At 57.6% G+C, this 57671-nt stretch carries 53 protein-coding genes and 1 pseudogene (1 of these 54 running past the window's edge); 28 read left to right on the plus strand and 26 right to left on the minus strand.

The window, feature by feature from the left end; translation table 11 throughout:
- The 4 genes and pseudogenes from RMS95_RS12300 to RMS95_RS12315 all read left to right on the plus strand — a co-directional run.
- Positions 1 to 131, plus strand: a pseudogene (locus RMS95_RS12300) (IS30 family transposase); the annotation flags it as partial.
- A complete protein-coding gene (locus RMS95_RS12305) occupies positions 128 to 520 on the plus strand; it encodes an efflux RND transporter periplasmic adaptor subunit (protein WP_310646498.1) in 393 nt (130 codons plus the stop codon). The pseudogene RMS95_RS12300 and the gene RMS95_RS12305, both read left to right, overlap by 4 nt.
- A 3-nt stretch (positions 521 to 523) precedes the next feature.
- On the plus strand, positions 524 to 3634 hold the full coding sequence (locus RMS95_RS12310) for an efflux RND transporter permease subunit (RefSeq protein ID WP_310646499.1): 3111 nt from the start codon (positions 524 to 526) through the stop codon (positions 3632 to 3634).
- A gap of 14 nt (positions 3635 to 3648) precedes the next feature.
- Entirely contained in the window at positions 3649 to 3990 is a 342-nt protein-coding gene (locus tag RMS95_RS12315) for a P-II family nitrogen regulator (protein ID WP_310646500.1), read from the plus strand.
- A gap of 30 nt (positions 3991 to 4020) precedes the next feature.
- Here the strand turns inward: RMS95_RS12315 and RMS95_RS12320 are convergent, their stop codons facing one another.
- From RMS95_RS12320 to RMS95_RS12330, 3 genes are read right to left on the minus strand one after another with little or no spacing between them, the layout of a single operon-like run.
- Positions 4021 to 5040 (minus strand): DUF6352 family protein, encoded by a 1020-nt coding sequence (locus RMS95_RS12320; protein WP_310646501.1) that lies wholly within the window; start codon positions 5038 to 5040, stop codon positions 4021 to 4023.
- A gap of 11 nt (positions 5041 to 5051) precedes the next feature.
- The gene (locus RMS95_RS12325) at positions 5052 to 5414 is read right to left on the minus strand and encodes an RnfH family protein (RefSeq protein WP_310646502.1); all 363 of its coding nucleotides are present in this window, start codon (positions 5412 to 5414) and stop codon (positions 5052 to 5054) included.
- Positions 5411 to 5863, minus strand: a complete 453-nt coding sequence (locus RMS95_RS12330; RefSeq protein WP_310646503.1) for a type II toxin-antitoxin system RatA family toxin — start codon at positions 5861 to 5863, stop codon at positions 5411 to 5413. Before RMS95_RS12330 ends, RMS95_RS12325 begins: the two co-directional genes overlap by 4 nt.
- Positions 5864 to 5910: 47 nt before the next feature.
- Here RMS95_RS12330 and smpB point away from each other — a divergent pair, with 47 nt between their 5' ends.
- The 3 genes from smpB to RMS95_RS12345 all read left to right on the plus strand — a co-directional run bounded on the left by smpB (position 5911) and on the right by RMS95_RS12345 (position 7962).
- A complete protein-coding gene (smpB, locus tag RMS95_RS12335) occupies positions 5911 to 6387 on the plus strand; it encodes an SsrA-binding protein SmpB (protein WP_104798648.1) in 477 nt (158 codons plus the stop codon).
- A 192-nt stretch (positions 6388 to 6579) separates the two neighbouring features.
- Positions 6580 to 7506 (plus strand): retropepsin-like aspartic protease, encoded by a 927-nt coding sequence (locus tag RMS95_RS12340; RefSeq protein ID WP_310646504.1) that lies wholly within the window; start codon positions 6580 to 6582, stop codon positions 7504 to 7506.
- Positions 7507 to 7509: 3 nt separating this feature from the next.
- Complete coding sequence (locus tag RMS95_RS12345; protein ID WP_310646505.1) at positions 7510 to 7962, plus strand: hypothetical protein; 453 nt, start codon at positions 7510 to 7512, stop codon at positions 7960 to 7962.
- A 60-nt stretch (positions 7963 to 8022) separates the two neighbouring features.
- On the opposite strand, the gene RMS95_RS12350 is transcribed toward RMS95_RS12345, so the two are convergent.
- From RMS95_RS12350 to RMS95_RS12400, 11 genes are all read right to left on the minus strand, one after another.
- Positions 8023 to 10380 (minus strand): YgiQ family radical SAM protein, encoded by a 2358-nt coding sequence (locus RMS95_RS12350; protein ID WP_310646506.1) that lies wholly within the window; start codon positions 10378 to 10380, stop codon positions 8023 to 8025.
- Positions 10381 to 10399: 19 nt separating this feature from the next.
- Complete coding sequence (locus RMS95_RS12355; RefSeq protein ID WP_310646507.1) at positions 10400 to 11065, minus strand: nucleotidyltransferase family protein; 666 nt, start codon at positions 11063 to 11065, stop codon at positions 10400 to 10402.
- A complete protein-coding gene (locus RMS95_RS12360; protein WP_310646508.1) occupies positions 11065 to 12141 on the minus strand; it encodes an XdhC family protein in 1077 nt (358 codons plus the stop codon). The genes RMS95_RS12355 and RMS95_RS12360 overlap by 1 nt, the downstream gene beginning before the upstream one ends.
- Before the next feature lie 31 nt (positions 12142 to 12172).
- Positions 12173 to 13153 (minus strand): phosphogluconate dehydrogenase (NAD(+)-dependent, decarboxylating), encoded by a 981-nt coding sequence (gnd, locus tag RMS95_RS12365; RefSeq protein ID WP_310646509.1) that lies wholly within the window; start codon positions 13151 to 13153, stop codon positions 12173 to 12175.
- Positions 13154 to 13210: 57 nt separating this feature from the next.
- Entirely contained in the window at positions 13211 to 14014 is an 804-nt protein-coding gene (gene murI, locus RMS95_RS12370; protein ID WP_310646510.1) for a glutamate racemase, read from the minus strand.
- On the minus strand, positions 14001 to 15047 hold the full coding sequence (locus tag RMS95_RS12375) for a LacI family DNA-binding transcriptional regulator (protein ID WP_310646511.1): 1047 nt from the start codon (positions 15045 to 15047) through the stop codon (positions 14001 to 14003). The genes murI and RMS95_RS12375 overlap by 14 nt, the downstream gene beginning before the upstream one ends.
- Before the next feature lie 54 nt (positions 15048 to 15101).
- A complete protein-coding gene (locus tag RMS95_RS12380) occupies positions 15102 to 16262 on the minus strand; it encodes a hypothetical protein (RefSeq protein ID WP_310646512.1) in 1161 nt (386 codons plus the stop codon).
- Between the two features lie 84 nt (positions 16263 to 16346).
- Positions 16347 to 16778, minus strand: a complete 432-nt coding sequence (locus RMS95_RS12385; protein ID WP_310646513.1) for a biopolymer transporter ExbD — start codon at positions 16776 to 16778, stop codon at positions 16347 to 16349.
- A 23-nt stretch (positions 16779 to 16801) separates the two neighbouring features.
- Positions 16802 to 17215, minus strand: a complete 414-nt coding sequence (locus RMS95_RS12390) for a biopolymer transporter ExbD (protein ID WP_310646514.1) — start codon at positions 17213 to 17215, stop codon at positions 16802 to 16804.
- 15 nt (positions 17216 to 17230) lie between these two features.
- Positions 17231 to 18088 (minus strand): MotA/TolQ/ExbB proton channel family protein, encoded by an 858-nt coding sequence (locus tag RMS95_RS12395; RefSeq protein ID WP_310646515.1) that lies wholly within the window; start codon positions 18086 to 18088, stop codon positions 17231 to 17233.
- 54 nt (positions 18089 to 18142) lie between these two features.
- The gene (locus RMS95_RS12400; RefSeq protein ID WP_310646516.1) at positions 18143 to 18766 is read right to left on the minus strand and encodes an energy transducer TonB; all 624 of its coding nucleotides are present in this window, start codon (positions 18764 to 18766) and stop codon (positions 18143 to 18145) included.
- Positions 18767 to 19185: 419 nt separating this feature from the next.
- On the opposite strand from RMS95_RS12400, the gene RMS95_RS12405 reads away from it, so the two are divergent.
- From RMS95_RS12405 to RMS95_RS12420, 4 genes are all read left to right on the plus strand, one after another.
- Positions 19186 to 21411, plus strand: coding sequence for a TonB-dependent receptor domain-containing protein (locus RMS95_RS12405; protein ID WP_310646517.1), 2226 nt, complete (start codon positions 19186 to 19188; stop codon positions 21409 to 21411).
- Between the two features lie 107 nt (positions 21412 to 21518).
- Entirely contained in the window at positions 21519 to 23459 is a 1941-nt protein-coding gene (locus tag RMS95_RS12410) for an alpha-amylase family glycosyl hydrolase (RefSeq protein WP_310646518.1), read from the plus strand.
- An 18-nt stretch (positions 23460 to 23477) separates the two neighbouring features.
- The gene (locus tag RMS95_RS12415; protein ID WP_310646519.1) at positions 23478 to 24782 is read left to right on the plus strand and encodes an MFS transporter; all 1305 of its coding nucleotides are present in this window, start codon (positions 23478 to 23480) and stop codon (positions 24780 to 24782) included.
- A gap of 1 nt (position 24783) precedes the next feature.
- Entirely contained in the window at positions 24784 to 25797 is a 1014-nt protein-coding gene (locus RMS95_RS12420; RefSeq protein WP_310646520.1) for a PfkB family carbohydrate kinase, read from the plus strand.
- Here RMS95_RS12420 and RMS95_RS12425 read toward each other — a convergent pair.
- From RMS95_RS12425 to RMS95_RS12440, 4 genes are all read right to left on the minus strand, one after another.
- On the minus strand, positions 25794 to 26786 hold the full coding sequence (locus RMS95_RS12425) for a PfkB family carbohydrate kinase (protein ID WP_310646521.1): 993 nt from the start codon (positions 26784 to 26786) through the stop codon (positions 25794 to 25796). The two genes, RMS95_RS12420 and RMS95_RS12425, sit on opposite strands and share 4 nt — an antisense overlap.
- Positions 26783 to 27574 carry an ATP-binding cassette domain-containing protein gene (locus tag RMS95_RS12430; RefSeq protein WP_310646522.1) on the minus strand — a complete coding sequence of 264 codons (792 nt, stop codon included), beginning with the start codon at positions 27572 to 27574 and terminating at the stop codon, positions 26783 to 26785. Before RMS95_RS12430 ends, RMS95_RS12425 begins: the two co-directional genes overlap by 4 nt.
- Before the next feature lie 2 nt (positions 27575 to 27576).
- On the minus strand, positions 27577 to 28536 hold the full coding sequence (locus RMS95_RS12435; RefSeq protein WP_310646523.1) for an ABC transporter permease: 960 nt from the start codon (positions 28534 to 28536) through the stop codon (positions 27577 to 27579).
- An 80-nt stretch (positions 28537 to 28616) separates the two neighbouring features.
- Entirely contained in the window at positions 28617 to 29591 is a 975-nt protein-coding gene (locus tag RMS95_RS12440) for a sugar ABC transporter substrate-binding protein (RefSeq protein ID WP_405023392.1), read from the minus strand.
- Positions 29592 to 29792: 201 nt separating this feature from the next.
- Between RMS95_RS12440 and RMS95_RS12445 the strand changes: the two genes are divergently transcribed.
- Entirely contained in the window at positions 29793 to 30233 is a 441-nt protein-coding gene (locus tag RMS95_RS12445; protein ID WP_310646525.1) for an RbsD/FucU domain-containing protein, read from the plus strand.
- Entirely contained in the window at positions 30230 to 31429 is a 1200-nt protein-coding gene (locus tag RMS95_RS12450) for an ROK family transcriptional regulator (RefSeq protein ID WP_310646526.1), read from the plus strand. Before RMS95_RS12445 ends, RMS95_RS12450 begins: the two co-directional genes overlap by 4 nt.
- A gap of 1 nt (position 31430) precedes the next feature.
- Here the strand turns inward: RMS95_RS12450 and RMS95_RS12455 are convergent, their stop codons facing one another.
- The gene (locus RMS95_RS12455; RefSeq protein WP_310646527.1) at positions 31431 to 32384 is read right to left on the minus strand and encodes a delta(1)-pyrroline-2-carboxylate reductase family protein; all 954 of its coding nucleotides are present in this window, start codon (positions 32382 to 32384) and stop codon (positions 31431 to 31433) included.
- 120 nt (positions 32385 to 32504) lie between these two features.
- Between RMS95_RS12455 and RMS95_RS12460 the strand changes: the two genes are divergently transcribed.
- The gene (locus RMS95_RS12460) at positions 32505 to 33434 is read left to right on the plus strand and encodes an SMP-30/gluconolactonase/LRE family protein (RefSeq protein WP_310646528.1); all 930 of its coding nucleotides are present in this window, start codon (positions 32505 to 32507) and stop codon (positions 33432 to 33434) included.
- A gap of 131 nt (positions 33435 to 33565) precedes the next feature.
- Here the strand turns inward: RMS95_RS12460 and RMS95_RS12465 are convergent, their stop codons facing one another.
- Both RMS95_RS12465 and RMS95_RS12470 read right to left on the minus strand, forming a co-directional pair.
- A complete protein-coding gene (locus RMS95_RS12465) occupies positions 33566 to 34558 on the minus strand; it encodes a tripartite tricarboxylate transporter substrate binding protein (protein WP_310646529.1) in 993 nt (330 codons plus the stop codon).
- A gap of 29 nt (positions 34559 to 34587) precedes the next feature.
- The gene (locus RMS95_RS12470; RefSeq protein WP_310646530.1) at positions 34588 to 36156 is read right to left on the minus strand and encodes a class I adenylate-forming enzyme family protein; all 1569 of its coding nucleotides are present in this window, start codon (positions 36154 to 36156) and stop codon (positions 34588 to 34590) included.
- A 335-nt stretch (positions 36157 to 36491) separates the two neighbouring features.
- Here RMS95_RS12470 and RMS95_RS12475 point away from each other — a divergent pair, with 335 nt between their 5' ends.
- The 10 genes from RMS95_RS12475 (at position 36492) to RMS95_RS12520 (ending at position 49823) form a co-directional block, all read left to right on the plus strand.
- A complete protein-coding gene (locus RMS95_RS12475) occupies positions 36492 to 37340 on the plus strand; it encodes an SIS domain-containing protein (protein ID WP_310646600.1) in 849 nt (282 codons plus the stop codon).
- Positions 37337 to 38803 (plus strand): glucose-6-phosphate dehydrogenase, encoded by a 1467-nt coding sequence (zwf, locus tag RMS95_RS12480; protein ID WP_310646531.1) that lies wholly within the window; start codon positions 37337 to 37339, stop codon positions 38801 to 38803. The genes RMS95_RS12475 and zwf overlap by 4 nt, the downstream gene beginning before the upstream one ends.
- Positions 38803 to 39579, plus strand: coding sequence for a 6-phosphogluconolactonase (pgl, locus tag RMS95_RS12485; RefSeq protein ID WP_310646532.1), 777 nt, complete (start codon positions 38803 to 38805; stop codon positions 39577 to 39579). The genes zwf and pgl overlap by 1 nt, the downstream gene beginning before the upstream one ends.
- Positions 39576 to 41420 (plus strand): phosphogluconate dehydratase, encoded by a 1845-nt coding sequence (edd, locus tag RMS95_RS12490; protein ID WP_310646533.1) that lies wholly within the window; start codon positions 39576 to 39578, stop codon positions 41418 to 41420. Before pgl ends, edd begins: the two co-directional genes overlap by 4 nt.
- A gap of 40 nt (positions 41421 to 41460) precedes the next feature.
- Entirely contained in the window at positions 41461 to 42099 is a 639-nt protein-coding gene (eda, locus tag RMS95_RS12495) for a bifunctional 4-hydroxy-2-oxoglutarate aldolase/2-dehydro-3-deoxy-phosphogluconate aldolase (RefSeq protein ID WP_310646534.1), read from the plus strand.
- Positions 42100 to 42118: 19 nt separating this feature from the next.
- Positions 42119 to 43726, plus strand: a complete 1608-nt coding sequence (gene pgi / locus RMS95_RS12500) for a glucose-6-phosphate isomerase (protein WP_310646535.1) — start codon at positions 42119 to 42121, stop codon at positions 43724 to 43726.
- Between the two features lie 3 nt (positions 43727 to 43729).
- Positions 43730 to 44740, plus strand: a complete 1011-nt coding sequence (locus RMS95_RS12505) for a glucokinase (protein ID WP_310646536.1) — start codon at positions 43730 to 43732, stop codon at positions 44738 to 44740.
- A 128-nt stretch (positions 44741 to 44868) separates the two neighbouring features.
- Positions 44869 to 47700 carry a phosphoenolpyruvate carboxylase gene (ppc, locus tag RMS95_RS12510; protein ID WP_310646601.1) on the plus strand — a complete coding sequence of 944 codons (2832 nt, stop codon included), beginning with the start codon at positions 44869 to 44871 and terminating at the stop codon, positions 47698 to 47700.
- A gap of 30 nt (positions 47701 to 47730) precedes the next feature.
- Complete coding sequence (locus RMS95_RS12515; protein WP_310646537.1) at positions 47731 to 48420, plus strand: response regulator transcription factor; 690 nt, start codon at positions 47731 to 47733, stop codon at positions 48418 to 48420.
- A complete protein-coding gene (locus RMS95_RS12520) occupies positions 48417 to 49823 on the plus strand; it encodes a sensor histidine kinase (protein WP_310646538.1) in 1407 nt (468 codons plus the stop codon). The genes RMS95_RS12515 and RMS95_RS12520 overlap by 4 nt, the downstream gene beginning before the upstream one ends.
- Here RMS95_RS12520 and RMS95_RS12525 read toward each other — a convergent pair.
- From RMS95_RS12525 to RMS95_RS12545, 5 genes are all read right to left on the minus strand, one after another.
- On the minus strand, positions 49820 to 50899 hold the full coding sequence (locus tag RMS95_RS12525; RefSeq protein ID WP_310646539.1) for a sn-glycerol-3-phosphate ABC transporter ATP-binding protein UgpC: 1080 nt from the start codon (positions 50897 to 50899) through the stop codon (positions 49820 to 49822). The genes RMS95_RS12520 and RMS95_RS12525 overlap by 4 nt on opposite strands.
- Before the next feature lie 11 nt (positions 50900 to 50910).
- Positions 50911 to 51780 (minus strand): carbohydrate ABC transporter permease, encoded by an 870-nt coding sequence (locus RMS95_RS12530; RefSeq protein WP_310646540.1) that lies wholly within the window; start codon positions 51778 to 51780, stop codon positions 50911 to 50913.
- The gene (locus tag RMS95_RS12535; protein ID WP_310646541.1) at positions 51770 to 52651 is read right to left on the minus strand and encodes a sugar ABC transporter permease; all 882 of its coding nucleotides are present in this window, start codon (positions 52649 to 52651) and stop codon (positions 51770 to 51772) included. Before RMS95_RS12535 ends, RMS95_RS12530 begins: the two co-directional genes overlap by 11 nt.
- A gap of 82 nt (positions 52652 to 52733) precedes the next feature.
- Positions 52734 to 53942: a carbohydrate porin gene (locus tag RMS95_RS12540; protein ID WP_310646542.1), complete on the minus strand. Its 1209-nt coding sequence runs from the start codon at positions 53940 to 53942 to the stop codon at positions 52734 to 52736.
- A 44-nt stretch (positions 53943 to 53986) separates the two neighbouring features.
- Positions 53987 to 55234 carry an ABC transporter substrate-binding protein gene (locus RMS95_RS12545; RefSeq protein WP_310646543.1) on the minus strand — a complete coding sequence of 416 codons (1248 nt, stop codon included), beginning with the start codon at positions 55232 to 55234 and terminating at the stop codon, positions 53987 to 53989.
- Positions 55235 to 55360: 126 nt separating this feature from the next.
- Between RMS95_RS12545 and fabG the strand changes: the two genes are divergently transcribed.
- The 4 genes in view from fabG to RMS95_RS12565 are tightly spaced (each overlapping or abutting the next) and all read left to right on the plus strand, a layout consistent with a single transcriptional unit that may run on beyond the window.
- The gene (fabG, locus tag RMS95_RS12550; protein ID WP_310646544.1) at positions 55361 to 56128 is read left to right on the plus strand and encodes a 3-oxoacyl-ACP reductase FabG; all 768 of its coding nucleotides are present in this window, start codon (positions 55361 to 55363) and stop codon (positions 56126 to 56128) included.
- Positions 56125 to 56730 carry a chromate transporter gene (locus tag RMS95_RS12555; protein WP_310646545.1) on the plus strand — a complete coding sequence of 202 codons (606 nt, stop codon included), beginning with the start codon at positions 56125 to 56127 and terminating at the stop codon, positions 56728 to 56730. Before fabG ends, RMS95_RS12555 begins: the two co-directional genes overlap by 4 nt.
- Positions 56727 to 57323 carry a chromate transporter gene (locus RMS95_RS12560; RefSeq protein WP_310646546.1) on the plus strand — a complete coding sequence of 199 codons (597 nt, stop codon included), beginning with the start codon at positions 56727 to 56729 and terminating at the stop codon, positions 57321 to 57323. Before RMS95_RS12555 ends, RMS95_RS12560 begins: the two co-directional genes overlap by 4 nt.
- Positions 57314 to 57671, plus strand: partial view of a nucleoside/nucleotide kinase family protein gene (locus RMS95_RS12565; protein WP_310646547.1) — the 5' portion only. The gene runs 287 nt beyond the window's last position; 358 of the gene's 645 nt are visible here — the first part of the coding sequence; its start codon is at positions 57314 to 57316; its stop codon lies off the right edge, out of view. Before RMS95_RS12560 ends, RMS95_RS12565 begins: the two co-directional genes overlap by 10 nt.

Below are 57671 nucleotides of genomic sequence, written 5' to 3' on the forward strand. Positions count from 1 at the left end.
AAACCGTGACGGATGAGGAATTGACTATGATTGAAAACCGATTGAATCATCGCCCCAGAAAGCGACTAGGATTCAAGACACCTCACGAGGTATTCCATGCCTCGTTAAAGCGTGTTGCACTTCGTCCTTGAATCCGCCCAATGAAAAACTGGTAGGCAAGCTGATTTACGTCGGCCAAACGGTCAATCCTGACACCCGAACCGTGCTGGTGCGTACCGAGCTCGACAACCAAGGCGGTCGCCTCAAGCCCTCCATGCTGGCCTCCATGTTGATTGAAGCCACACCTGTTCAGCGGCTGGTGGTCCCCGCTGCGGCCGTGGTGCGTGAGGACGACACAGACCATGTGTTTGTTCAAGAAGTCAACGGGCTATTTCGCCTCACCAAAGTGCGCTTGGGCCCCGAGCGTGCCGGACAGCGCATCGTGATGGATGGCATTCAACAAGGTGCACGCGTGGTGACCGAGGGGGCCTTTCATTTGAACAACCAACGCAACCTCAAAGCCATGGAAAGCGGGACCTAAGCCATGCTTGAATCCCTCGTGCGCGCCGCGCTGAAACAGCGCTTGATCATCTGCGTCATTGCCGTTGTCTTGCTGATGTTTGGCATTCAAGCCGCCAGCAAACTTTCGGTCGATGCGTTTCCTGACGTCACCAACGTTCAGGTTCAAATCGCCACCGAAGCCCGCGGCCGCTCCCCTGAAGAGGTGGAACGTTTCGCCACGGTTCCCATTGAAGTGGCGATGACGGGCTTGCCTGGGTTGACTGAATTACGCTCACTCAACAAACCCGGCTTGTCGCTCATCACCTTGGTCTTCACCGACGCCACCAACGTCTATTTCGCCCGTCAATTGGTGATGGAACGCTTGATGGAAGTCGGGCAAAAGTTGCCCGCAGACATCATGCCCGTGCTGGGGCCTGTGTCTTCTGGTTTGGGTGAGGTGTACCAATACACCCTAGAGCACGCCAAAGACGGCCATCACAGCCTGAGTGAAGAAGAACTGACCCAACGACGCGTGGTGCAAGACTGGGTGCTGCGCCCGTTGCTGCGGTCTATTTCGGGCGTCGCAGAAATCAACTCGCAAGGCGGGTACGTCAAGCAGTACCACGTCTTGGTGAACCCAGAACGCTTGCGCCATTACAAGGTAAGTTTGTCCGAGGTGTACCAAGCCGTCTCGCGCAACAACGCCAACTCGGGCGGTGGCGTGTTGCCGCAATCGTCCGAGCAATACTTGATCCGTGGCGTGGGATTGGTGCAAGGCTTGAGCGATTTGGGCCAAATCGTGCTGAAAGAAATCAACGGCACGCCGGTGTACATCCGTGACGTGGCCAGCATTGAGTTCGGCCACGAGGTGCGTCAAGGCGCTGTCATCAAGAACGGCACCACCGAAGCGGTCGGTGGCGTGGTGATGATGATGACCGGCGGTAACGCCAAAGAAGTGGTCAGCCGCATCAAAAAGCGCGTGAAAGAGATCAACGACCGTGGCATGTTGCCCAATGACTTGAAGGTGGTGCCCTATTACGACCGATCTGAACTGGTCGACGCCGCGTTGTGGACCGTGGTCAAAGTGCTACTCGAAGGTGTGCTGTTGGTGGTGGTGGTGATCTTTTTGTTCTTAGGCGATGTGCGTTCTTCGTTGATCGTGGTCGCCACCTTGGTCCTCACACCGCTCTTGACCTTTTTGGCCATGAACAAGCTCGGTATTTCCGCCAACCTCATGTCGTTGGGCGGCTTGGCCATTGCCATTGGCTTGATGGTGGACGGCTCGGTGGTGGTCGTTGAAAACGCCTATGCACGCTTAGGTCGCGCTGCCGCGCTGGGGGAAAGCCAAGTGCGTTGCATTTTGAATGCGGTGATTGAGGTAGCCACGCCCGTGATCTTTGGCGTGGGCATCATCATTTTGGTGTTCCTGCCCTTGATGACCTTGCAGGGCATGGAAGGCAAGATGTTTGCGCCCTTGGCCTACACCATCGTCATTGCCTTGGCGATTTCGTTGGTGCTGTCGATGACGTTGTCACCCGTGCTGTCGTCGTACTTGCTCAAACCGCCGGCCGCAGAGGGCGACCATGACACACGCTTAATTGCGGCACTGAAAAAGCGTTACCTCAAGTTGCTTGACGCAGCCATGCGCCATCAGAAGCGCACGGTCATGGTGTCTCTCGCGACCTTGGCATTGGCCATCGGCGTACTGCCGTTTTTGGGCAGTGCTTTTATTCCAGAAATGAAAGAAGGCTCGGTGGTACCAGGCATCAACCGTGTGCCTAACATTTCATTGGAAGAGTCCATCAAGATGGAGATGCAGGCCATGAAGTTGGTCATGACCGTACCGGGGGTGAAGTCTGCTGTGTCGGGCGTGGGTCGCGGTGAGTCGCCGGCGGATCCGCAAAGTCCTAACGAATCCACCCCAATCGTGAGCTTGAAGCCTCGCGACCAGTGGCCTGCAGGATGGACACAAGACACCATTGCCGAGGCCATGCGCGACAAACTTAAGGCCTTGCCTGGGGTGCAAATCGTCATGGCTCAGCCCATTTCTGACCGGGTGGACGAAATGGTCACGGGCGTGCGCTCGGACATCGCGGTCAAGGTGTTTGGCGATGACTTGGACGATCTCAAACGTTTGGCCAACCAAATCGCCAAAGTGGCACAAGGCATTCAGGGCGCGCAAGACTTGCGGGTGGAGCGCATCTCAGGCCAACAATATTTGCAAATCGACATTGATCGACAAGCAATTGCACGCTTGGGCATCAACGTGGCCGATGTGAACGACATGATTGAAATGGCGATCGGCGGCAAAGTGGCTTCGGAGGTGTTTGAAGGCGAGCGCCGCTTCTCTGCGGTGGTGCGTTTGCCCGAGCGTTTTAGAAACAACATGGAAGCCATTTCCAACATCATCTTGGACTCACCCAACGGCGCCCAAGCGCGCTTGAACGATGTGGCACACATCAAGGTGCTGGATGGGCCTGCACAAATTTCACGCGAAATGGCCAAGCGCCGCATCGTGGTGGGCATCAACGTCAAAGACCGTGACTTGGGCAGTTTTGTGACGGAGTTGCAAGCCAAGGTGGATGAAAAAATCCAACTCCCCGATGGCTATTACTTGGAATGGGGTGGCCAGTTCCAAAACATGGAGCGTGCACTGGGTCACCTGAAAGTGATTGTTCCTATCACCGTGGCCGCGATTTTCTTCTTGTTATTTTTGCTGTTCAACTCGGTTAAGTTCGCCACCCTCATCATCACGGTGCTGCCTTTTGCATCGGTCGGCGGGGTGATGGGTTTGTTCATTTCCGGCGAATACCTGTCGGTCCCTGCTTCGGTTGGCTTCATTGCCCTGTGGGGCATTGCGGTGCTCAACGGGGTGGTGCTGGTGTCTTACATCCGCAGCCTGCGTGAAGGCGGCATGTCGGTGAAAGATGCCGTGCTTGAAGGTGCGCGCCAACGATTCCGCCCCGTCATGATGACAGCCACGGTGGCCATGCTGGGTTTGATCCCTTTTTTGATCTCAAACGGCCCGGGGTCAGAAGTGCAGCGTCCTTTAGCGATTGTGGTGATTGGCGGCCTGATCACCTGTACCTTGCTCACCTTGGTGGTGGTACCCACGATTTATCACTGGTTCGACGAAACTGAACCTGAAGCTTGATTGAGAAAAACACCATGAAAGAAATCAAAGCCATCATTCGCCCCTCCAAACTGCCCACCTTGCGTGAAAAGCTGCGCACCCTCCCCGGATTTCCTGGCATGACCGTCAGCAAGGCCGAGGGTTGCTCGGCCCCCAATTTGCACAGTCCCACGAACCTGAAAGAAGAGTTAACGGACTACACACCCAAAGTGCGTATAGAAATTGTGGCGTCAGACGAAGTCTGCGACAGCATCGTCGACACGATCGTTCACGTGGCGCAAATCGGACAGATCGGTGACGGTTTGGTGTGGGTGACGGACATCCACCGTGCCGTGTTTTTGTACAAATCAGTGGCAGGGCCCATCGACAGGCCTTGACCCAGCGGATGCAGACATCCTGAGCTGACCTTAAGAACGCTTCGCCAAAGGCAAGTTGATCAACAAGTTTTGTGGTTTGAGCTTGAGGCGCTGGTTGGCATCGACCGCCATCGCCAAATAAACGGGCTTGCCCCGCACCTCGGCCAGCATGGCATTGGGTTCGTCAAACGTGAGTTTGAACAAGCACAGCAGGCGCTCCATGCGATCGGCCTCCACCTCGTGGCCTTGGTAGAGGTCATTCAAGATGCTGCTGGCCTGCGCATCCAAGCCGATGTGCCAGACCCAGTGGTCATCGTCAATCTCACGCTCGGTTTGAATCTGCACTTGCACGCCCAAGAAATGCCCCACCCATTTGGCCATCACCTCGCACAGCGCAGTCAGCCCAGGCTGGCCACGGTTGAGACTCAACACCCAATCGAAACTTTCACTGCGGGGCCAATAGTCGTCTTGGTTTTCAGGGTTGAGCACATCCAAATCGACACTGCGCAACTTGATGCCGCCTTGTTGCAGCAACTCACCAATCGAGCCAAAGCTGCCCTGTGTGGCGTGACGCTCCACCGTGGTGTCGTCTGCGGCCATGACGGCGCCATTTTCAAGCACCGTGATTTTTTGGGTGTGCATCAACATTTCAGCGGCGCGCACCTGCATGGGCGTGGCCTCGTCGCCCAACACGTGACGCAACAAAATTTGCGTCAAATGCTGCACCAGCAACGGCGGCACATCCACACCCTCACCTTTGAACAAAGCCATGTAACTGGCCTCTAGCGTGGGGTGGGCCAACAGACGCTCTCTAAAACGCAGCCAGACAGCGTAGTTCTCAGCCGCATCGGGGTCTTGCAGACTGGCCAAGGTTTCAGCGCTGACGGCCATGCGAGGCTGCTCGCCCAAGCTGTGATGCAAGGCCATCTCTGCGGCGCAAGAGCTGGCAATGGGGGCCAGCTCGGGCCTCTCCAGCAGGAAACGTAAAAAGTCATCGCTGACCACCAAGTGGCCTTCGCGGTCTTGTGTCAACAAGGTGTAGCCGCTAGAGGGCCAAAAGTTGTGCGTCATAGGTGTGTGGGTCAGTAGCCGGGCTTGGCGCCCGGTCGTCGTTTGGAGAACAGGCCCGTTCTACCGGCGCCTTGTTTCTGGAAGCGTTCGCGTCGAGCCACCATCGGGTCGACGGTCAGCGCACGGTAAATCTCAAGACGATCGAGGTCGCGCAGCACATGGTCTGGCGTGGTCTTGCGCCCCCAGATGCCCACCACAAACGCGTCCGCATCGTGCAGCGCGATTTCAGGGTGGTCGCGAAGCAGGCCACTCTGCTCTAAGGCTTGCACAACGGTGGTGCCAGTCGCGCAGCACAGCGTTCGCTCATCCACCACGCGGGGTTCAGGCGAATAAAGCAGCGTGAGGGTGATCGATGTATTGGCAGCGTCGTTCACGCGGGATATACCTGCTCAGCGCGCTTCACAAAGGCATCCACCAACGTGCCGGCAATTTTGTCAAACACGGGGCCCACCAAAGCGCCAAACATGCTCTCGAAGCTGTAGTTCAAGGTCAACTCAATGCGACAAGCACGCTGGGGCGCTTGGGTGTTGGGGTCGGTCAAGGGGTGGAAGTCCCACGTGCCATCCAAGTGCTTGAACGGGCCATCGACCAGCGCCAATTTGACTTGGCGACCTTCGACATGCACGTTGCGCGTGGTGAAGCTTTTGTGAAAGCCACCCAGCGACATGCCGATCTCGGCGGTCATGCCGTTGGGGTGTTGCTCGATCACGCCAGCACGGTCGCACCAAGGTAAAAACTCAGGGTATCGGGCCACATCGGTGACCAATGCAAACATTTCTTCGGCGCTGAACCAAATGAGGACGGACTTGTGAACGGTTTTCATAGAATGGTCCACATTGTAAGAAGCTCTACTGTCCCCATATTCACTCAATGGCTACCAAAAAACCTGCACTCCCCTCACGCATCGCCGACAACAAAAAGGCTGCGTACAACTACTTCTTCGAAGAAAAATTCGAGGCAGGCATGGTGCTGGAAGGATGGGAAGTCAAATCTGCCCGCGAAGGCAAGGTGCAACTCACCGACGGCTATGTGGTGGTGCGCAATGGCGAGCTGTTCTTGATCGGTTGCCAAATCAACCCGCTTCACACGGCGTCTAGCCACGTCAACCCCGACAACGTGCGCACGAAGAAGCTGCTGCTCAAGAAAGACGAAATCAAGCGTTTGATCACCAAAGTCGAGCAAAAGGGCAACACCTTGGTGCCCCTGAATTTGCACTGGAAAAACGGCAAGATCAAATGCGAAATCGCGCTGGCCAAAGGCAAAGCCGAGCACGACAAGCGCGACACCATCAAGGACCGCGAAGGCAAACGCGAGGTCGAGCGCGCGATGAAGTCGCGCAATCGCTAAAGGTTTTTATTGTGGATACAGAGACTGTGCACCAAATCGATAAAGCCGAAACTCGTCGTTTATTGATTCAACAAGCCTTGGCATCAAGAGACCATGTCATTCAGACTGGACTTGCATTTGACGGTCAAACTTTTGGCGAATACCTAAAGGCCAAAGTTCGAGGCTGCCAGACGCCCGAATTAAATTGCTACCTTGAAAGCACTATTCAAAAATCAAATCAGGGGCATCATGAAAAAGCTTAGTCGGATTCTGACTTCAATCGCAATTGCCAGTTCACTTTTCCCGAACGCTGGCCGTGCGGAGAACTTTGTCCAATATTACGAGACCAAATATGGGCGCAACTACATTGACATGGATTCTCTAAAGCTAGTCGCCAAGGATAAATATCTCGTTTACTACACCACAAAATTTGTCTTCTCATCTCAAACTAAGAATGGCGCAGCCTATTCCATCACAAGAAACCTCACAGACTGCAGCCTACAGCTCAGCGAGCAAATTTATTGGGCGAGCTTTACCACTGACAATATTCCGGTAGAAATTGACGAGAAAAAGAGCCTAAATCAAGCTATAGATGAGACGATCGTCCTAGTCAACGAAAAGAGAGTAAAAGGCCGTTTATCTTCGGATGAGTATGTCCCGCTGTGCCAGGTGGTTTCCAGATGGGCCTTTAACGCAACAAAAAACGAAAAGATTCAGCCAGTTGTTGAAGCAACATCTAGTCCATCTACAACATCAATACCCCTCACGAAAGAGGGTGGTGTCTTTCACGTCAAGGCCACTGTCAACTCAGGGATTGCACTCACTTTTGTTGTCGATTCCGGCGCTGCTGATGTCACGCTTCCAGATTTTGTCGGGAAAACGCTTTTTGCAAGTGGCTCGCTGCAGAAGGCTGACATCGTAGGAACGTCCAAATATTCCCTTGCGGATGGCAGTACGGTTACCGGGACGGTGGTGAATTTGAAATCGCTGACACTAGGAGACGTGACCATCAGAAATGTACGTGCGTCAATATTTCCTAACGACAGCGGCTCGCTTCTTTTAGGTCAAAGCGCATTGCAGAAATTGGGAAAATGGCGAATCAACACCACGCCCAATCGGCTTGAGATAACTCGTGAATAAATGGTGAAGGCTCGTTTCCACCCGCGACTGGACGTTTGCGAGCATCAGCTCAATAGAAGCATCGAACTGTTTCTGGAGAGTCGTGACTTTTATTCATCCGCAACACTGGCTGGCGCAGCTGAGGAAGTACTGGGAAAAATGCTGGAGGATTCTGGCAGTAAAAGTAGTAGCACCAGAAAAACAATTGCGCTTATGTCTAGCCTTACGCCTCAAGAGATTGAGGCGCTAAAGGATTTCGCAAAGCAGAAAGATTTCTCAACTGTGAGAGACACCTTAAATGAATATAGGAACTGGCTTAAGCATTTCATACCTGAGCTAGATGAATTTTTTATTGATGCCGAAAGCGCAGCGGCAGAGCTTATTGAGCGCGCGGTAGAAAATTTTTACCAAGTGACAGGCCGAGATACTTCGCAAACTGAGCGATTCTTGGAATTCCAGAGGAACCGCAACAGTTAGCAGGAGGCAATACTTTTGATGGGTAGATGACGAAGGGTTTTCGCAATCAATCGGTCACCGTCATTTTTTCTTGCGCGGTGGCAGCCCTGTGTGCTGCGTCAGCACACGGCCCTTCATAGGCTCGTTACGCATCGAAGGCTTCGCAAAACCAACTTTCGCGGCCCCCGTCTTTGCCCCACCCGCCTTTGGCGTGACGGTGCTGTTTTTACGACGCGCACTGACGTAGGCCCCATCGGTTTGCGGCTGAAAGGTCGGGATCAAATGCTGCTTGCCGTTACCGATCAAATCGGCGCGGCCCATGGCTTTCAAAGCCTCGCGCAGCAAAGGCCAGTTGTTGGCATCGTGGTAGCGCAGAAAAGCCTTGTGCAGGCGGCGACGGCGCTCACCACGCACGACGTCCACCACTTCGCTGCTGCGCGTCACGCGACCCAAAGGGTTGCGGCCTGAGTGGTACATGGCTGTGGCGCTGGCCATGGGGCTCGGGTAGAAGGTTTGCACTTGGTCGGCGCGAAACCCATTGCGCTTGAGCCACAGGGCCAAGTTCATCATGTCTTCATCGCTGGTGCCGGGGTGTGCCGCGATGAAGTATGGGATGAGAAATTGCTTTTTGCCTACTTCGGCGCTGTACTTGTCAAACATCTGTTTGAACTTGTCGTAGCTGCCAATGCCGGGCTTCATCATCTTGGACAGCGGGCCGCCCTCGGTGTGTTCAGGCGCGATCTTGAGATAACCGCCCACATGGTGCTGCACCAACTCTTTCACGTACTCGGGCGACTGGACAGCCAAGTCGTAGCGCAGGCCTGAGCCAATCAGAATTTTCTTCACGCCCTTTAACTCACGCGCACGGCGGTACATGTGAATCAGCGAGCTGTGGTCGGTGTTCAGGTTTTGGCAAATGCCCGGGTACACGCAGCTGGGTTTACGGCAAGCGGCCTCAATCTCGGGGCTCTTGCAGCCAATGCGGTACATATTGGCCGTGGGGCCCCCGAGGTCGGAAATGACGCCCGTGAAGCCCGGCACTTTGTCGCGGATGTCTTCAATTTCGCGAATGATGGAGTCTTCGCTGCGGCTTTGGATGATGCGACCTTCATGCTCGGTGATGGAGCAAAACGTGCAGCCGCCAAAGCAGCCGCGCATGATGTTGACGCTGAAACGAATCATCTCCCACGCGGGAATTTTGGTCTCACCGTCGTGGCTGCCATTCTCATCCGCATACGCGGGGTGCGGGCTGCGGGCGTAGGGTAAGTCAAACACCAAGTCCATCTCAGCCGTGGTCAGCGGAATGGGGGGCGGATTGACCCACACATCGCGGGCGGTGTGGCCTTCGCCGTGGGCTTGCACCAAGGCGCGGGCATTGCCGGGGTTGGTTTCTAAATGCAGCACGCGGTTGGCGTGGGCGTAGAGCACAGGGTCAGACTTGACTTGCTCATACGCGGGCAAGCGAATCACGCTGCGCTCACGCGGTGGCACTTTGAGTTTGCCTTTGCCCTGCAGCGCAGGGTTGTCGACAAACTTGAGCGGAGAAATGGTGAAGCCTTGGGCGCTGCCTGCTTGAGCATTGGCCGCATCCGCCACCGCATTGGCCTCGTCTTCGCGGGCACAGGTTTCACCTTGTGCCTTGGCTTGGTCGCTGACCATCAAATAGGGGTTCACGTGGGCCTCGACACGCCCTGGCACGTCAATGCTGGACGAGTCAATCTCAAACCAGCCCTCAGGCGTTTCGCGACGCACAAAAGCCGTGCCACGCACATCGGTGATTTGCTGCACGGGCTCTTTGGCGGCCAAACGGTGGGCAATTTCAACAATGGCGCGTTCAGCATTGCCGTAAAGCAGCAAGTCGCACTTGCTGTCCACCACCACCGAGCGGCGCACTTTGTCAGACCAGTAGTCGTAATGCGCAATGCGGCGCAAAGAGCCTTCGATGCCGCCCAACACAATCGGCACGTCGCTGTAGGCCTCTTTGCAGCGCTGGCTGTAGACCAAGGCCGCACGGTCGGGGCGCTTGCCGCCAATGTCGCCGGCGGTGTAAGCGTCGTCACTGCGAATTTTGCGATCTGCCGTGTAACGGTTGATCATCGAATCCATGTTGCCAGCGGTCACGCCGAAGAACAAATTCGGTTTGCCCAAGGCCTTGAACGGATCGGCGCTTTGCCAATCGGGCTGTGCAATGATGCCCACCCGAAACCCTTGGTTCTCCAGCATGCGGCCAATCACTGCCATGCCAAAGCTGGGGTGGTCCACATACGCGTCGCCCGTGACGATGATGATGTCGCAACTGTCCCAGCCCAGCTGGGTCATTTCCTCGCGGCTCATGGGCAAGAAAGGGGCCGTGCCAAAGCGGGCGGCCCAGTACTTGCGGTAACTGTTCAGCGGCTTGGCGTTGCGGGGGAAAAGGGAGACGTCGGCGTAGGCATTCATGAGCCGCTAAGTGTACGGGTTAGCCCCTGTCCGCAGGTTTTGCGGGGTTATCCGTGGCCCATGACAAATGCACGTTCTTTTGGATCGCCAAACTGGCCACGTCGGCTGGCGAGTCCACATCTTGGCGGTAATTCTCATTGGCGGTGGGCCAGCGGTACAGCTGTTCAGGGTGGGTGCGTTGCCACTGTTTGCCCCCAACGTCGGAGCCTGACGCCAGCAAATCGCGGCGTACCGACTCAGAAAACACCACCGGATTGCCGGGCAAACCCGCCACCATCGGCACCAGCATGTCCGTGCCTGTGGGTCTGCGAGTAAATGCCTGCAGCAAGTCAGCCACATCAGCGGCCGTGATCAAGGGTTGATCGGCCAACGCCACCACCACACCTTCCGATAGCTCGGGCAAAGCGCGTAAACCGAGGTGCAAAGACGAGGCTTGGCCTAGGTCTGGCGCTGGGTTTTGTACGATCTGCACCGGCAACCCTTGCAAGGCGGGGCGAATTTGCGCCGCGTAATGCCCCAACACCACCACCACATCGCGCACCCCCGCTGAAAGCAGCGCGTGCACCAAGTGCCGAATCAAGGCCTGTCCATCTCGCTCTAACAAACACTTGGGCCGCCGTCCCATGCGTGTTGCTGCCCCTGCGGCCAACAACACGGCGCCGAACGTCGAAGGGCCGGACACCATCAACGAATGCCGCAAACCAGCACGCCGGGGTCGTTGTGCGCCACGTTTTGGGTATTTTTCATGTGCGCCACGTCCATGTCACGCGGCAAAGGCACGCCATTTTTGACCGCCAGCACCTCGGCCATCACACTGACCGCGATCTCGGACGGCGTTTTGCTGCCGATGTAAATGCCAATCGGGCCGCGCAAGCGAGCCAATGACGCTTCTGTTTGGTCAAAGTGCTCCATCATGCGTTGGTGACGCGCTTCGTTGTTGCGGCGCGAGCCAATGGCGCCCACGTAAAACGCCTCGGTGTTGAGGGCTTCGAGCAAGGCCAAATCATCCAACTTCGGATCGTGGGTCAAGGCAATCACGCAGCTGCGGCTGTCGGGCTTGAACTGCTGCACCACGTCATCGGGCATGTCTTTGAGCACGGTCACGTTGGGCACCGACCAAGCCCCTGTGTATTCCTCACGCGGGTCGCACACCGTAACGGCAAAGCCAGAAAACAAGGCCATGGTGGCCAAATACTCGGTCAACTGCCCTGCCCCGACCAACAACATGCGGAACTCGGGCCCAAAGGTGTTGACCAAGCGGTCTGCGTTAATGCTGAGTTCAGCCGTTTGTTCGGTCGCATGCAAGCGGCAAGCGCCCGTGTGCAAATCGAGATGGCGCTGCATCAGACGACCTTGCCCCAACGCCGATAAAAGTTCGGCCAGCAAGACAGGATCGGGGTCGAACTCCAACACCAACTCCAAGGTGCCGCCACAGGGCAAGCCGAAACGGTGCGCCTCGTCGGCGGTGACGCCATATTTCACACGCTGCGGTGCCCCGCTGGGCAGGACTTGGGGCGCATCTTGCGCCTGAAGGGATGCGGTAGACGCGTAGGCTTGGGTGAAACGGTAAATCAAATCATCTTCAATGCAACCGCCTGACACGGAGCCCACCACCGCACCGGTTTCGCACAAGGCCATGATGGAGCCGATGGGCCTAGGTGACGACCCCCACGTTCGCACCACGGTGGCCAGCAGCGCGCGTTGACCGCTTTGCCGCCAAGTTTGCAGCGTGCGCAGCACCATCACATCCAAATTTTCCATTCACCGTGTCTCCGTGTTGTCGTTGGGCCGTTCAGTGCTTACCCGGCTCTTGATGGCCGCCAAACTGCTTGCGCATGGCCGACAACATTTTGTCTGCAAACGTGCTGATTTGGCGTGAGCGAAAACGCGCAAACAAAGCCGCAGACAACACCGGCACGGGCACCGCCTCTTCAATGGCGGCGTTGATGGTCCAACGGCCCTCGCCGGAGTCTTGCACGTGGCCCGAATAGGCCTTCAGTTCAGGGTCTTCGGCCAACGAGATTGCCGTCAAATCCAGCAACCACGACGACACGATGCTACCGCGTCGCCACAGCTCGGTGATGTCGGCCAAATCCAGCTGGTAACGGCGATCGGCGGGAATGCTGTCTTGGCCCACGCCTTTGAGCACATCCATGCCCTCGGCGTAGGCCTGCATCAAGCCGTACTCAATGCCGTTGTGAATCATCTTCACGAAGTGCCCCGAACCTGCGGGGCCGGTGTAGAGGTAGCCCTCCTCCGCCGTCGACACTTTGCCTTCGCGACCGGGTGTTTTGGGGATGGTGCCCACGCCGGGCGCCAAAGTTTTGAAAATCGGATCGAGGTGCTGCGCCGCCGTGGCGTCGCCGCCAATCATCATGCAGTAACCACGGTCCAAACCCCACACGCCACCGCTGGTGCCCACGTCGAGGTAACGAATGCCTTTGGCTTTGAGCATCTGCGCGTGACGCACATCATCTTGGAAATTAGAGTTACCGCCGTCAATCAAAATGTCACCCGGCTCCAGCAAGGTGCTCAACATTTGGATGGTCGATGCCGTGATCTCGCCCGCAGGCAGCATCACCCACACCGCACGGGGCGCTTGCAGCTGCGCCACCAAAGACGCCAAATCGTGGCTGGGCGTGGCGCCTTCTTGGGCGAGTTGGGCCACGCTGTCAGGGTTGGCGTCGTACACCACGCTGGTGTGACCATGACGCATCAAGCGCCGCACAATGTTGCCGCCCATGCGGCCTAGGCCAATCATTCCAAGTTGCACAGCTGTCCCCTTTGACGTGTTAGTTGAATGGTCGCACTTTACGTGCAAAACCTCGTTTTAAACGGACGTCAAAGCCTCAACGGTGACACCCTCACCCCATAACTGGGCCATGGTGCGTTGAACTTGCGGTGCATCGCCCGTGGTGAAGAACCAGGTGTGCCCCAACTGCGGGGCCGACACCCCATGCACAGGCCCCAAACGCCGCACCAACTCACGCGCCACAGCTTCGGCAGGGTCAATCAAGGCCACACCCTCACCCGCCACGCGTTGGATGGTGTCGCGCAAAAAAGGGTAATGCGTGCAGCCCAGCACCAGCGTGTCGGCCCCTTGGTCGACCAAAGGCTGAACGTATTGACGCACCAGCGCCTCGGTCTGGGCGCTGTGCAAATCGGCCTGCTCGACCAATTCCACCCAGCCGGGGCAGGCCTGCAAAACAATGCGTACCTGTGAGCCGTGCAAGGCACACAAGCGTGCCACGCTGTCACTTTGCACCGTGGGACGCGTGGCCAAAACGCCCACCACACCGCTGCGGGTGTGTGCCACAGCAGGTTTGATGGCGGGCTCAATGGCCACCACGGGCAGCGCGATGTTTTCGCGCAAACGGCGCGCCGCCACCACCGTGGCCGTGTTGCATGCAATCGTGATGGCCTTCACGCCAGACGTTGCCAACCATTGCCCCACGCTCAACGTGCGTTGGGTGATGTAGGCCTCGGTTTGATCGCCATAAGGAGCATGACCCGAATCGGCCACATAAACCAAGTTTTCAAAGGGCAAAGCGGCGCGAATGGCGCGCAAAACGGACAAACCGCCAACGCCGGAATCGAAGACGCCGATGGCGCCTGCAAAGTCAGGCTGATGCATTCGCGGTTTGCAGGCTTGACTCACGCACCACCAAAGACGTGGGCAGCAACTGCGAATCGGGCTGCTCGCCGTCCAGCAGGGCTTGTAAACAATCGACCATCACGCCCCCCGCCAACTCAATCGGCTGGCGCACGGTGGTCAGCGGTGGAAAACTGTGCGAGGCCATGTCGATGTCGTCATAACCCACCACACTGACCTGCTCGGGAACCGCCATGCCTTCGCGCTTCATCACGCCAATGGCGTTGATGGCAATCAAATCACTGGCCGCCACCAACGCATCAAAATGAACGCCTGCTTGCAAAAATCCACGCATCGCCGCTTGTGCCTCTTCGGCCGTGAACGGGCTGGGAATGTAGAGATTGGGGTCCACAGCCACACCAAATTTCTCGTGCGCCTGCAAATAACCTTCGTACCGCTTGGTGGCTTCAGGCATGGCGGTGTCGCCCATGAACGCGATGCGACGGCGACCAGCGGCCAACAAATGCTCGGTGGCCAGCGCACCACCACTCAAGTTATCGCTACCCACGCTGCAATACAGCTGCCTAGGCAATTGCGCACCCCAAACTACCAATGGCACATGGCGTCGCGCCAAGTCGTTGAGCTGGTCGTGATGCCCCCACTGACCGATCACGATGATGCCGCGTGCTCGGCCCGTGTCGTACAAAGCCGCCATGTCGTCGAGTCGATCGGCGTCCACCCGTGACAACAACATGTCGTAGTTTCTGTCGGTCAAGGCATCCGCCAAACTACCCAACATGCCCAAGAAGAATGGGTCAGAAATGTGCTGACGGGTTTTGCGGTCGTAGGGGATGACAACGCCAATGGTTCGGTTATCGCCCATGCGCAAGCTTTTGGCGCTTTGGTTGATCGTGTAATTCAAAGAGCGCGCAAGCTCAATGATGCGAATACGTGTTTCATCATTGGTCAGTGCGCTGCCATTCAAGGCGCGAGAAACGGTTGAAGTCGACACGCCCGCCATACGGGCGATGTCGATCATTTGGATTTTTCGTTTTTCAGGATCTGAACTGGCCATGGGCTAGGAACTGGTTATTTCAGCTAAAAATTCTATAAACCCAATGATAGGCCTTCACTTTGCCAAATTCAGCCAAAGCGATGCAAGAAGCGCGGCCGTGTCGTCACCTTTCACACTGGCCAGCATGGCTTTGGCGGCATCGGCTTGGTCACTTTTCAACATGGCAATGCCACAGTGCAGGCGAGTTTCAGCCTCGCGGCGTAGCCCCCCTTTGGCCAACGCCTTCTCATAGGCCGGTACGGCTGCTTTCCAAGCGCCTTTGGACAGCTGAACATCGGCCCATTGCGCCAACAACACCGCGTCTTCGGAATTGGGGCCCACGGCTTGCATGGCCTTGTCATCTTCTGCCGTGCGTTGCAGCACTTGTTTTTTAAGGTTGCCAGCGGTCGCGGGCTGAGGCACTTTGTCGAGCATGCGTTGGGCTTCGTGCGGCAGACCGGCGTTCAAAGCTGCTTGGGCCACGTCAGCGTAATCCTCGGCATCTTCTAAATTCTCTGTCGCATCCATCAAGCGAAACACATCTAGCTGATAGCGACCATTGAAACCAGTTTGGCGGGGAATGCGGTTGAGTAAATCACCCCAATACGCTTGGCTCGGAAACCGTTTGACCAACTCGGTCAAGGTTTTGACGTAGCCCGCTTCGTCTTTCACCTGTTGCTGGCTGAAGGCGTACAGGCGCAACTCGGCCTCGTCGGGCAACTTGCCCGCTGCCGCGTCGGCTTGCCGCTTGGCGGGCATTTCTTTCAACACCTCTTGGTGCGCGCCTTGCACAGACAAGGACTGCATCAAGGCCAAGCGAATGCGGGTATTCGTGCCGCCTTGCTGCAGGTAGCGGCGCGACCACTCCACCACACGCGGATAGTCTTTGGTGCGCAGGCTCACGTTCACCATGGTTTCCATCAGCGTCAAGCGGTCTACCTCGGGCAAGTCTTTGCTTTGCAGCAAGTAGTCCAGCGAAGAAGCCGCCAAATCAAACTTTTGGGCATTCATTGCCGCAACCACAGACAAGCGCTCCAACAGCATTTTTTCAGCCGCCGTTAACTGCGCCACTTGGCGTGCTTCATGGATTTTCTTCAAAGCTTCTTCAGGCTGCTTAGATTGAATCGCTTCTTGGGCCGCCTGCAAAGGCTTGGCCACTTCTGAACGCAAATTCACCTGCGCTACGCTGCCCAACGCCACGCCCAACACGCTCCATGCAAATAATCTTTTCCACATACGCCTATTCCTCATGTGATTAAAAAAAAGCCCCGCCTCTTGCGAGGAGGGGCAAGGGTTTTCAGACAGAAAACCTTGAAGAAATCAATTCACAAACTGCTCTGAGCCCACGATGCCCAGTTTGGTCAAACCCAGACGCTGAGCGTTGGCCATCACGGAGGCCACCGCACCGTATTTCGCCTTGGCGTTGGAGCGAATGTGCAGTTCAGGTTGGGGCTGCATCAGACTCGCCTCTTGCAGTTTCAACTCCAACTCCGCACGCGAAGCCAATGGTTTGCCGTTCCAATTGATCACGCTGTTGGCATCCACCTCAATCTTGATGACCACAGGATCCACCTTTTTCGTGGCGGGCTTTGACACCGGCATATCCAAATTGACCGTATGCAATTGCGCAGGGATGGTGATGATCAGCATGATCAACAGCACCAACATCACGTCAATCAACGGCGTGGTGTTGATGTCCATCATCACTTCTGGTTCGCCGCTGCCTGACCCGCTTCCTAAGTTCATTCCCATATTTTTTCCTTATTCAGCGTGAATCAGTTGGGCTCGGTGATGAAGCCAACTTTGGTGATGCCTGAGCGTTGAACGGCATACATCACACGGCCCACGGCCTCAAAATCACTGCGCGCATCGCCACGAATTTGCACTTCAGGCTGGGGCGTTTTGACCGCGAAGGTCTTCATACGATCCAGCAAGTCGTTCGAGTTCTTGATCGGTGTGTCGTACAAGAAAATCTTGCCCGCCGAATCCACCGAAATGATCACATTCTCGGGCTTGGTCTCACGGATCAAGTTTTGCTCCTTGGGGAGATCGACCTTCACCGACGTGGTCACCACCGGAATCGTGATCAAGAAAATGATCAACAACACCAACATCACATCGACCAACGGGGTGGTGTTGATCGTGCCGATGATCTCGTCATCGGCGTCCCCTCCAACGTTCATCGCCATGATGATGACTCCTGTTTACTTGTTGTTGGCCAAAAGCACGGAATGCAAGTCTGAACCGAAAGCATTGATGTCTTCCATGGCTGACTTGTTACGACGCACCAACCAGTTGTAGCCCAACACAGCAGGCACAGCCACAGCCAAACCAATGGCGGTCATGATCAAGGACTCGCCCACAGGGCCGGCCACTTTGTCGATCGACGCTTGGCCCGACATACCAATCTTGACCAAGGCGTTGTAAATACCCCAAACGGTACCGAACAAACCCACGAATGGACCGGTCGAACCCACGGTGGCCAACACAGCCAAACCATCTTGCATGCGGCTTTGCACGTTGTTGATGGCGCGCTGAATGCTCATGGTCACCCAGTCGTTGAAATTGATCGCACCCAACATACCCGTGTGCTTGCTCGCACCTTCCAAGCCTTTTTCTGCAATGAAGCGGAACGGGCTGGCTTCGTCCAAAGCATCGGTGCCTTGACGCACATTGCTGGCTGACCAGAAGTTGTCTTGCGCCTGTTTGGCGAAACGGGCAACTTTGTTTTGTTCAAAGAACTTGGTGATCAACACATACCAGCTGCCCATGCTCATCAGCACCAAGATCAACAAGGTACCTTTCGCCACGATGTCGCCTTGGCCCCACAGCGCTTTCAAGCCGTAAGGGTTTTCTTCACCGGCATGAGGGTCTGCCGCAGCAGGCGCTGCGGCAATGGGCGCCACAACAGCCGCGGCCGAAGCTTGCGGAGCGGCCTCAACCGCAGCGGGGGCGGCGGCAGCCTCTTTGGTTTTGGCGGCCTGTGCGTGGCCAACCAAGCCAAACAACAAAGTGGCAGCCAAGCCTGCGCTGAGCGCGAAAGTTTTGAAATGTTTAATCATGATGAAGGGACTCCTTGAGGAAAATTCTGTGTGTATTGACGTTTTGAACAGCGCTTATTCCAAGCGCCATGTGTATTTCATGCTGGCCCAACTTTGCTCAGGCTTGCCATTGAGCGTGCCAGGCTTGAACTGACAGCGTGACAACGCAGATCGCGCTGCTTCGTCCAGCCGAGTAAATCCAGAGCTCTTCTCGACCTGAGATTCAAGCACATTGCCCTCAGGACCGATCAAGAAACGAAGCTGGACGGTGCCTTCTTCTTCGTTACGTCGTGATGCGCTGGGGTACTCAGGCTTTTGGCAGCTGGCTGCAGCATTAATGATAGGGGCTGTTCTCACGGCCACTGCGGGAGGCGCAGGCGGCGGCGGTGGCGCAGGTGTGGTTGAAACCGAGGCAATGGCATTCACACCAGCTGTGGCCGTGGTGGGAATATCAACGGGCGGTACGTACTCTGGAGGCGGCGGCGCACTCTTTTGAGGTGGCGGGGGTGGAGGCGGCGGAATGTCGGGCTTGGCATCCTCAATCAACTGGGCCTCAACAGGCCCTTTGATGACTTTGACGAACTTCTTGGCCAGGCCAGAGTTGATCGCCCAAAACACGAGGATGTGCAACAAAACCACCAGACCCAACCCAAGCATGTGCTTGCCGGGATTGCGTTGTTGACTGGCGTAGTCTTTCATGTGTGTGTGGCTCCTGTTTGTCTTTTGAAGCAAAAATCAAAAACTATTTTTGCAATCGTTTGCAATTCTATTCAAGACGTGTCACCATCAAACCCGTGAAAACCCTTGGTTGTGAAAATTATTGAGATCGAAAGAAATTCAGCCAATGTTGCAACCCATACACACTAGGGAAAATCCTAGGAATGAATAAAAAGTCTAGATTTCATAAGGACTTAAAGCACAGACCTTCATCTGTTTCAAGGAATTTACTGCTGAAAATTTCATTAAAACACAAACCCATATTGCAAACGTTTGCAAAGTCGTTAAGAATCCACCAACTCATTGCAATGCATCCAAGGCAAGACAAAGAGTTCAAACCGAAGACAGACCCAAAATTTGATGGGTTTTTCATTTTTTAAAACTTGTATCTGGAGACTTTTGTGAAAAAAACACAAAACAAAATCAATCCAAAAACGATTGCAGTCGCAGCTTCCTTGGCTGCTTTACAAATTGGTTCGGCATACGCGCAGACTTTGAACCTCGACGAAGTCGTGGTGACAGCCTCGCCGACCGGCCGCACAAAGATGAAGTCAAGCGACTCTGTGACTTCCGTTGGTGAAGAAGCCATCATGCGAAGCGGTGCGACAAGTGCTGCTGAAATCTTGCGCTCAGTACCTGGCATTCGTGCCGAGTCTTCGGGTGGCGAAGGCAACGCAAACATCACCGTTCGTGGCGCGCCTGTGTCTGCCGGCGGTAGCCGTTACGTACAAATGCAAGAAGATGGCTTACCTATCTTGTTGTTTGGTGACATTGCCTTTGGTACGCCTGACCAATTCATGCGCACCGACTTCACCACAGACCGCGTCGAAGTGGTTCGCGGTGGTAGCGCATCAACGCTGGCCAGCAACGCACCTGGCGCCATCATCAACTTCGTCAGCAAAAACGGCCGCGATGTCGGTAATGCCGTCGGTTTCACCACAGGTCTGGGTTCACGCTTGAACCGTTACGACTTCAACTTCGGCAGCGCCATCAACAGCGACACGTACTTCAACATTGGCGGTTTTACACGCCAAGGCGAAGGTGGCCCTTACAAAACTGGCTTCAACTCTCAAGATGGCGGCCAACTCAAGGCAAGCATTACCAAAGAATTTGACAAAGGCAGCTACGTTCGTCTGAACTTCAAAAACTTAGACGACAAGACGCCCACCATCTTGCCTGTGCCCACTCGCCTCTCAAACGGCAAGATTCAAACATTGCCAGGTGTTGACCCACGCACTGCGTTTTTCATCAACCCGAACATGACACGTGACACCACCATTGATCGCAATGGCGGTCAAGTCACCACAAACCCAGCTGACGGCCTGCACGTGACAAGCCGCTCCATCGGTTTGGAAGCTAAGTTCAACTTGGATGGCGGTTGGACGGTGGAAGAAAGAATGCGCAAAAGCGCCAACGGCGGTCGCTTTGTCGGCATGTTCCCTGCAGACAACGGCGGTGGCGCAAGCAGCTTCACAGGCACCATGTTCAACACCTCGTTGGACAACATGGACAACATGTTCAACGATTTGAAAGCTTCCAAAGCCTTCGACATGAACGGCGGTAAATCTGTATTTACAGGCGGTTTGTTCACAGGTTCGCAGAACTTGGCGCAAACATGGTTCTGGAACCAATACACCGTGGGCACCAATGGTTCTTGGTCTGCACCGACATCTAGCGGATGGAATACATGGGGCGGTTGCTGCTCACGTACTTATGACGTGAAGTACAACGTGACAGCACCTTATGCCGCATTGAGCTGGGAAAAGGACAAGCTGACAGTTGAAGGTAGCGTTCGTCACAACGAAATGTCCGCTACAGGTCAGACTTTCAAAGGTACAACACCTACCAACCCAACGGCATTGTCATCAGCAACTTGGGATGGCGGTTCTGCAGACACTGTGAACTACAAGCAAAGCAAGATGTCTTACTCGGGCGGTGTCAACTACGCTCTGACAAAAGACACCGCGATTTACGGTCGCATCAGCGATGGTTACAACTTCGCAGCTGATCGCTTGATGTACGGCACAGCCGGTGCATTGAATGGCAGTAAGCCCGTTTCCTTCAACCGACTGCAACAACAGGAGTTGGGTGTGAAGCACCGCGAAGGCAACCTGAGCTTGTTTGGTACGTTCTTCATGGCTAAGACCGATGAGTCAAACTATGAAGCTACCACACAGAAGTTCACAACCAATGGCTACAAAGCACAAGGTTTCGAACTCGAAGCAGGCTACCGCTCTGGCGCATTCCGCTTAAATGCAGGCGCAACCATCACAGACGCCAAAATCAAAAATTCTTTGACTGCAGCTGAAATTGGTAAGAAGCCACGCCGTCAAGCCGACCTGGTGTATGCCTTGTCTCCTTCTTACCGTACAGGTGATTTGGAGTACGGTGCAGCCTTCATTGGTTCCACAAAATCGTACGGTGATGACGCAAACACCATCACGATGGACGGCTATATGGTGACGAACTTGTTTGCCAACTACCGCATCAACAAGCAAGCGTCTGCCATCGTGAGCGTGAACAACGCTTTCAACAAATTGGCATTCACAGAAGTTGAAGGCGACGGCCACGCCGCTCGCGCTTTGGCGGGTCGCAGTGCCAAAGCAACTTTGAAATACGAGTTCTAAAACTTGTTCAACACCCAAGCTGCAACACAGCTTGGGTATTTGTAGTTAAAGCCTATCAGCACCGAACTCACAAGGTTCGGTGCCTCTCTTACTGAACTGTGAACACTATGTCTGTGATTGAAGATCGCCCCGCTCTCGTCGGAGAGGCCCATCTTCCCGCTGTTTTGAATGACTTGCTCGATCACGCCGATGCGGATCGCGCCAACGTGCTGCGCGCACGTTTAAACCAAGAATTGCCCCAACTGCGCGACCGACTGTCGCGCCTTTACAGCTGTACGCCTGATTACGCGCAGTGGTTGAACCAAGTGTTGGTTCAGACCGTGCAGATCGCCCTCAACCGCCCTGCTGATTTGTGGGCGCTGGACCTGCAACGCGAAGCCAACCCCAACTGGCATTTGCAAGGCATGCTGGGCTATTGCACCTACACCGATAAATTCGCAGGCAATTTGGCGGGCGTTCGCCAACGCATTGCACACCTGCAAGAACTCGGTGTCACCTACTTGCATTTGCTGCCATTTTTAAAACCTGGCACACCGCCCAACGACGGTGGCTTTGCGGTCGCCAGCTATGACGAAGTCGACCCGCAATTGGGCACCTTGTCTGACTTGAAGCAACTCACCCAAGCACTGCGCACAGCGGGTATCAGTTTGTGCAGCGATTTTGTGTTGAACCATGTCTCGCATGAGCACGAATGGGCCGTCAAAGCGCGTGCGGGCAGTGCCTATTACCAATCGTTTTTTCACTGGGTCAAATCCCCCGAGCAGATCTCTGACTACGAAAAGAACTTGGTTCAAATCTTCCCCAACACAGCCCCCGGAAACTTCACCTTTGTACCTGAAGTGAACGCGTGGACATGGACCACCTTCTACCCCTATCAGTGGGATTTGAACTACGCCCAACCGGTCGTGTTCTCCGAGATGGCGAAGTCTTTGTTGCAGCTGGCGAACCATGGCGTCGAAGCTTTCCGCTTGGACTCTACGGGCTTTCTCTGGAAGCGCGAAGGCACCAACTGCATGAACCAGCCCGAAGTGCATTGGATCTTGCAAGCCTTGCGATGCCTCACCAACATTGCAGCCCCAGGCACCTTGCTCAAAGCCGAAGCAATCATGCCCACGCAAGATTTGCCCCCTTACTTTGGACTCGGCTCAACACAAGGCCAAGAATGCCATGTGGCTTATCACTCCAGTTTGATGTCAGCAAGCTGGGTCGCGTTGGCGGAAGAAAACACACAAATCATTCACGATGTCTTGGCACATACCCCTGCCCTGCCCGAGGGATGCGCATGGATGACGTATGTACGTTGTCACGATGACATTGGCTGGAATGTGTTACGCCCTGAGTTAGATGCACGCGGTCCTAATCAGCGCAAGCGATTGCTTCATGCGTCACGTTTCTTTGCAGGACAAGCCGAAGGCAGCTACGCACAAGGTGCCGCCTTTCAAGCCAGCGATACCAACACGGTGCACGGCACCAACGGCATGGCTGCAGCCCTAGTTGGGTTGACTTCGGCACAAACGCAAGAAGAAATTGTGTCAGCGACCTCTCGTTTGACGCTCATGCAATCGCTGTCCCTATTCGTGGGGGGCTTACCGCTCATTTACATGGGCGATGAATTAGGCCAAGGCAACACATCAGCGGCAGAACTGGCTGCGCGTCAAGGCCCCGATGGCCGTGAGTTACATCGCCCGCGCTTCGACGATGTGCTGTTTGCGCAACGCCACGACACCCGCACCACAGCAGGAACCATCTACGAAACGATTCGTGCATTGGTGAGCGCCAAAAAGCAACACGCCAGCCTGAGCGCAGAACACGCGCTCACGGTGCTCTCAAGCGGGCACCCTTCGGTGTTGGTGCTGCAACGAGGCGCGCAAGCGTTGGGTCTGTTCAATTTCTCAGGCACCAGCGTGACATTGAAATTGAACCTCTCATCGGCGGTGCCCGTGGGTTTACAAGCGCCAAGAGATGCATTGACCCACCAACCGGTAGAAATCAGCGCGTGCCCACTGGGGCCATATGCCGCCATGTGGTTAACCACTCAGCGCCCCTAAAAATTATTTGGAAACGCCATGACCACAGGCCTCAAACCCAGACTCTCGTTCTGGCAAATCCTCAGCATGAACTTTGGGTTCTTCGGTATCCAATACAGCTTTGGCTTGCAACAAGCCAACATGAGTCCGATTTACCAATACCTCGGTGCAGACGAGGCAAGCTTGCCTTTGCTGTGGCTGGCAGGTCCGATGACGGGCCTCTTGGTCCAACCCATCATCGGTGCGATGAGCGACCGAACGATCAGCCGCTGGGGCCGACGCACACCCTTCTTTATGGTGGGCGCTATTTTGTGCAGCATTTGCTTGCTGTTCATGCCCTACAGCCCCACGCTGTGGTTTGCCGCCAGCTTGCTGTGGATTTTGGATGCTGCGAACAACGTGACGATGGAGCCTTACCGCGCCTACGTCAGTGACCGTCTGAACGCGGACCAACACTCTTTGGGATTTTTGACACAAAGCGCCTTCACCGGACTGGCGCAAACTTTGGCTTACCTCACACCCTCGCTGCTGTTTTGGTTTGGTTTGAACAAAGACGCCGTCAACGCGAGCAACATTCCACAGATCACTGTCATTGCCTTTTTAATCGGCTCGGTGTTGTCCCTCTCCACGGTATGGTGGTCAGTGCATTCCACGCCAGAATTGCCGTTGAGCTTGACCGAAAGGAACGCCATCTTGGCCAAGCCGCGTGGCATAAGCGCCACCCTGCTTGAAGTGCGTGACGCCATCCGTGAGATGCCACACACCATGCGCCAGTTGTGGTGGATGAAGTTGTTTCAGTGGTACGGCATGATGTGTTACTGGATTTACATCGTGCCGTCGTTGGCCCGCTCTATGTTCAACACGGCCGATGCCAGCGCACAAGGCTTTCGGGATGCCGGCTTGTTAAACGGCCAAATTGGTGGCTTTTACAACTTCGTGGCATTTTTAGCAGCGTTTGGTTTGATTCCTCTCACCCGCCGTTTTGGCCCCAAAGTGGTTCATGCAGTGTGCTTGAGTTTGGCGGGCTTGGGCATGTGGATGTTGCCCACCATTCAAGACAAAACATGGTTGTTCGTTCCGATGGTCGGCATTGGCTTGGCATGGGCCAGCATCATGGGCAACCCGTACATCATGTTGGCCAAAAGCATTCCCCCAGAGCGCGCGGGTGTCTACATGGGCATCTTCAACATGTTCATTGTGTTGCCAATGATCATTCAAATGCTCACACTCCCGCTTTACTTTGACAGCCTGCTGGGCAGCGACCCACGCCACGTCATTCAACTGGCCGGCTGTTTCTTGGCGATGGCTGCGGTGTTGACTTTGCGCGTCAAAACTGAGGATTGACATGACTGCTGCGCCCCCTGCACCAACATCCCCCATGATTCGTGCCGCCATCGCCGGCGAAGCCTTGATCGATTTGATTGCCGACCCCAAGGATGGCAAATTCACCCCCTGCTTAGGCGGCGCGGTTTACAACTTGGCTCGCGCCTTGTCGCGCCAAGGCGTGGGCACCACGTACTTGAACCCGTTTTCGTCAGACCGCTTAGGCCAAGACTTGAGCGCTCAAATGCGCGCCGATGGCGTGGTGTTGTCGCAACCCAACCCCATCCAAGCCGTGACGTCATTGGCCGTGGTGAACGTGAACGAGAGCGGTCACCCCAGCTATGCCTTTTATCGCGAAGGTGTGGCTGACCGTCAAATCACCGCACAGCAAATGCAAAACGATTGTGCGCAACACCGCGCATTGGATGTGGTGTGCTCGGGCGCGCTGGCGTTAGATCCGAGAGACCAGTCTCTGTATATGCCTTGGCTGAAAGCGCAAAAGTCGCTGGGCCAATGCATCGTCATTGACGCCAACTTGCGCCCCTCGGTCATGCCTGATTTGGACAGCTACCGTGCGTGCGTGTCATCTTTCTTGGCGGTGGCCGACATCATCAAAGTGAGCGATGAGGACTTGGCGCACATGCAGTTGGAAGGTGCCACACACCTTGAGCAAGCTCAGCGCTTGTTGAAAAACAGCCATGCCCAATTGATCGCCCTCACCTTGGGCGCAGAAGGCGCTTGGATACTCACCGCATCGGGTGTGCGCGTTTTTGCTAAAGAACCCAGCGCCTTAGCCGTGGTGGACACCGTCGGGGCTGGCGACAGCTTTTTAGCGGGCTTGCTGGCGGCGTTGGTCAACCTCGCGCCTATGCAAAGAACGCTGCAAACGGTCAGCACATTGACCGAAACACAAACACGCCAAGTGCTCAGTCATGCGATTGCCAGTGCCAGCCTGTGTGTGCAACAGCGGGGTTGCGTACCGCCCACATGGCAAGAGACCGAGGCTTGGGCCAAAGCCCATCCCTCGGTGGTTTAAAAATGGAGAGAGGCTGGCAATTGCGCGGCCAACTCGATTGAATCTGGTGGCTGACACCCCTCACGCGTACAGTTGATCGCCGCAGCCACCAACGCACGTTCTAAGGTATTCACCAAGCGCTCTTGTGCACGCGTCAGATCGCGCATGGTGTCGTGCAGCACCCAATCGGCCAAGCAACTTCCCCAAAACGTATCTCCCGCACCGACGGTGTCGACCACGTTGATCACCGGTGCCGCTGCTTGATCTCGGTCAGACCCGACTTGCAAATACGCACCCTGCCCGCCAAAGGTCAGCGCCACGCGTGAGCAGCCTTGCTGCATCCAATGTGCAGCCAAAGTAGAGGCATTGGCAAAGCTCACGTCTTTGAAGCCCAACAGCTCTAAGTCTTCATCGCTGGCCTTGAGCCAATCGGCCAGCGCCGCAAGCTCTCGCACGGCGCGCACATACGCGGGCACATCGGTGGCCACGCGCGGACGCAAATTCACATCCACGCTGATGATCCAGCCCAAGCGTTTGGCTGCTGCCACCACGTGCAACACTTTATGGTGCTCTGGCGGCATGGCCATGAGCGAGCCCGTGTGCAACACACCCGGTGGCGAAGCCTCCAGCAACGCCACCACGTCGGCCACTTGGTAATCGCGGTCGGCAATGCCTTCTCGGTAAAACCCATAACTGGGCTGCCCATGGTTGAGCTGCACCACCGCCAGCGAGGTTGGCAAAGCGGAGCGTGGCAACAAAGGACGCGCCTTGTTGGCCACCAAATGTTCCAGCAAAGACTGCCCGAACACATCGGTCGAAAACGGATTGATAAAACCCACGTCAGCGCCTTGCAACGCAGCAGCGCAGGCCAAGTTGTAGGGGCTACCACCTAACAACGGTTGCAGCAATCCATCGGGCTGAGAGATGCAGTCCATCAACGCCTCGCCCAGCACCCAAACAGGTGTGTGAACGTGCGCCGGAACCGGCAAGGCTTGCGACGGGGTTGTCAAGCCAAGCACTCCCGCGGAATGTCTTCAGGCTTCATCGCACCGGTCATCACGGCCACGGTATCGCTCATGCTGATTTTTTTAGGGTTCAACACGGCCGCACGTTTGCCCAAACGGGCCACATGAATGCGGTCGGCAATTTCAAACACGTGGGGCATGTTGTGCGAGATCAGTACCACGGGCAAGCCTTTGTCGCGCACACGGCGAATCAGCTCCAGCACCATGTTGCCCTCTTTCACGCCGAGCGCGGCGGTGGGCTCGTCCATGATCACCACATGCTGCGCAAACGCAGCCGCACGCGACACGGCCACGCATTGGCGTTGACCACCCGACAAGGTTTCCACCGCTTGCGTCATGGAGCGAATGCCCACTTTGAGGTCATTCATGCGCTCAATGCTTTGCGCCAACATTTTCTTTTTGTCGAGCATGCGCAAGACGCTACCGGCAAAGCCTTCGCGGCGAATTTCGCGCCCCAAAAACAAGTTCTCAGCAATGCTCATCGCGGGTGCAACGGCCAAGTCTTGGTACACGGTTTCAATGCCGGCACGGCGTGCATCGATGGGGGATTTGAAGTGGATGGGCGCGCCGTCCAACGAGATCAGCCCTTCGTCGGGCACCGTGGCACCCGACAAACATTTGATGAGCGAGGACTTGCCTGCACCGTTGTCGCCAATGACGGCCAAAATTTCGCCAGCGCGCAGCTCAAAGTCGGCACCGTCTAATGCGGTCACTTGGCCATAGCGTTTGACCAAGCCCTTGGCCTGCATCACGATTTTGTGTGTATCGCTCATGATTAACGCGCTCCCTTGCGTGAGAGTTGATCCGTGGCCACAGCCAAGATCACCAAAATACCTGTGACCAAAATTTGATAGACCGACGACACGCCCATCAGCGTCAGGCCGTTGCGGAACACGCCCACGATCAAGGCGCCCACCAAGGTGCCCAACACCACGCCACGGCCCCCAAACAAGCTGGTGCCGCCCAGCACCACGGCGGTGATGGCGTCTAAGTTTTCGGTTTGTCCGGCATTGGGGTCGCCAGCGCCCGTGCGGGCCACGCCCAACATGGCAGCCACACCGTAGCACAAGCCTGCCAACACATACACACCCAGCAACACCTTCTCGGTCGGAATGCCTGTCAAGCGGGTGGCCTCTGGGCTGTTGCCCACGGCGTACACGTGGCGGCCTGCGGCGGTTTCGCGCAAGGCAAACCAGGTGAACAGGTACAAGCCCAGCATCAACATCACGCCGTAGCTGACGGTCGCGCCGCTCAATGTGAAAGTGTTGCCCAACCACGTCATGCCAGGCGGAATGTCGGTGATGGTTTGCGAGCCCGAGTACAGCTGCGTGATCGCGAAGGCGATGTTGAGTGTGCCCAAGGTCACGATGAAAGGTGGCAGTTTGATGCGCGTCACCAACACGCCATTCAAGTAGCCAAATGCGGTGGTCACCAACAAACCGCAGGCCATCGCCACGGGGGTGGAGAGGCCAAAGTCGGCTGCAAATTTGGTCATCACAATGCCGCCCAGCGCCATGACCATGCCACACGACAAGTCAATCCCCGCGGTCAAGATGATGAGGGTTTGGCCAATCGCAATCACCCCCACCACCATGACTTGCGCCAAGATCAGCGAGAAGTTTTGGGTGCTCAAAAAGCGGTCGCTTTGGCTGGCGAAAAACACACACGCCAACACCAGCGCAATCAAGGGACCCAGCGTGCCCAAGGGGGGCAGCTTGTCTTTGAAGGAGTTCATACGATTTGCCTAAATCTTCGAAGATAAAAATAAAACCCAAGGGGGCACAGGGCCCCCTTGTTCAGTGAGGCGCTCGCGCCTTACTTGTTGCCCCAGCACAAGTCTGTGCCGGTTTTCACGTCTTTGCTGTCCACGCCGGGCATGGCCTTGGCGGCAATCAGGGTCACGCCGGTGTCGGTGTAGCCGCTGACTTTTTTGCCGGTCTTGGCGTACTCTACGCCCGCAGCCACGCCCATCGCGGCCATGCGCAAGGGGTATTGCTGTGAGGTCGCAGCGATCACGCCAGCACCCACGTCTTTGATGCCCGCGCAGCCGCCGTCCACCGACACGATCAACACGCCCTTTTCTTTACCAGCGGCTTTGAGTGCGTTGTAAGCACCGGCAGCAGCGGGTTCGTTGATGGTGTAGACCACGTTGATGTCGGGGTTCTTTTGCAAGCAGTTTTCCATGCCGGTTTGGCCCTTGGCGCGGTCGCCAAAGCTGTCGGCCATACACACCACTTCAGCGGGCTTGGCCAACTCGTTGCTCTTAGCATCGAGGGAGGTCAAACCGTAGCCTTGCAAGAAACCGTTGTGGCGTTGTGCACCCACGGGGTGACCGGGGAACAAATCAAGGGTGGCGATGACGGGCTTCTTGCCGCCCAACGCGGCCTTGGCGTATTGGCCGATGAACACACCGGCTTTGTAGTTGTCGGTGGCGAACAACGCGTCCGTGGCGTTGGCGGGTTCGGTGGGGCTGTCCAACGCGATGACCATCACGCCTTGTGCTTGCGCCTTCTTGATGGCGGGCACGATGGCTTTGGAATCGCTGGGGGTGATCAAAATGGTTTTGGCACCCGCCGCGATCATGTTTTCCATGGCGGTGACTTGGCCTGCGTTGTCGCCATCGGCCTTACCTGCGGCAGACAACACCTTCGCCCCCAATTTCTTTGCTTCCGCTTGTGCGCCCTCTTTCATCTTCACGAAGAAAGGGTTGGTCTCGGTTTTGGTGATCAAGCCGATCACGGGTTCAGCGGCGTAGGCGCTGGTGGCAGCCAGCACAACAGCGGACAGCATCAGTTTGGGGGCAATTGATTTCATGGAGTCTCCAGATGGTTTGTTGGACATCGCCAGCGCGTTTTGCGCCGCGGTGCAACTGTAAAACAAGTCGACTAACTAAATCAACTTGGTTTAGTTAGTACATTCCCTAGGCTGCGCCCATTGAAAATGCAGGCATGCTCTCAGCTCTGTCAAAAATAGCGATTTAAGGAAAAAAACGTGCTCAAAGGCATAGACCCCATCCTCACCCCAGAACTGCTGATGCACCTGTGCGCCATGGGCCACGGCGAATGGGTGGCCGTGGTGGACGCCAATTTCACCGCTGACTTTTTGGCGCACGGCAAACCTGTGGTGCGCCTGCCCGGCTTGAGCTTGGCACGTGTCAGCCAAGCCGTGCTGTCTGTGTTTCCGTTGGCCGCAGATGTGCCCCAACCCGCGGCATACATGCAGGTGTGTCACAGCGCCGACAACCACCGCACCGCCGCACAACAAGACGTTGTCAGCTTGGTCGTTCAAGCAGGTTTGAGCGACGCGCAGGTGCAAGCTGTTGAACGCTATGCGTTTTACGAAAAAATCAAAGGCGCCAGTTTGATCGTGCAAACCGGCGAAGGCACGGCGTACGGCAACGCCATGTTCTGCAAAGGCGTGATCCTGTTATGAAAACCATGCGTGGGTCCAACCACACGGGCATGCGCCAATTCAATGAGCGCACGGTGCTGCGCGCCATTCGGCATGCAGGTGCCATTCCCAAGGCCGATTTGGCACGACTCACGCAGTTGTCCACGCAAACGGTGTCGATCATCGTCAACCGTTTGCTCGACGATGGGCTATTGCTCAAACAAGACCGCATTCGCGGCAAGATGGGCCAGCCCTCGGTGCCGCTGTCGATCAACCCAGACGGGGCCTACAGCATTGGCCTGCAAGTCGGGCGACGCAGCTTGGAAGTCGTGGTGACTGACTTTGTGGGGCAAATGCGCCACCAGTGGCGCCAAAGTTATGCCTACCCATCCCCCGCTGAAGTGCTGCCCAGAATCAAAGAAGGTTTGAAGCTCATGCAACGCCGCATGGGGGCAGACGCTTGGTCGCGCACCGTGGGCATTGGCTTGAGCGCGCCTCTGGCGATGCACCAATGGGGCGACTTGATGGGCCCCGAGGCGGGCAAAGCCATGGTCGATTGGGAGCACATCGACTTGGTGCAAGAAGTGCAAGCCCTGTCCACCCTGCCCGTTGAATTTGCCAAAGACACCACCGCGGCCTGCGTCGCTGAGTTGGTGCAAGGCTTGGGCCGCGATGTGCCTAACTTTTTGTACGTGTATGTGGGCACCTTCGTCGGCGGCGGCTTGGTGATGGACGGCCACATCGTCAACGGACCGCGTGGCAACGCAGGCGCCATTGGCTCATTGCCCATGCCGCGTGGCGACGGCGCCAAACACCCACAGCTGCTAGAGCGCGCCTCGGGTTGGCAACTCGAACAAACCTTGATGGCCGCCGGCCACGATCCGCTGCTGGTGCAACAAGACCACATCATGGACGACAGCTATGCAACGTGGACCCGGCCTTGGCTCACGCAAGCCGCCCAAGCGCTGGCCATGACAGTGACGAGTGCCGCCGCCCTGCTCGACCTCGATGCGGTGGTGATCGACGGCTCGCTCAACCCGCTGCTCATGCAAGCCTTGATCGCACAAACTCAGCAGCATTTGGCCGACTTCAGTTTCGACGGCATTCTTCATCAGCCGCAAATTTTGGCGGGCCGGGTCGGCAGCCATGCCCGTGCGCTGGGCGGCTCCTTGCTACCCTTGCATGCGCAGTTCTTTCCAGACAAAGATATTTTCTTGAAGCAAGACAACGTGGCTTGATTTAGCGCGACAGCTGCGCGGCCACACACCGCGCGGCGGCCAAGTCCCAACCACCCCAGCCACAACTCTTGAAAAACACGGGGCCGCCATGTTCTAAGCGGCGTTGCGCGGCGGTTTGCCACGCTTCTGTTTGGCAGACCACGTCACGCAGCGTGGGCAAAAGTTCGACATTCACACCAGCTTGCAACAAGTCGCCCGCTTCGTGGTCAGCGTCGCGGGTGTCCACCACCAGCGTGCCTGTGTGAGCCAGATGTTGGCAAACGTCTGCCGACCACTCCACCATGCGCGGCGTGAACGCGCCGACGGCCGAGACAAACGCATCGTCTCGGGGCCGCGCTGTCATGACCACCTGCTGTGCAGGCGTGGTGGTGATCACCAGCGGACACTCAGCCAACGCCGCGTTGGGGTCATCCACCCGTCGCGCCTTCAACCCCAAACGCTCGGCATGGCCCACCAAGGCGTCCGCACTGGATGCGGAGCGCGAGGCAATCCAAACCTCTTGCACGCCGAGGCCTTGATGAAAGGCCTTTAAGTGCGACAGGCCTTGCACACCGGCCCCCACGATGAGCAGTGGACCGTCCTTGCGTGGGGCCAGCTTTTGCGCGGCCAGCAAAGACACCGCCGCCGTGCGCCGCGCCGTGACCGTGGGGCCATCGATCATCGCCATGCGTTGGCCGGTCGTGACGTCAAACAGCACGATGTCACCTTGAATGGTGGGTAAGCCACGCTGGGCGTTGTTGGCGATGAAGGTGATGAGCTTGGTCATCGCCACACGGGCATCGGCAGCGGGCATGACAAACAAACTGCCGCCCCCATGCAGCGGTTGCACAAGGCGCGGTGGCACTGCCACGGTGGGGTCTTGCAGCAAGTCTTCGATTTCACGGGTGAGTGCGGCGTAAGGCAGCGCATCGGCGGTTGGTTGCGGGCCGAGGGTGCGGGGTGTCAAAGCAGTCATGCGCGCTAGTTTAGGGTCAGTGGCGTGGTGTGCGATGCGGGCTGGGGCGCTCAGGGATTGCCCGCTTGCGGCTCGGTGCGGCGGCACTACATTGGTGTGCATCAACGACAGAGGACCACCATGAAAATTCGAGAGCTCGCAACCGGTTTGCAGTTTCCTGAGGGACCTGTCGCCATGGACGATGGGTCGGTTCTGTTGGTCGAAATTGCACGCGGCACGCTCACACGCGTCACCCCAGATGGACGCGTTCACGTGGTGGCCGATTTAGGCGGAGGCCCCAACGGCGCGGCCATCGGTCCCGATGGCGCGGTGTACGTGTGCAACAACGGTGGTTTTGCATGGACGCGTGACCCCGGCAACTACTTGCGCCCGATTGGCCAAGCCAACGACTATTCAGGCGGCCGCATCGAACGTGTCGACCTGAACACCGGCAAAGTCGAGCGGCTGTACGAACAGGTGGATGGCATCGGTTTGCGCGGCCCCAACGACCTCGTGTTCGATGCACACGGCGGGTTTTATTTCACCGACCTCGGCAAGGTCCGCGAACACGACATGGACCGAGGCGGCATTTTTTACGCGCAACCCAATGGCTCGGGTGTGCACGCCGTGGCAAGGCCGGTGATGACGCCCAATGGCATTGCACTGTCGCCCGACGGTCAAACGCTTTATTACGCAGAAACCGAAGGCGCTCGCTTGTGGGCCTTCGATGTGACAGGCCCAGGCCACGTCCGCAAAGACCCGTGGCCCTCCCCCCAAGGTGCGCGCTTGGTGGTCGCCTCGCCCGCCAACCATTGGCAAAGGTTCGACTCGATGGCGGTCGATGCCGAAGGCAACGTGTGCGTAGCGACGCTGATGCACGGGGGCATTTCTATCGTCAGCCCAGACGGCCAGCACGTCGAGCACGTGCCCTTGCCAGACCCGTTCACCACCAACCTCTGCTTTGGTGGCCTCAACCGTCGAACGGCCTACATCACCTTATCCGCCACAGGGCGCTTGGTGGCCATTGACGATTGGCCTACGGCAGGACTCGCGCTGCATTACAACGCGTAAGAGGCTGACTGACTAGGGCCTGTCATCAATAGGTGCTGCTCAAGCGCTAAGTTCAGAACGATCACAGGGCCTCCGAGCGGAAACGGCACGATGAAGCGCACCGTGCGGTTGGGCTATCCTGGGGTTCACACTCAATCAATCTTTGCGCCGGTGGACTTCACCACGGCGGACCAACGCGTGATTTCGCGTTCGATGTGTGCCTGCAGCGCCTCCGGCGTGGACCCGACGGGCTCGTAGCCCCCAGCAGCGAGTTGCGACTGCACCTGAGGCTGACGCAGCGCCATAGCGATCTCGCGACTCAAGCGCTGCTTGATGTCATCCGGCATGCCCGCAGGTGCAATGATGGCGTACCACCCGGTCACATCGAAGCCAGCCATGCCCTGCTCTTGAATCGTGGATACCTCAGGCGCCAACGCCGAGCGTTGCGGACTGGTCACCGCCAGCGCATGCAAATGCCCGCTGCGAATTTGCGGCATGGAGGTCGAAATACTGTCGAACGTGAGGTCGATGTCGCCTGCGAGCATGGCGTTGACCACACCCGCGCTGCCTTTGTAGGGCACATGCGTCATCTTGATGCCGGCCATGCTGCTGAAATACTCGGCCGCAAGATGGCCAGTATTGCCATTGCCTGCCGAGCCAAAGGTCAGCTGGCCTGGCGCGGCCTTGGCAGCCTGTACCAGTTCATTCATATTCTTAGCGGCCAGCTTGCGGCTGCCAGCCACCACCATGGGCAAGTTAGCGACCAGCGACACAGGCGTGAAGTCTTTACGCGTGTCGTAGGGAAGCTTGGGATAAAGGCTGTGGTTGATGGCGTGCGCCGCCAGCACCATCAGCAAGGTGTAGCCATCAGGCTGAGCACGCGCCACATACTGCGAAGCCAATGTGCCACCCGCGCCGGCTTTATAGTCGAGCACCACAGACTGGCCCAGTTGCTGCTGCAGCTGCAGCGCCAGAGGCCGTCCCAGCAAATCGGCACTGCCCCCGGGTGGGTACGGAATCACGAGCTGAATCGGTTTGACGGGCCACGGTTTGTCAGCGTGTGCAGCAGGCATGAACAAGGCACTGGTGATCAGTGCAAGACTGACCACGAGGGTACGTCTGAGTCGCAAAGATTGATTGAACATGGTGGGGGTCTCCGTCGTTGTGTCAAACATCAATGGGGGGCGGCAGTCATCTGCACGTATTGCTCGCGCAACTGGCGCTTGAGCACTTTGCCAATCTCACTGCGGGGCAAGGATTCCACCAAGCGCACATCGGCCACGCGTTGTGTCTTGCCTACTCGGGAGTTGAGCCACTCGCGCATGCCCTGCGCGTCTGGCTGTGTGTCGGATCGCGTCACCACAAACGCCACGGGCGTCTCGCCCCATTGCTCGGAGGGCGCGCCCACCACCGCACATTCATACACTTGGGGGTGCTGCACCAAGATGTCTTCAATGTCGCATGGGTACACATTGAAGCCACCCGTGATGATCATGTCCTTCATGCGGTCACCCAAGACAATGAAGCCATCTTCATCCATTCGCCCCACGTCGCCGCTGCGGATGAAGCGCTTGCCCTGTGCATCGAACCACTCGGCCTCGCGCGTCTTCTCGGGCAAGTGGTAGTAGCCCGTCATCATGCCGGCCGATTGCCCGACGATTTCGCCCAGTTCGCCTTTGGGAATTTCCTGCCCCTGATCGTTGATGAAGCGGATATCCGCACCTTCACCGGGACGGCCCACCGTGTGCAATTTGTGGGGGAAGTCATGGCAATGCAGTTCGCAACGCACGCCACCTTCGGTCAAGCCGTAGTACTCAATGAGTCGGCCGGGCCAACGCTGCAACACCTCGGCCTTGAGCTTGGCGTTGAACGGTGCGCTGGTGCAAAACTTGTGGTGCAAGCGACTCAGATCCGTCTGGTCAAACGAGGGGCAAGCCATCAAGCGTTGGTACTGCACAGGAACCAACATGGTGTGCGTGGCGCCGTGTTGCTCGGCCAGTTGCAGGTAATGCGCGGCGTCAAACTTGCGCATCATCACCAAGGTGCCACCCAAGGCCAGTGTGGGCAGCGCTGCGACCAGCGTGGTGTTTGAGTACAAGGGCGTGGCACACAAGGAGATGCTCGTGGGCCCATACCCGTTGGTCACCGCGCGGCGCAGATGCGCCCAGCGCATGGCCCACGATTGCACGATGCCCTTGGGCACCCCTGTCGTGCCTGAGGAGTAAATCACATTGAACGCCCAGTCGGGTTGGGGCTTGATCGGTGCAGGTGCAAGCTCACCCGCGGCCAACCAGTCTGACCACAGCTCACCCGCTTCTGCAGAATCATCCAGCGCCACACAACGCAACGTGCTGCCCGCACGCAAAGGCCATTGCACAGCCACTGCGCGATCGCGCAGTACCAAACGTGCACCGCAGTTGTCCAGCATGGCGCTCAGGTGCTCGGCGGTGGCCGAGGGGGCCAGCGGCGCCACAGCCACGCCGGCACGCAGCGCACCCAAATAAGCCATCACGTATTCGATGGAAGTCCCTGCACACAGCGCCAACACATCGCCCGGCCTCAGACCATCGCGCTGCAAACTCGACGCCACCCGGTCCATGCCCGCACAAAGCTCGGCATAGTTCAGGTGTTGCCCCTCAAGGATCAGGGCCGTGTGGTGCGGTTGTTGCGCAGCTTGTTGCGCAACCAATTCGGGCAGCGAACCAAAAGGTTGCGCAAGCAAGTGGTCAATATCTGGATGCATAAAAAGAAAGAGAAGTACGAACCGAAACAGACTGGCTGATGATAGGCAACTGAGCGCGAGACTGACATAGGGTTTACCGGACTCAGTACGACTTAGGCAAGCCCAACACCTTCTCGGCAATGAAGCCACAAAATCAATTGCGGACTCCACTCATCTTTGCACCTTCGAGCGCTTGTCTAGCAAGACTCCTATCCTCGACCGCGAACGACCTCTCAGTACCGCGCTGGATCGCAAGGTTCGGTGCGTCGCCCAAAAAAGTAACCAAGTTACCTATTTATCAGGATTTACCCGTAACATTCTTGCGTGCATCATGAAACTAAGTTACATTCATGGCCATGCTAGATCGCATCAAATCGACGCTCGCCTCTTTAGCCCCCGCCGAACAGCGTGTGGGCAAATTGCTGTTGAGCGATCCGCGTACGTTTGCGGGGTTGCCGGTCGTTGAATTGGCCGAACGTGCGCAGGTCAGCAAGCCCACGGTGGTGCGCTTCTGTCGCAGCGTGGGTTACGAAGGCCTGAGCGATTTCAAACTCAAACTCGCAGGCAGCTTGAGCGAGGGCGTGCCCTTCATCCACCGCAACGTGGGCACGGCAGACACCACGGGCGACGTGTTGGTCAAAGTCATTGACAACACGGTAGCTGCGTTTTTGAAGTACCGCAACGACGCCTCGACCGCCGCCATCGACAAAGCCGTGGACGCCATCACACTGGCCCACGCCAACAAAAACCGTTTGGAGTTTTTTGGTGTCGGCAATTCGGGCATCGTGGCGCAAGACGCGCAACACAAATTTTTCCGACTGGGTTTTCACACCATCGCCCACAGCGATGGACACTTGCAAATCATGAGCGCCTCGTTGCTCGGCCCCGGCGACTGCTTGGTCGTGGTGTCGAACTCCGGCCGCACCCGCGATTTGCAAGACGCATGTGAAATTGCCCGCAAAAACGGCGCGACCACCGTGGTCATCACCGCCTCGGGTTCGCCCTTGGCCAGCGCCGGACACATTCACCTCGCGGCCGATCATCCCGAGAGTTACGAACGCTTTAGCCCCATGGTGTCGCGCTTGCTGCACCTGATGATCATCGACGTGTTGGCCACCTCGGTGGCGCTGCGCATTGGCAGTGCTCAGCTGCAGCCTTTGCTGCGTAACATGAAACAAAACCTTTTGAACAAACGTTACTCATGAACACGACACCCACTGAAACAGGCGCACTCGACATCGTGATTTTTGGCGGTGCAGGCGACCTGTCGTTTCGCAAACTCTTACCCGCGCTCTACATGGCGCATTTGCACAGCCGACTCTCCCCAGAAACGCGCATCGTGGCGGTGGGGCGTCAGAACTGGTCACGCGAGGAGTACCTCGAATTCATCGACAAAAACTCGCCCCAGTTCATCGAAAAAAATGCATTCACGGCCGATGACTGGAAACGCTTCATGGACCGCTTGGTTTATGTGAGCCTCGACGTCACCGCCGCCAGCGACTACGCCAAACTCAAAGCCGTGTGCGATGCGCCGATGGTGCGTGTGTTTTATCTGGCCACTGCGCCCAGCCTGTTCACGCAAATTTGCGCCAATCTCTCCAGTGCCGGTTTGGTCGATGCGCAATCCCGCGTGGTGCTTGAAAAACCTTTGGGCACCGACCTCGCATCCGCCCGCGCCATCAACACCGATGTGGCCCGCTACTTTGACGAACAGCAGATCTACCGCATCGACCATTACCTCGGCAAAGAAACCGTTCAAAACCTGATGGTGCTGCGTTTTGGCAACGCCATTTTCGAGCCACTGTGGCGCGCCCCCTACATCAAGAGCGTGCAAATCACCGTGGCTGAAAGCGTGGGCGTGGGCAGCCGTGCAGGCTTTTACGACGGCGCAGGTGCCATGCGCGACATGGTGCAAAACCACTTGCTGCAACTGCTGTGCATTGTGGCCATGGAGCCTCCCATCTCATTGGGCGCAGACGATGTGCGCGACGAAAAACTCAAGGTCTTGCGCTCGCTGCGCAAGATGGATTTGGCCGACATCAAGCGCGACACCGTGCGCGGCCAATACACCGCAGGCGCCTCGGAAGGCGCCGCCGTCAAAGGCTATTTGGAAGAAGACAACGTGCCTGCGGGCAGCCGCACCGAAACCTTTGTGGCCTTGCGTGCCCAAATCAACAACGCACGTTGGGCCAATGTGCCCTTCTTCTTGCGCACGGGCAAACGCATGCAAAAGCGTCAGTCTGAAATCATCATTGAGTTCGCCGATCAACCGTTCTCCATTTTCGGCACCACGGCACACCACGAACCCAACCGCCTCATCATCAGCTTGCAACCCGAAGAGTCAATTCAGTTGGAGATGATGGTCAAAGAGCCGGGCACGGGCATGTCTTTGCACCCCGTCAAACTCGGCCTCGACTTGCAGCAATCGTCCGACAAACGCCGCGCCGAAGCGTACGAGCGTTTGTTGATGGACGTCATCAAGGGCCGCCTCACGCACTTCATGCGCCGCGACGAATTGGAAGCGGCGTGGATGTGGGTCGAACCCATCTTGGACGGCTGGCAAGCCTTGGACGACAAGCCACGCAATTACTCGGCCGGTAGCTGGGGCCCAGCCGCCTCGTCGGCATTGATGGCGCGTGAGGACTTGTCTTGGTTTGAGGAAGTCTGATGTCAGCAGACGCCTCGCTGAACCCTGCATCGCCCTTGCCTTTTTGGCAGACCGAAGCGCTCCCAAATGTGACGGTGCAGCAAGTCGCCGCAGACGCGCTCAATGCGCGCTTGGCCCAAGACATCGCGCAGCGGCTGAACGCCGCGATTGACGCGCGCGGCGTTGCCGTGCTCAGCGTGTCGGGCGGCAAATCGCCCATCGCCTTGTTTGAAGCCTTGCGCATGCAAGACATCGTCTGGGCCAAGGTGCGCATCACCTTGGTGGACGAGCGCTGCGTGCCCAACACCCACCCCGACAGCAACGCTCTGCTGGTGCAAACCCATTTGCTGCAAGGCTTGGCCGCGCAGGCGCAATTCATCCCGATGGTGAACACGTCTAACGGCGCTTTGCCTGCGCCCTTGGTGCAAGCCAAAGTGGCCGGCCTAGCGCTGATAGCCGCAGGCATTGCCGATGTGCTGGTGCTGGGCATGGGCACCGATGGCCACACCGCCTCGCTGTTTCCAGATGCCCCGAATTTGCAAGACGCTTTAGCCCCCCGCAACACGCAAGCCTGCGTGGCCATTGAGCTGGCCCATCCGCCCGCCAACGCGCCGTATGCGCGCGTGACGCAAACCCTCGCGCACATTCTGAGCGCCCGCCACATCGTGCTGCCACTCAGTGGCGCCGAGAAACTCACGACCTTGCAACAAGCTTGGGGGCGGCCCGATCCGCGCTATCCCGTCTCTTACGTGTTGCACCAAACGCAAACCCCCGTCGCACTTTGGCTGACCCCATGACCATACCTACCCCTTCGCCCGTTTCTTTGCACGCCACGTTGGCGGCCGTCACCTCGCGCATCGAACAGCGCAGCGTGGCCTCACGCCAAGCCTACTTGGATGTGCTGGCCAAAGCCAAAAAGCCCGGTCCCTATCGCGGCGGCATGGGCTGCGCCAATGCGGCCCACGCCTACGCGGCCATGCCCGCCAACGACAAATTGGTGCTGCGCCAAGAACGCCAGCCCAACGTTGGCGTCATCACCGCCTACAACGACATGCTCTCGGCCCATCAGCCGTATGAGCACTACCCCGAAAAAATCCGTGCAGCGGCACGCGCTGCGGGTGCCACTGCACAAGTGGCCGGCGGCGTGCCCGCCATGTGCGACGGCGTCACCCAAGGTGAAGACGGCATGGAGTTGTCGCTGTTCTCACGCGATGTGATCGCCTTGGCCACGGCCGTGGGCTTGTCGCACAACGTGTTTGATGCCGCCATGTTTTTGGGCGTGTGCGACAAAATCGTGCCCGGCCTGTTCATGGGGGCCTTGCAGTTTGGCCATTTGCCCGCCGTGTTTGTCCCCGCAGGCCCCATGACCTCAGGTCTATCGAACGACGACAAATCAAAGGTCCGCCAGCAATATGCACAAGGGCTGGTCAGCCGCGACGTCTTGCTCGAAGCCGAACAAGCGGCCTACCACGGCGCTGGTACCTGCACCTTTTACGGCACCGCCAACTCCAACCAAATGTTGATGGAAATCATGGGCCTGCATCTGCCCGGCTCGTCCTTTGTCAACCCAGGCACGCCTTTGCGCGAAGCCCTCACCGTCGCCGCCGTGCAGCGGGCCGTGGCGTTGTCGCAAGACAAAGAAACGGGCATGGGCTACCAAATCAACGCCAAGGTGGTGGTGAACGGCATCGTCGGCTTGCTCGCCACGGGCGGCTCGACCAACCACACCATGCACTTGATCGCCATGGCGCGCGCCGCCGGTTGGATCGTCAACTGGGACGACTTTTCTGACCTCTCGGGCGTGGTGCCTTTGCTCGCCCGCGTCTACCCCAACGGCAGCGCCGATGTGAACCACTTCCAAGCCGCAGGCGGCATGGGCTACCTCATCAGCCAATTGCTCAGCGCCGGCTTGTTGCACGACGATGTGCAAACCATCATGGGCCAAGGCTTGCATCGCTACACCGTGGAGCCTTGGCTCAACAACGGTCAACTGGCATGGCGTGACGTGCCCGCGCAATCTGCCGACGAAGCCGTGCTGCGACCTTACACACAACCTTTCAGCGCCGATGGTGGCTTGCGCTTGATGCAAGGCAACTTGGGCCGTGCGGTGGTGAAAGTCTCGGCCGTGAAGCCTGAGCACCGCCAAGTGCGTGCAGCCGCCGTGGTGGTGACCGACCAAAAAGAATTGGCCCAACTCTTCAAAGAAGGCAAGCTCGAGCGAGATTTTGTGGCCGTGGTGCGCAACCAAGGCCCACAAGCCAACGGCATGCCCGAGTTGCACAAACTCACACCCGTGTTAGGCGTGCTGCAAGACAAAGGCTTCAAAGTGGCCTTGGTCACCGATGGCCGCATGTCCGGCGCCTCAGGCAAAGTGCCCGCCGCCATTCACCTCAGCCCCGAAGCCATGAACGGCGGCAACATTGCCAAGGTGCAAAACGGCGACATCATCAGCCTCGATTGCGATGCCCAAACCTTGACCCTCGAAGTCAGTGACGCCGAATTGGCCGCGCGCACCGCCGTGATGCCCGACCTGTCCGCCTACCAACGCGGCACGGGCCGCGACCTCTTTGCCTTGTTCCGCGACAACGCGGCACATGCCGAAGACGGCGCATCACCTTTGTTGGCCCACGTGGCCTAAGGCCCCGCTCGCACCTTCACCCCAAACAACGCTCTGAACCATGACAACCATCACCAACCCCGCCTTCAGCCGCCCTGCATTCAAATCACGCGTGGTGCCCGTCATCGTCATCACCCACCCCGACCAAGCCGTGCCCATGGCGCATGCGCTGCTCGAAGGTGGTGTGGATGTGATGGAAATCACCTTGCGTCACGCCGCAGGTTTAGCGGCCATTGAACAAGTCGCCAAGCATGTGCCACACATGCACGTGGGCGCGGGCACCGTCACCCGTGCCGAAGAAATGGCCCGCGTGCAAGCCGCCGGTGCCAGCTTTGCGCTGTCACCCGGCATGACCGATGCACTCGTGCAGGCCGCCATTCAGTGCCAACTGCCCTTCATGCCCGGCGTGATGACGCCAGGCGAGGTCATGGCCGCACGCGACCATGGGTTTGGCTTGGTCAAGCTCTTTCCCGCGGCCCAAGCCGGTGGCTTGGCCATGCTCAAAGCCTTGGGCGGCCCATTGGGCGACATGCGTTTTTGCCCCACGGGCGGCGTGTCGCTGGCCAACATGGGCGAATTCTTGAAGCAGCCCAATGTGGCGATGGTCGGCGGCTCATGGCTCACGCCCGTGGATGTGGTCGAACGCGGCGATTGGGCAGAAATTACCCGATTGGCGCGTGAAGCCACAAACGCCTCTTAATTTGACGAAAATCAAGCGTATGAACACCTTCGTCCCTCCCCAACACCGCACGGCGTGGAAAGCCCTCCAACACCTGTCCGAAAGCGCGCTGCCGCATCTGCGTGATCTGCTGAAAACACCGCAACGTCACGAGCAGCTGCAAGCCAGCGGCGCAGGCATCACCATCGAATACGAACGTCAGCGCGTCAACGATGAGGTGCTGCAACAGCTGCTGGCCTTGGCCGATGAGTCGCAAGTCATGAGCCAAGCGCAAGCCATGTTCAAAGGCGAGCCCATCAACGCCACCGAACAACGCGCAGTCTTGCACGTCGCCTTGCGCGGCAGCCATGTGCCCAACCCGCCTTGGGGCCGCGACATTTCCAAGCAAGTGGCGCACGAACTGCACCGCGTTTGCACCTTCGCCGAAAAAGTGCGCGAAGGCCAAATGAAAGGTTTTGGCGGTGAGTCCATCACCGATGTGGTCAACCTCGGCATTGGTGGCTCCGACCTCGGTCCACGCATGACCACCGAAGCGCTCAGCCACTTGACCCGCGACAGCTTCAAAAACAAGGTGCGCGTGCACTACGTGTCCAACGTGGACGCATGGAGCCTATACACCACCCTCGCCCACCTCAATCCCGCACGCACCGCTTTTGTGGTGCAAAGCAAAACCTTCACCACGCAAGAAACCATGACGCTGGCCGCCTCGGCCAAGCGTTGGCTCAGCGATGGGGGCTGCCCCAGCGACCAACTGCACCAGCATTTGGTGGCGGTCACGGCCAGCCCCAAATTGTCGGCGGCGCAAGGCTTCACGCCGGAACACACCTTCGGTTTTTGGGACTGGGTAGGCGGGCGTTATTCCGTGTGGTCGGCCATTGGTTTGCCTTTGGCCATCTCGATCGGTGCGTTTGCGTTTCAAGACATGCTCTTGGGCGCACGCGCCATGGACGAGCACTTCATGACCGCGCCCAAAGAGCAAAACCTGCCGCTGTTGATGGCGCTGCTGGGTGTGTGGAACCGCAACTTCTTGGGCGCCACCACACACAACATTGCGCCCTACGCATCGCCTTTGGGCAAGTTCGCTTCGTTCTTGCAGCAGATGGACATGGAGTCCAACGGCAAGCGCACCCACATCGATGGCAGTCCGGTTGAAGTCGGCACCTCGCCTGTGCTGTGGGGCGGCTTGGGCATTGACGGTCAACACGCTTACTTTCAGTTGATCCACCAAGGTCAACACTTGGTGCCCATGGACTTCATTGGCCTGCGCACCGAACGCAGCCCCTTACCCTTCGCGGCCGAACACCACCGCGTGGTGTTGCTCAACATGCAAGCCCAAGCCCAAGCCTTGGCGATTGGCCGCAGCTTGAAAGAGACCGAGCAAGAAATGCGCGACAGCGGCATGGACGAAACCGAGGTGCAACGCTTGGCTCCGCACCGCAGCTACCCCGGCAACGTGCCCAGCACCACCATTTGGGTGGACGCCTTGACGCCGCGCAGCATGGGGGCCTTGATGGCCTTGTACGAGCACAAAGTGTTCTGCCAAGCCGCCATTTGGGGCATTCACGCCTACGACCAATGGGGCGTGGAATTGGGTAAAAAGATGGCCAAAGACATCGAAGCCGCTGACGCAGAACGCCTGAAAGACTGATGCATGTTTGAGTCCCGTGATCCTGCCGTGAGCCACGGCGCGGCCTACCCCCGTTTGCTCGGCGACATCGGTGGCACCAATGCGCGCTTTGGTTGGCAAGCGGTGGCAAACGGCCCTATTGAGCGCGTTCAAGTGTTGCCTTGTGCAGAGCACGCATCGCTGCTAGAGGCCGCACAAACCTACTTGCGTGACCAAGCCTTGAGCGTGCCGCCCTGCGCAGCCTTTGGCATTGCCAACCCCGTCACGGGCGACCAAGTGGCGATGACCAACCACCATTGGAAGTTCTCGGTCACGGCCTTGCGCGAAGGTTTGGGCGTGTCGCGCTTCTTGCTGCTCAACGACTTCACAGCCTTGGCCTTGTCGCTGACCCAGCTGCCTGCAAGCAGCAAAGTGCAAGTGGGCGGCGGTCAAGCCGCGCCAGACGCGGCGATTGGACTGATTGGCCCTGGCACAGGCTTAGGCGTGTCGGGCTTGTTTCCCGTGGGTTATCAAAACAAATGGATGCCCATCGCCGGTGAAGGCGGCCACGTCAGCCTGACCGCCACCACCTCGCACGAATTTGCGGCCATACAGCAGCTGCAAAAACGCTATGGCCATGTGTCTGCCGAGCGCGTGATCTCAGGCGCGGGCTTGGTCGATCTCTACCACGCGCTGTGCGATTTAAAAGACGGCCAAGGCCGCGAAATCACCACCCCCGCCGAAGTGCTGGAGCGTGCCCAAGAGGTGCCCACCTCCACCGCCAACGAAGCCCTCGATATGTTCTGCGGCTTCTTAGGTTCGGTGGCTGGCGACTTGGCCTTGACCTTGGGCGCACGCGGTGGCATCTACATTGGCGGCGGCATCGTGCCACGCTTGGGCCAACACTTTGAGGCCTCGCCCTTTCGCGAGCGCTTCGAAGCCAAAGGTCGCTTTAAAAAATACCTGCAAGACGTGCCCACATGGGTCATTCACAGCCCTGTCTCGCCCGCCCTGCAAGGTGCGTCAGAAGCGCTGTCGCTGACACAATGGGCTTGACATGTTTCTCGTGCTGAAGGCCCACAAGGCCCGATGCAATTTTCTTCTTTTACTCAATTAAGCCTCGCATGACTGACAACACCCCTTCAGCCAAAGCCAAACTGTCCGCCGCCGCACGCGCCACACAAATGACCAAAGACAACGAGCGTCCGCTGGTCGAAGACATTCGGCTGTTAGGCCGCATTCTGGGCGACGTGATTCGTGAGCAAGAGGGCCGCGAGTCTTACGAGTTGGTCGAGCAAGTACGCAAACTCTCGGTGGCCTTTCGCCGTGATGCCGATGCCGAGGCCGACAAAGCCCTGAAAAAACTGCTGGCTTCACTCAGCGGCGAAGCCACCGTCAGCGTGATTCGCGCCTTTACCTATTTCAGCCACTTGGCCAACTTGGCCGAAGACCGCCACCACATTCGCCGCCGCGCCATCCATGAGCGTGCGGGCGACACACAAGAAGGCAGCTTGTCTGTCGCGCTCGGCCGACTCAAAGCCGCGGGCATTGCGCCCAAAAGCATCGTGCAAACGCTGGCACACAGCCATGTGTCGCCCGTGCTCACAGCCCACCCGACCGAAGTGCAGCGCAAAAGCATCTTGGATGCCGAGCGCGGCATTGCCGTGCTGCTGGGTGAACGCGACGACATCAAATCGCGCGCCCATCCACAAACAAGTGGCAAATCCAAAGCGGGGCCCGACGCCTTGGCCGTGCGAGAGTTGGCGGCCAACGAGCTGCAAATTCGCGCGCGCGTGCTGCAGCTGTGGCAAACCCGCTTGTTGCGCTTCACCAAACTCACCGTGTCTGACGAGATTGAAAACGCGCTGAGTTACTACGAAGCCACGTTTTTGAGCGAAATCCCCAAGCTCTACGCCGACCTCGAAGCCGAGTTGGGCCACGCCCATGTGCACAGCTTTTTGCGCATGGGCCAATGGATTGGCGGTGACCGCGATGGCAACCCCAACGTCAACGCCGACACGCTGCACTACGCCCTGCGCCGACAAGCCGACGTGGCATTGCGCCACTACTTGACGGAGCTGCATTACTTGGGCACCGAGTTGTCCATGTCGGCCATGTTGGTCGATGTCACGCCCGAGATGCAAGCCTTGGCCGAGCGCTCACCCGACACCAACGCCCACCGCCAAGACGAGCCCTACCGCCGCGCCTTGACCGGCATGTACGCCCGCTTGGCCGCCACCCTCAAAAACCTCACCGGTGGCGATGCCGCGCGACATGCGGTGGCGCCACAAAACCCTTACGCGTCAGCCCAAGAACTGTTGGCCGATCTGCGCACCATCGCGCAATCGCTGCAGGCCCAACACGGCAGCGCTTTGATGGCGCAACGCCTAACGCCGCTCATGCGTGCAGTCGAGGTGTTTGGCTTTCACCTCGCCACGGTGGACCTGCGCCAAAGCTCAGACCAACACGAGTTGGTCATCGCTGAACTGCTCGCCACCGCAGGCGTGCAAGCGCACTACGCCAAGCTCAACGAAGCCCAACGCGTGGCGGTGCTGACTCAGCTGCTGCGCGACGCCCGCCCTTTGCGTGTGATGGGCGCAGCCTACTCAGACTTGGCCCGCAAAGAACTGGCGATTTTCGAGACCGCCCGCGACATGCGCGCATCCTTCGGTGCTGACGCCATCCGCCACTACATCATCAGCCACACCGAAACCGTGAGCGACTTGCTGGAAGTGCTGTTGCTGCAAAAAGAAACGGGCTTGATGCGTGGCACCTTGGACCACAAAACGTCCACCTGCGATTTGGTGGTGGTGCCTTTGTTCGAAACCATCGACGACTTGCGCCGTGCCGCCGACATCATGGGCGGCTTCTACGCCGTGCCAGGCGTGGCGGACTTGGTCAAACGCAGCGGTGCGGAACAAGACATCATGTTGGGCTATTCGGACAGCAACAAAGACGGTGGCATTTTCACCAGCAATTGGGAGCTGTACCGCGCTGAAATTGCCTTGGTCGCCTTGTTCGACGGCTTGTTCAAAGAGCATGACATCACCTTGCGCATGTTCCACGGCCGAGGTGGCACCGTGGGTCGCGGCGGCGGCCCCAGCTACCAAGCCATTTTGGCGCAGCCACCTGGCACCGTGCGTGGCCAAATTCGACTGACCGAACAAGGTGAAGTGATTGGCTCTAAATACGCCAACCCAGAAATTGGCCGCCGCAATTTAGAAACCCTCGTGGCCGCGACGCTCGAAGCCACGATGTTGCAAACCACCAAGCCCGCGCCGCCAACCTTTTTGGATGCCGCGCAATGGTTGTCCGAAGCGAGCATGAAGGCCTACCGTGGCTTGGTGTACGACACCCCCGGCTTCACCGAATACTTCTTTGCCTCGACGCCGTTACGCGAAATTGCCGAGCTGAACATTGGCTCTCGTCCCGCCAGCCGCCCCAAAGAAGGCCAAGCCTCGCCGCGCATTGAAGACTTGCGTGCCATTCCTTGGGGCTTTAGTTGGGGCCAATGCCGTTTGACGCTGCCCGGCTGGCTGGGCTTTGGCTCGGCGGTGGACCAGTTCATCCACCACCACCCCACGCTCAAACCCAAAGACGCGCTGGCTTTGCTGCAAAAAATGCAACGTCAGTGGCCGTTTTTCCGGTCATTGCTCTCCAACCTCGACATGGTGTTGGCCAAGAGCGATTTGGGCTTGGCCTCGCGCTACGCCGAGCTGGTCAGCGACACCCGCTTGCGCAAGAAAATCTTTGCCTTGATTGAAACCGAGTGGCACCGCACCTCTGACGCGCTCAAACAAGTCACGGGCGACAAACAACGCTTGGTGAACAACGCAGCGCTGGAGCGCTCCATGCGCCATCGCTTCCCCTACATCGACCCGCTGCACCATTTGCAGGTCGAGTTGATTCGCCGCTACCGCGAAGGCAAACGCCCACAAGACCGAGATGAAAAGGCCCAACGCGGCATTCACATCTCGATCAACGGCATTGCAGCCGGTTTACGCAACACAGGCTAAATACGGCGCTGGGTGCGGTAAATTAGTCGCATGGCTCATTTACTGATTGTTGAAGACGACGACTTGCTGCGTGACGGCTTGACGGACCTGTTCCGCCAAGCCGGTCACACGGTAGACCACTGCGCCGACGGCTTGAGCGCGCAAACGCTGTTGAGCGATCAGGTGGTCGACGCTGTGCTGTTGGACTTGGGCCTTCCCAAACTCGATGGCATGACTTTGCTGCGCTGGATTCGCCAACACTTTGAAAGCCTGCCCGTGATGATCTTGACCGCCCGCGATGGCGTGGATGATCGGGTGGAAGGCTTGGTGGCCGGTGCCGACGACTACCTGACCAAACCCTTCAACAACGCCGAACTCTCCGCCCGTATGCAAGCCCTGCTGCGTCGCGCGCGCTTGCCCGCGTTTCAAAGCGGTGTGACCGAAACCCGCGACACCACGCCAGCCCTAGACATCGATCCAGACATGCCGCGCATGCGCATCCACGGCCAAGCCACTGACTTGACGCAACGCGAATGGGAGCTGCTGCGTCTGTTGCACCAGCGCCTCAACCAAGTGGTGAGCCGCGAGGATGTGGCCAGCGCATGGCAAAGCGAATCGGCGGAGCCTACAGCGTCCAACGCGCTGGAGGTTTACATCCATCGCCTGCGCCGCAAACTCAACGGCTCCGGCTTGAACATTCGCAACGTGCGCGGCTTGGGCTACATGCTGGAACCCGTGTGAGCGAACCCAGCCTGTCTCTGCGTCGTCAGCTGCTGCTGTGGTTGTTGTTGCCGCAGCTGGTGCTGTGGTTGGGCGGGGGTGCGCTGACCTATCGCATTGCGCGCAATTACGCAGAAAAAGGCTTAGACCAGTCGCTGATGCAATCCGTGCGATCGTTGGCACGACAAGTCAAACCTTTGGGCTCTGGCCTGTTGGTGGACTTTCCGCGCGCAGCCCAAGCCATCATTGAAGAAGACCCCGCCGATCGCGTGAGCTACATGGTGTCGTCGCCTCCAGGCAAGTTTTTGCTGGGTAACCAAGCCTTTGCAGAGCCGCCGAGCACAGGCGCACACGCCAATGAACCCGATGCGCCCGTGTTTTATCGGATGGAGCTGGCGGGCAAACCCATGCGCGCTGTGTCTTTGGAAGCGGCCTACGGTGACGCCGAGACCCCGCAACGCTTGCGCGTGCAGCTGGCCAAAAGTTATGTCGCGCGCGAACGCATTGCCGAAGAACTGATTGCCGATTTGCTGGCGCCCCTGCTGCTGTTGGGCGTGGTGCTGAGCATCTTGGTGTATGCCGGTATCAAACGGGGCATGGCACCGCTCACCAAACTTGAAAAACAATTGCAAGAACGGTCCGTGTCTGAATTGACGCCCCTGGAGCTGACCACAGCGCCCACCGAAGTCCATGCGCTGGTGGCGTCGATCAACCGTTTGCTGCTGGCGGTACGGCGCAACGTGAGTCAAGAGAAACGCTTCATCAACGACGCGGCCCATCAGTTGAGAACGCCCTTGGCAGGCATCATCAACCAAACCGAATTGGCACTGAACGAGCCCGATGCCAGCCTGCTCAAAGCGCGGTTGCACAAAGTGCATGCAGGCGCACAACGCAGCGCACATTTGGTCAACCAACTGTTGGCCTTGGCGCGCAGCGGTACCGAAGTGCCCATGACGCACTTAGATTTGGCCAGCCTTGCGCAAGATGTGGCGCGCGAACTCAGCCCACGCGCCGTGGCACAAAAAGTCGATTTGGGCTACGAGGGCGATGCCCATGTTTGGGTGAATGGCTCGGTGGTGTTGCTGCGCGAAGCCATCACCAACGTGATCGACAACGCGCTGCGCTACGGCGCCGTCGGCGTGGCCGAAGACGGTACAGCCACCATCACGGTGTCGGTGCGACAACAAGGCCAAGACTGCGTTTTGGCCGTAGAAGACAACGGATCAGGTCTGAGCGATGCACAGCGTGAGCACGCTTTTGACCGTTTTTGGCGGGCCAACGAATTGCCGGGCGGCTGCGGGCTGGGTCTGTCCATCGTGCAAGAAATTGCACGTCGCCATGGCGGCGAAGCGCGCGTGTTGCCTGTGCTGCCGCAGGGCTTGCGGGTTGAGCTGACGCTCCACACCGCCCAGCCCGCGTCTTAGGCGACCCGCAGGCCTGAGGCTTGGTCAAACCAAGTGACGTGCTCGGCTTGAATCCCCAAACCCACGTTGTCACCCGGGCGCACTTGCGTTTGCGGCGCAGTACGCACGGTCACTTTACCGGCGGCCGTGTCGACCACCACGAAGGTGTCGGCCCCCGTGGGCTCCACCAAGTTCACCACACCGCGCCAAGGCGCTGCATCGTCAAAGCTCAGGTGCTCAGGACGCAAGCCCAACAGCGTTGCGCTGCCCGCCTGCGTGGGTGAAGCCAAGCTCAGCTGCGCACCGGCGATGTCAAAACGTGCATCCCCCGCGGCCGAAGTCAAGGCACGACCTTCAATCAAATTCATCGTGGGTGAACCAATGAAGGTGGCCACGTAGGTGTTGGCAGGTCGGTTGTAGATCTCGTCGGGTGTGCCGAGTTGTTGCAACACGCCGCCTTTCATCACGGCGATGCGGCTGCCCAAAGTCATGGCTTCAACTTGGTCATGCGTCACATACACGCTGGTGATGCCGCTGAGCTGGTGCAAGCGTTTGATTTCGGCACGCATCTCCACGCGCAGCTTGGCATCGAGGTTAGAGAGTGGTTCGTCAAACAAAAACAGCTGAGGGTTGCGCGCCAAAGCACGACCCATGGCGACGCGTTGACGTTGACCGCCCGACAGTTGCGAAGGACGGCGGTCCAGCAAATGCTCAATTTGCAACATGGCCGCCACTTCGGCGATGCGTGCTTGGCGCTCAGCCTTGGGCACTTTGCGAATTTCGAGCGCAAAGCCAATGTTCTCGGCCACGCTCATCGTGGGGTACAGGGCGTAGCTTTGAAACACCATCGCGATGTCCCGCTGCGCGGGTGGCACACCAACCACGTTGTGGTTAGCGATCGAGATGCTGCCTTCGGTGGGCTCTTCCAAACCCGCAATGATGTTGAGCAAGGTGGACTTGCCGCAGCCCGAGGGGCCGACCAAGATCAAGAACTCACCGGGGGCCACGTCGATGTCGATGCGCTTGAGCACCTCCACCGTGTTGTCGCCCTTGCCAAAACACTTGCGGATACCGCGAATTTCTAATGCTGAAGACATAGTCGTTCCTCTTAACCTTTGACAGCGCCGGCCGTGAGCCCGCGCACAAAATATCGCCCTGCCAGCACATAGACCAGCATGGTGGGCAAGCCCGCAATCAATGCCGCCGCCATGTCGACGTTGTAGGCTTTGACGCTGCTGGTGGTGTTGGCCAAGTTGTTCAAGCCGACGGTGATGGGCTTGGAGTCGGCGCCGCTGAAGGCCACGCCAAACAAAAAGTCGTTCCAAATTTGGGTGAATTGCCAAATCAGCGTGACCATCACGATGGGCGTGGACATGGGCACGATGATGCGGAAAAAGATCATCCAAAAACCTGCACCATCCATGCGCGCCGCGTTCATCAAATCTTTGGGAATCCCCGCGTAGTAGTTGCGAAAAAACAAGGTTGTGCTGGGCAAGCCTGCCAACAAGTGGACCAAGATCAAACCGCCAATCGAGCTGGACATGCCTAACCAGCCCAGCACTTGGCTCATGGGCAACAGCACCACTTGAAAGGGCATGAACACCCCAAACAACAGCAACGCAAACAAGGTTTCACTGCCGCGAAATTTCCACAAACTCAATACATAGCCGTTGAGCGCGCCCCATGTGGTGGAGATCAACACAGCGGGAACCGCCATCCACACCGAGTTCCAAAAGAAGGGTTCGAGGCCAGAACATTGGGCCCCCGTACAGGCCGAGTCCCACGCCAAACGCCAAGCCTCAAAGTTCAAGGACCCAGGCAGACTGACCAAGCTGTTTTGGCGGATTTCTTCGGCATCTTTGAGCGAGGTCACCAGCATCACGTAAAGCGGTGCCAAGAAGAAAACGGCACCCACAGCCAACGTGACATAAAGCAACACACGCCACAGCGTTTGCGCAGAAAAGAACTTAGTGCTCATGGTTTTTGCTCCGCAATTCGCTGTACAGATAAGGCACGACCAAGGCGGCCACCGTCGCCAGCATCATGGTCGCGCTGGCGGCACCCAAACCAATTTGTCCACGCGTGAAACTCATGGCGTACATGAAGGTGGCTGGCACATCGGTGGCGTAACCCGGGCCGCCCGAGGTGAGGGCCATGATGAGGTCAAAGCTCTTGATGGCCAAATGCGAGAGCACCATCAAGGTTGAGAAAAACACAGGTCGCAACGCAGGCAACACAATGCGCCAATAAATGCGCGGCAACGAAGCACCGTCAATCTGTGCCGCTTTGATGATGCTGTCGTCAATACCGCGCAAGCCTGCCAAAAACAAGGCCATGGCAAAACCAGCCGACTGCCAAACACCGGCAATCACCACGCAGTAAATGGCCATGTCGCTTTCGACCAGCCAACTGAAACTGAAGCTGCTCCAACCCCAATCGTGCATGAGTTTTTCCAAGCCCATGCTCGGGTTGAGCAACCACTTCCACGCCGTCCCCGTGACCACAAATGACAAAGCCATGGGGTACAGATAGACGGTGCGAATGAAGCCCTCAGCGCGCACTTTTTGGTCTAACAAAACAGCCAAAAATACACCCAGAGCCATGGCACCAGCCACATAGCCAATGCCAAAAATAGCGAGATTTTTCAGGGCAACCCACCAGCGGTCCATCTCCCACAACTTGGCGTACTGCGCCAAACCTGCCAACTCGTAGTTGGGCAACATGCGCGAGACGGTGACCGACAACACGCCGTTCCAAATCATGAACCCGTAGATGAACGCAAACCCCAGCACCAAGCCGGGAGCGACCACCATTTTGGGAATCAACGCTTCTAAACGATGCTTTTGCATCTTGAGCCTTTGTGATGTTTCAAAAAAGAGAGAAGGGGTTGCCCCCTTCCCTCACCCTCGTCTGTTCAAAACCGAGGTGGATTTACCACCAAACTTCGTACTGAACGCCAGCCAAAGTTTGTGATTTGCGGTTGTTGGCTGCAAAACCAGTGGTTGCGTTGTTGTTGGCATCCGCAGCCGCTTGGTTCCAGTTCGCCTTCGTCACGTAGAAACGCAACTCAGGACGCGACCAGAAATCGGGAGACATCGCTATCGTGGGGGCAATCGTGATCTTGTTCAAACGCTGCGATGGTGTGCTGTCACTGAACGAACGCGAGGTGGTTCCAGCGTCGAACAACATCTTAAAGTTCTTGGTGTAGGCGTAAGAAATACGACCGCCCAAAGAAGTATCTTTAACCGTGTGCGTCACCGCTGGATCGTCTGATTTGGTGGTTTGGTAACCCACCAAGGCTTGACCACCGAAGCGGCCCGACTGCCACGTGATGGAATCGGCGATGCGGTTGGTTTTCTTGCCGTAAACAGTGGCGGCACTGATGTCACCAAAACGGCCATTGATGTTGGCGTAGCCGCTGGAAGTTTGCAAGAACACGCTGTTGGTCAAACCGGGCATGCCAAAGTTCGACTGGTTGTGATTGAGGGTCAGGCCCGAACCACCGCTGCTGGCCAAGCCAGAGGTGCTGACCGAGGTCAGCAACACGCGCACTTTGCCACCGGGGTTTGTGTTGATCTCCGACACGTCCACGTTGAACTTGTTGGCCGATGTGCCGTTCGCCATTTTTTGGTCAAACGTATCGCCCGTTTGCAAAGCCGCGCCCACTTTGACGCCACCAACAGCCAAGTCAGTCACGCCAGCGCCTTGGTTGACGCCGTAGTCCATCAAGAAGTGATCGACGATGTGAATGTCTTGAATACGAAGACGGCGTTGGCCAGCCCAAATTTTGGCTTCAGGCGCGAAGCTCAAACCGGACACTTCCACAAACGCCTGCTCAGTGCCCACGTTGCCGCTGTTCCACTTGGTGGGCATGTAATCGAGCTTGTATTTCACGCCGTCGACATCAAAGGTCTTGGCGATGTTGACTTCCAAACCGTAGTCGCCTTCGTTGCCCAAACGGTACTTTTGCAAGTCACCACCGAGCGTCAAGCCACCTTTGATTTGTTGGTCTTTGTTGTAGCTGTACACGCCACCACCACGGCTGTAGCCGGTGACTTCAACGCCGCCCACATCAGCGGCAAAAGCAGTCGCGCTCAAGCAGCAGAGTGCGGCTGCCGCGCAGGTTAATTTCATTTTCATTCTTGTCTCTCCGAGGTTTTAAAAATCAACAGTCTGTCTGTTGCTTATTTGGTCGCAGCGGCTGCAACGAGGCGTTTTTGACCATCGTCGATGCTGATCTTGTCGTCGTTCCAGAACTGGCTGACCAAATCTTTGATGGCGCCTTCGGTGGCTGGCGAGATGGCCATGCCGTGGGCAACCGAGGGGACCAAGCCGCCAGTTTTGGCGGTGTCCACGAAGTCTTTGCTGGAGAGCTTGGCGCAGTCGTCAAACTTGGCCATCGACATGTTCAAGCGCACAGGGATGGAGCCCTTGTTGAGGTTGAACACTTCTTGAAATTCAGGGCTCATGATGGCGGCAGCCAAGTCGGCTTGGGCTTTTTGGGCACCGGCGTCTTTCAGCTTGAACATGGCAAATGAGTCCACGTTGAAGGTGTAGGACTTGGCTGTACCGGGTGCTGCTGCACACAAAAAGTCTTTGCCTGGCTTTTTGCCCGCAGCCACGAATTCGCCTTTGGCCCAGTCACCCATGAACTGAAAACCCGCTTTGCCTTGCATGACCATGGCGGTGGCCAAGTTCCAATCGCGGCCTGGCGAGGCGGCATCGGTGTAGCCCTTGATCTTGCGGAAGGTCTCCAACGACTTGGTCATGGTGGCGCTGCTCAAGGCTTTGGGATCGAGCTTGACCAAGGCGTCTTGGTAAAACTTGGCACCACCCACGCCCAACACCACCGACTCAAAGGTGGTGAAGTCTTGCCAGTTTTGACCACCGTGGGCCACAGCAATAAAGCCTGCCTTTTTGATTTTTTCAGCGGCGACAAAGAACTCGTCGTAGTTGGCAGGCATGGTGGCCACGCCCGCTTTTTTCAACACATCGGGGTTCGCCCACACCCAGTTCACGCGGTGCACGTTGACGGGGGCTGCCACGTAGCTGCCTTTGTATTTCATGACATTGGCCACGACTTGAGGCAGCAGGCTGTCCCACTTTTCGGCTTGCGCCACGCTGTCGAGGTTGGCCAAGACGCCTTCTTGCGCCCACTCTTGAATAGCAGGGCCTTTGATTTGCGCAGCAGCGGGCGGATTGCCCGACACCACTCGGCTCTTCAACACGGTCATCGCGTTGTCGCCACCACCACCGGCCACCGCAAAGTCTTTCCAGCTGTGGCCTTTGGACGACATGATCTTTTTCAGCTCAGCGGCCGATTTGGCCTCGCCGCCCGACGTCCAGTAGTGCAACACTTCCACTTCGCCAGCCACAGCGGCTGACACAGACACAGCGGCCACGCAGGCCAAAACAATTTTGTTGAGTTTCATGAAGTTTGTCTCTCAGTTTGAGTTAGAGGGCTCAAGCGTTGGTCTTGAGTGCGTTAATTATTCATTAATTAATTAAACAAAGTTCTAAGGATTTTCCCTAGAGGGCTGCCAATTTACACTGTGCCGATGAACACCACCACCTCCTCATTAGGCCAACGACTGGCAAACAAAGTCAGCATCATCACGGGCGCTGCACAAGGCATTGGCCTAGCAACAGCCCTCAAATTCGCCCATGAAGGCGCCATCGTGGTGCTGTGCGATGTGAAGCAAGCCGCCGTCGATGCGGCTGTGGCCCAATGCCAAGCCGCAGACGCACAAGCCGTTGGATTTGTGGTCGATGTGACCCAGCGCGAGATGGTGGACGCGATGGTCAAGTCGGTTTTGGCCAAGTTTGGGCGCATCGATGTGCTGGTCAACAACGCGGGCATCACCCAAGATGCGCGCTTGCAGAAGATGACGATTGAACAATTCGACCGCGTGATTGACGTCAACCTGCGCGGCGTGTTCCATTGCGCACAAGCCGTCACGGACACCATGGTGGCCCAAGGCAGCGGCGTGATTTTGAACGCCTCTTCTGTGGTCGGTATTTACGGCAACTTTGGCCAAACCAACTATGCCGCCACCAAGTTTGGCGTCATCGGGTTTACGAAAACTTGGAGCCGCGAACTGGGCCCCAAAGGCATTCGCGTCAATGCGGTCGCCCCAGGATTTATCGCCACCCCCATCTTGGACTCGATGCCTGAAAAAGTGATCGAAGACATGGTCCATCGTGTGCCCTTGAAGCGCTTAGGGCGCGCAGAAGACATTGCCAACGTCTATGCCTTTTTGGCCAGCGACGAGGCGGCCTACGTCAACGGGGCGGTGTTGGAAGTCTCAGGCGGCATGACGGTATGAACGACGTGCAAGCGGCGACCAGCACACACGGCACAGACAAGCACGCACCGCGCAACAAAACAGACTTGTTCGTCTCCTTCACCCTGCTCGCTTTGCAGGGTTTTGGCGGCGTGTTGGCCGTGGTGCAACGCGAGTTGGTAGACAAAAAGAAATGGCTCACGCTGGATGAATTTGTGGAAGATTGGGCGGTTGCACAAATCTTGCCCGGCCCCAACGTGGTCAACCTCTCGCTGATGATAGGTGGACGCGCCTTTGGCTTGCCCGGCGCATTGGCCGCGTTGGCGGGCTTGCTGCTAGCCCCCACGGTCTTGGTCTTGCTGATCGCCGCCGCCGTGGCTGGCGTGGCCGATACACCGACGGCACAAGGCATGTTGCGGGGCATGGGCGCAGTGTCGGCGGGTTTGATTGCCGCAGTGGGCATCAAGCTCATGGGCGCCTTGAAAAACAACCCCATGGGCCAGTTCAGCTGCCTCGCCATTGCCGCGGTGACCTTTGTGGGCATTGCCTTGTTCCGCTTGCCCTTGGCGTGGGTGCTGCTGAGTTTGGGGCCTCTGGCCAGCCTGTGGGCCAGTCACTGCATCGCCAAGCGAGGTGAGGCATGAACATCGTCTTGACCTTGGCCGATTGGTGGTCCTTGTTTTTGCATTTCGTGTCGCTGTCTTTGTTGGCCGTGGGCGGCGCCATCACCACCGCGCCCGATATTCACCGTTACTTGGTCGATGAAACACATTGGCTCAGCGACACCCAGTTCACCTCCTCCATTGCCTTGGCACAAGGCGCGCCTGGGCCCAACGTGATGTTTGTGGCCCTCATGGGCTGGAACGTCGGCCTCAACGCCGCTGGCGGCTTGGCAGCGGGTTGGCCCGCGGTGGGCTTGGCGTTGTGGGGCGTGTTGATCACCATGGTGGGCATCATGATTCCTTCGGCCACCCTCACCTTTGTGGCCACGCAATGGGCGCACCGTAACCGAGACCTGCGTGCCGTGAAAGCCTTCAAGGCAGGCATGGCCCCCATCGTGATTGCGCTCTTGATTGCAACCGGTTGGTTGCTGACCGGCAACCACGAAAACCCCGCACGTGACTGGCCGCTCTGGGCCTTAACGGGTGCCACCACACTCATTGTTTGGAAAACCAAAACGCATTTGTTGTTGCTGCTCGGTTTTGGCGCTTTGCTGGGGGCTTTGGGATGGATTTGAACCCCAAGCTGCCCACACTTCCCGCGTTTTACCAACAACGCATCGAGGCCTTGCTGGCCCGTGGTTCACGGCGTCTGTTGGGCTTGGTGGGCGCGCCGGGCGCTGGCAAATCCACCTTGGCTCAGGTGCTCGCTTCGCAATGGCCAGGGCAAATTCAAGTCGTTCCGATGGACGGGTTTCATCTGGCCAACGTCGAGTTGGACCGATTAGGGCGCAGACAGCGCAAAGGGGCTCCAGACACCTTTGATGCTTTTGGTTTTGTGGCCTTGCTCAAACGCTTGCGCACGCAAGCGGTGGACGATGTGGTGTACGCCCCCAGCTACGAACGCAGCTTGGAAGAAGGCATCG

This window comes from Limnohabitans sp. (assembly GCF_031539175.1).
Lineage (GTDB): Bacteria > Pseudomonadota > Gammaproteobacteria > Burkholderiales > Burkholderiaceae_C > Limnohabitans.

What these genes read in the sequence shown, in the direction of transcription:
- RMS95_RS12310 (WP_310646499.1), top strand. Translation starts at nt 524, where the DNA reads ATGCTTGAATCCCTCGTGCGCGCCGCGCTGAAACAGCGCTTGATCATC.
- RMS95_RS12315 (WP_310646500.1), top strand. Translation starts at nt 3,649, where the DNA reads ATGAAAGAAATCAAAGCCATCATTCGCCCCTCCAAACTGCCCACCTTG.
- RMS95_RS12320 (WP_310646501.1), bottom strand. Translation starts at nt 5,040, where the DNA reads ATGACGCACAACTTTTGGCCCTCTAGCGGCTACACCTTGTTGACACAA.
- RMS95_RS12330 (WP_310646503.1), bottom strand. Translation starts at nt 5,863, where the DNA reads ATGAAAACCGTTCACAAGTCCGTCCTCATTTGGTTCAGCGCCGAAGAA.
- smpB (WP_104798648.1), top strand. Translation starts at nt 5,911, where the DNA reads ATGGCTACCAAAAAACCTGCACTCCCCTCACGCATCGCCGACAACAAA.
- RMS95_RS12350 (WP_310646506.1), bottom strand. Translation starts at nt 10,380, where the DNA reads ATGAATGCCTACGCCGACGTCTCCCTTTTCCCCCGCAACGCCAAGCCG.
- RMS95_RS12355 (WP_310646507.1), bottom strand. Translation starts at nt 11,065, where the DNA reads ATGGTGTCCGGCCCTTCGACGTTCGGCGCCGTGTTGTTGGCCGCAGGG.
- RMS95_RS12360 (WP_310646508.1), bottom strand. Translation starts at nt 12,141, where the DNA reads ATGGAAAATTTGGATGTGATGGTGCTGCGCACGCTGCAAACTTGGCGG.
- murI (WP_310646510.1), bottom strand. Translation starts at nt 14,014, where the DNA reads ATGCATCAGCCTGACTTTGCAGGCGCCATCGGCGTCTTCGATTCCGGC.
- RMS95_RS12375 (WP_310646511.1), bottom strand. Translation starts at nt 15,047, where the DNA reads ATGGCCAGTTCAGATCCTGAAAAACGAAAAATCCAAATGATCGACATC.
- RMS95_RS12380 (WP_310646512.1), bottom strand. Translation starts at nt 16,262, where the DNA reads ATGTGGAAAAGATTATTTGCATGGAGCGTGTTGGGCGTGGCGTTGGGC.
- RMS95_RS12385 (WP_310646513.1), bottom strand. Translation starts at nt 16,778, where the DNA reads ATGGGAATGAACTTAGGAAGCGGGTCAGGCAGCGGCGAACCAGAAGTG.
- RMS95_RS12390 (WP_310646514.1), bottom strand. Translation starts at nt 17,215, where the DNA reads ATGGCGATGAACGTTGGAGGGGACGCCGATGACGAGATCATCGGCACG.
- RMS95_RS12395 (WP_310646515.1), bottom strand. Translation starts at nt 18,088, where the DNA reads ATGATTAAACATTTCAAAACTTTCGCGCTCAGCGCAGGCTTGGCTGCC.
- RMS95_RS12400 (WP_310646516.1), bottom strand. Translation starts at nt 18,766, where the DNA reads ATGAAAGACTACGCCAGTCAACAACGCAATCCCGGCAAGCACATGCTT.
- RMS95_RS12410 (WP_310646518.1), top strand. Translation starts at nt 21,519, where the DNA reads ATGTCTGTGATTGAAGATCGCCCCGCTCTCGTCGGAGAGGCCCATCTT.
- RMS95_RS12415 (WP_310646519.1), top strand. Translation starts at nt 23,478, where the DNA reads ATGACCACAGGCCTCAAACCCAGACTCTCGTTCTGGCAAATCCTCAGC.
- RMS95_RS12420 (WP_310646520.1), top strand. Translation starts at nt 24,784, where the DNA reads ATGACTGCTGCGCCCCCTGCACCAACATCCCCCATGATTCGTGCCGCC.
- RMS95_RS12430 (WP_310646522.1), bottom strand. Translation starts at nt 27,574, where the DNA reads ATGAGCGATACACACAAAATCGTGATGCAGGCCAAGGGCTTGGTCAAA.
- RMS95_RS12435 (WP_310646523.1), bottom strand. Translation starts at nt 28,536, where the DNA reads ATGAACTCCTTCAAAGACAAGCTGCCCCCCTTGGGCACGCTGGGTCCC.
- RMS95_RS12440 (WP_405023392.1), bottom strand. Translation starts at nt 29,591, where the DNA reads ATGCTGTCCGCTGTTGTGCTGGCTGCCACCAGCGCCTACGCCGCTGAA.
- RMS95_RS12450 (WP_310646526.1), top strand. Translation starts at nt 30,230, where the DNA reads ATGAAAACCATGCGTGGGTCCAACCACACGGGCATGCGCCAATTCAAT.
- RMS95_RS12455 (WP_310646527.1), bottom strand. Translation starts at nt 32,384, where the DNA reads ATGACTGCTTTGACACCCCGCACCCTCGGCCCGCAACCAACCGCCGAT.
- RMS95_RS12460 (WP_310646528.1), top strand. Translation starts at nt 32,505, where the DNA reads ATGAAAATTCGAGAGCTCGCAACCGGTTTGCAGTTTCCTGAGGGACCT.
- RMS95_RS12465 (WP_310646529.1), bottom strand. Translation starts at nt 34,558, where the DNA reads ATGTTCAATCAATCTTTGCGACTCAGACGTACCCTCGTGGTCAGTCTT.
- RMS95_RS12470 (WP_310646530.1), bottom strand. Translation starts at nt 36,156, where the DNA reads ATGCATCCAGATATTGACCACTTGCTTGCGCAACCTTTTGGTTCGCTG.
- RMS95_RS12475 (WP_310646600.1), top strand. Translation starts at nt 36,492, where the DNA reads ATGCTAGATCGCATCAAATCGACGCTCGCCTCTTTAGCCCCCGCCGAA.
- zwf (WP_310646531.1), top strand. Translation starts at nt 37,337, where the DNA reads ATGAACACGACACCCACTGAAACAGGCGCACTCGACATCGTGATTTTT.
- pgl (WP_310646532.1), top strand. Translation starts at nt 38,803, where the DNA reads ATGTCAGCAGACGCCTCGCTGAACCCTGCATCGCCCTTGCCTTTTTGG.
- edd (WP_310646533.1), top strand. Translation starts at nt 39,576, where the DNA reads ATGACCATACCTACCCCTTCGCCCGTTTCTTTGCACGCCACGTTGGCG.
- eda (WP_310646534.1), top strand. Translation starts at nt 41,461, where the DNA reads ATGACAACCATCACCAACCCCGCCTTCAGCCGCCCTGCATTCAAATCA.
- pgi (WP_310646535.1), top strand. Translation starts at nt 42,119, where the DNA reads ATGAACACCTTCGTCCCTCCCCAACACCGCACGGCGTGGAAAGCCCTC.
- RMS95_RS12505 (WP_310646536.1), top strand. Translation starts at nt 43,730, where the DNA reads ATGTTTGAGTCCCGTGATCCTGCCGTGAGCCACGGCGCGGCCTACCCC.
- ppc (WP_310646601.1), top strand. Translation starts at nt 44,869, where the DNA reads ATGACCAAAGACAACGAGCGTCCGCTGGTCGAAGACATTCGGCTGTTA.
- RMS95_RS12515 (WP_310646537.1), top strand. Translation starts at nt 47,731, where the DNA reads ATGGCTCATTTACTGATTGTTGAAGACGACGACTTGCTGCGTGACGGC.
- RMS95_RS12525 (WP_310646539.1), bottom strand. Translation starts at nt 50,899, where the DNA reads ATGTCTTCAGCATTAGAAATTCGCGGTATCCGCAAGTGTTTTGGCAAG.
- RMS95_RS12530 (WP_310646540.1), bottom strand. Translation starts at nt 51,780, where the DNA reads ATGAGCACTAAGTTCTTTTCTGCGCAAACGCTGTGGCGTGTGTTGCTT.
- RMS95_RS12535 (WP_310646541.1), bottom strand. Translation starts at nt 52,651, where the DNA reads ATGCAAAAGCATCGTTTAGAAGCGTTGATTCCCAAAATGGTGGTCGCT.
- RMS95_RS12540 (WP_310646542.1), bottom strand. Translation starts at nt 53,942, where the DNA reads ATGAAAATGAAATTAACCTGCGCGGCAGCCGCACTCTGCTGCTTGAGC.
- RMS95_RS12545 (WP_310646543.1), bottom strand. Translation starts at nt 55,234, where the DNA reads ATGAAACTCAACAAAATTGTTTTGGCCTGCGTGGCCGCTGTGTCTGTG.
- fabG (WP_310646544.1), top strand. Translation starts at nt 55,361, where the DNA reads ATGAACACCACCACCTCCTCATTAGGCCAACGACTGGCAAACAAAGTC.
- RMS95_RS12555 (WP_310646545.1), top strand. Translation starts at nt 56,125, where the DNA reads ATGAACGACGTGCAAGCGGCGACCAGCACACACGGCACAGACAAGCAC.
- RMS95_RS12560 (WP_310646546.1), top strand. Translation starts at nt 56,727, where the DNA reads ATGAACATCGTCTTGACCTTGGCCGATTGGTGGTCCTTGTTTTTGCAT.